Annotated in this window: 57 protein-coding genes and 1 tRNA gene (1 of these 58 only partly in view); 41 read left to right on the forward strand and 17 right to left on the reverse strand. The window is 70.9% G+C overall.

Annotated features, from left to right (window positions below; genetic code table 11):
• Positions 1-43: 43 nt before the first annotated feature.
• The 4 genes from J5Y10_RS11585 (at position 44) to J5Y10_RS11600 (ending at position 4,603) form a co-directional block, all read left to right on the forward strand.
• Positions 44-120: transfer RNA gene (locus J5Y10_RS11585), tRNA-Met, on the forward strand.
• Between the two features lie 132 nt (positions 121-252).
• Positions 253-1,482, forward strand: coding sequence for an HlyD family secretion protein (locus J5Y10_RS11590; RefSeq protein WP_342452900.1), 1,230 nt, complete (start codon positions 253-255; stop codon positions 1,480-1,482).
• On the forward strand, positions 1,479-3,047 hold the full coding sequence (locus tag J5Y10_RS11595; protein ID WP_209373733.1) for a DHA2 family efflux MFS transporter permease subunit: 1,569 nt from the start codon (positions 1,479-1,481) through the stop codon (positions 3,045-3,047). Before J5Y10_RS11590 ends, J5Y10_RS11595 begins: the two co-directional genes overlap by 4 nt.
• Positions 3,048-3,049: 2 nt before the next feature.
• Positions 3,050-4,603: an efflux transporter outer membrane subunit gene (locus J5Y10_RS11600; RefSeq protein ID WP_209373736.1), complete on the forward strand. Its 1,554-nt coding sequence runs from the start codon at positions 3,050-3,052 to the stop codon at positions 4,601-4,603.
• Between the two features lie 305 nt (positions 4,604-4,908).
• Here the strand turns inward: J5Y10_RS11600 and J5Y10_RS11605 are convergent, their stop codons facing one another.
• The 5 genes from J5Y10_RS11605 to J5Y10_RS11625 form a co-directional block, all read right to left on the reverse strand.
• The gene (locus tag J5Y10_RS11605; RefSeq protein ID WP_209373738.1) at positions 4,909-6,741 is read right to left on the reverse strand and encodes an ABC transporter ATP-binding protein/permease; all 1,833 of its coding nucleotides are present in this window, start codon (positions 6,739-6,741) and stop codon (positions 4,909-4,911) included.
• A gap of 54 nt (positions 6,742-6,795) precedes the next feature.
• Positions 6,796-7,473 carry a hypothetical protein gene (locus J5Y10_RS11610; protein ID WP_209373740.1) on the reverse strand — a complete coding sequence of 226 codons (678 nt, stop codon included), beginning with the start codon at positions 7,471-7,473 and terminating at the stop codon, positions 6,796-6,798.
• Positions 7,474-7,480: 7 nt separating this feature from the next.
• On the reverse strand, positions 7,481-7,642 hold the full coding sequence (locus tag J5Y10_RS11615; protein ID WP_209373742.1) for a DUF1328 domain-containing protein: 162 nt from the start codon (positions 7,640-7,642) through the stop codon (positions 7,481-7,483).
• Between the two features lie 100 nt (positions 7,643-7,742).
• The gene (locus J5Y10_RS11620; protein WP_209373743.1) at positions 7,743-7,982 is read right to left on the reverse strand and encodes a CsbD family protein; all 240 of its coding nucleotides are present in this window, start codon (positions 7,980-7,982) and stop codon (positions 7,743-7,745) included.
• Positions 7,983-8,068: 86 nt separating this feature from the next.
• Positions 8,069-8,785, reverse strand: a complete 717-nt coding sequence (locus tag J5Y10_RS11625; protein ID WP_209373745.1) for a response regulator — start codon at positions 8,783-8,785, stop codon at positions 8,069-8,071.
• A gap of 122 nt (positions 8,786-8,907) precedes the next feature.
• Between J5Y10_RS11625 and J5Y10_RS11630 the strand changes: the two genes are divergently transcribed.
• The 20 genes from J5Y10_RS11630 (at position 8,908) to J5Y10_RS11725 (ending at position 26,634) form a co-directional block, all read left to right on the forward strand.
• On the forward strand, positions 8,908-9,417 hold the full coding sequence (locus tag J5Y10_RS11630) for a sigma-70 family RNA polymerase sigma factor (RefSeq protein WP_209373747.1): 510 nt from the start codon (positions 8,908-8,910) through the stop codon (positions 9,415-9,417).
• Between the two features lie 95 nt (positions 9,418-9,512).
• Entirely contained in the window at positions 9,513-10,160 is a 648-nt protein-coding gene (locus J5Y10_RS11635; protein ID WP_245214605.1) for a sigma-70 family RNA polymerase sigma factor, read from the forward strand.
• 2 nt (positions 10,161-10,162) lie between these two features.
• A complete protein-coding gene (locus J5Y10_RS11640; protein WP_209373749.1) occupies positions 10,163-10,372 on the forward strand; it encodes a NepR family anti-sigma factor in 210 nt (69 codons plus the stop codon).
• A gap of 58 nt (positions 10,373-10,430) precedes the next feature.
• A complete protein-coding gene (locus J5Y10_RS11645; RefSeq protein ID WP_209373751.1) occupies positions 10,431-12,158 on the forward strand; it encodes a sensor histidine kinase in 1,728 nt (575 codons plus the stop codon).
• A 182-nt stretch (positions 12,159-12,340) separates the two neighbouring features.
• A complete protein-coding gene (locus tag J5Y10_RS11650) occupies positions 12,341-12,676 on the forward strand; it encodes a hypothetical protein (RefSeq protein WP_209373753.1) in 336 nt (111 codons plus the stop codon).
• 13 nt (positions 12,677-12,689) lie between these two features.
• The gene (locus J5Y10_RS11655; RefSeq protein ID WP_209373755.1) at positions 12,690-13,118 is read left to right on the forward strand and encodes a hypothetical protein; all 429 of its coding nucleotides are present in this window, start codon (positions 12,690-12,692) and stop codon (positions 13,116-13,118) included.
• A 174-nt stretch (positions 13,119-13,292) separates the two neighbouring features.
• Positions 13,293-14,333, forward strand: coding sequence for a phosphate ABC transporter substrate-binding protein PstS (gene pstS, locus J5Y10_RS11660; RefSeq protein WP_209373757.1), 1,041 nt, complete (start codon positions 13,293-13,295; stop codon positions 14,331-14,333).
• A 71-nt stretch (positions 14,334-14,404) separates the two neighbouring features.
• Positions 14,405-15,385 (forward strand): phosphate ABC transporter permease subunit PstC, encoded by a 981-nt coding sequence (pstC, locus tag J5Y10_RS11665; RefSeq protein ID WP_209373758.1) that lies wholly within the window; start codon positions 14,405-14,407, stop codon positions 15,383-15,385.
• A 2-nt stretch (positions 15,386-15,387) separates the two neighbouring features.
• Entirely contained in the window at positions 15,388-16,290 is a 903-nt protein-coding gene (gene pstA / locus J5Y10_RS11670; protein ID WP_209373759.1) for a phosphate ABC transporter permease PstA, read from the forward strand.
• Between the two features lie 182 nt (positions 16,291-16,472).
• Positions 16,473-17,255 (forward strand): phosphate ABC transporter ATP-binding protein PstB, encoded by a 783-nt coding sequence (pstB, locus tag J5Y10_RS11675; protein ID WP_209374128.1) that lies wholly within the window; start codon positions 16,473-16,475, stop codon positions 17,253-17,255.
• 17 nt (positions 17,256-17,272) lie between these two features.
• Entirely contained in the window at positions 17,273-17,977 is a 705-nt protein-coding gene (gene phoU, locus J5Y10_RS11680) for a phosphate signaling complex protein PhoU (protein ID WP_209373760.1), read from the forward strand.
• Complete coding sequence (gene phoB, locus J5Y10_RS11685; RefSeq protein WP_209373761.1) at positions 17,974-18,690, forward strand: phosphate regulon transcriptional regulator PhoB; 717 nt, start codon at positions 17,974-17,976, stop codon at positions 18,688-18,690. Before phoU ends, phoB begins: the two co-directional genes overlap by 4 nt.
• Positions 18,691-18,819: 129 nt before the next feature.
• On the forward strand, positions 18,820-19,230 hold the full coding sequence (locus tag J5Y10_RS11690) for an ATP-binding protein (RefSeq protein WP_209373762.1): 411 nt from the start codon (positions 18,820-18,822) through the stop codon (positions 19,228-19,230).
• 82 nt (positions 19,231-19,312) lie between these two features.
• Positions 19,313-19,639, forward strand: coding sequence for an STAS domain-containing protein (locus tag J5Y10_RS11695; RefSeq protein WP_209373763.1), 327 nt, complete (start codon positions 19,313-19,315; stop codon positions 19,637-19,639).
• A gap of 20 nt (positions 19,640-19,659) precedes the next feature.
• Positions 19,660-20,427 carry a CheR family methyltransferase gene (locus J5Y10_RS11700; RefSeq protein WP_209373765.1) on the forward strand — a complete coding sequence of 256 codons (768 nt, stop codon included), beginning with the start codon at positions 19,660-19,662 and terminating at the stop codon, positions 20,425-20,427.
• Positions 20,424-21,539: a chemotaxis protein CheW gene (locus tag J5Y10_RS28730; protein ID WP_209373767.1), complete on the forward strand. Its 1,116-nt coding sequence runs from the start codon at positions 20,424-20,426 to the stop codon at positions 21,537-21,539. The genes J5Y10_RS11700 and J5Y10_RS28730 overlap by 4 nt, the downstream gene beginning before the upstream one ends.
• Complete coding sequence (locus J5Y10_RS11710; RefSeq protein ID WP_209373769.1) at positions 21,536-22,630, forward strand: chemotaxis protein CheB; 1,095 nt, start codon at positions 21,536-21,538, stop codon at positions 22,628-22,630. The genes J5Y10_RS28730 and J5Y10_RS11710 overlap by 4 nt, the downstream gene beginning before the upstream one ends.
• Positions 22,627-23,340 (forward strand): response regulator, encoded by a 714-nt coding sequence (locus J5Y10_RS11715; RefSeq protein WP_209373771.1) that lies wholly within the window; start codon positions 22,627-22,629, stop codon positions 23,338-23,340. Before J5Y10_RS11710 ends, J5Y10_RS11715 begins: the two co-directional genes overlap by 4 nt.
• Before the next feature lie 22 nt (positions 23,341-23,362).
• Complete coding sequence (locus tag J5Y10_RS11720; RefSeq protein ID WP_209373773.1) at positions 23,363-25,921, forward strand: ATP-binding protein; 2,559 nt, start codon at positions 23,363-23,365, stop codon at positions 25,919-25,921.
• Between the two features lie 95 nt (positions 25,922-26,016).
• On the forward strand, positions 26,017-26,634 hold the full coding sequence (locus tag J5Y10_RS11725) for a hypothetical protein (protein ID WP_209373775.1): 618 nt from the start codon (positions 26,017-26,019) through the stop codon (positions 26,632-26,634).
• A gap of 28 nt (positions 26,635-26,662) precedes the next feature.
• On the opposite strand, the gene J5Y10_RS28735 is transcribed toward J5Y10_RS11725, so the two are convergent.
• Entirely contained in the window at positions 26,663-27,823 is a 1,161-nt protein-coding gene (locus J5Y10_RS28735; RefSeq protein WP_209373777.1) for a PP2C family protein-serine/threonine phosphatase, read from the reverse strand.
• Entirely contained in the window at positions 27,820-29,478 is a 1,659-nt protein-coding gene (locus J5Y10_RS11735) for a methyl-accepting chemotaxis protein (protein ID WP_209373779.1), read from the reverse strand. Before J5Y10_RS11735 ends, J5Y10_RS28735 begins: the two co-directional genes overlap by 4 nt.
• A 161-nt stretch (positions 29,479-29,639) precedes the next feature.
• Here J5Y10_RS11735 and J5Y10_RS11740 point away from each other — a divergent pair, with 161 nt between their 5' ends.
• The 13 genes from J5Y10_RS11740 (at position 29,640) to J5Y10_RS11800 (ending at position 42,897) form a co-directional block, all read left to right on the forward strand.
• On the forward strand, positions 29,640-30,347 hold the full coding sequence (locus J5Y10_RS11740) for an RraA family protein (RefSeq protein ID WP_209373781.1): 708 nt from the start codon (positions 29,640-29,642) through the stop codon (positions 30,345-30,347).
• Between the two features lie 53 nt (positions 30,348-30,400).
• Entirely contained in the window at positions 30,401-30,814 is a 414-nt protein-coding gene (locus tag J5Y10_RS11745; RefSeq protein WP_342452901.1) for an acyl-CoA thioesterase, read from the forward strand.
• A 143-nt stretch (positions 30,815-30,957) separates the two neighbouring features.
• Entirely contained in the window at positions 30,958-31,743 is a 786-nt protein-coding gene (locus J5Y10_RS11750; RefSeq protein WP_209373785.1) for a class II aldolase/adducin family protein, read from the forward strand.
• Positions 31,740-33,404: an amidohydrolase gene (locus J5Y10_RS11755; RefSeq protein ID WP_209373787.1), complete on the forward strand. Its 1,665-nt coding sequence runs from the start codon at positions 31,740-31,742 to the stop codon at positions 33,402-33,404. The genes J5Y10_RS11750 and J5Y10_RS11755 overlap by 4 nt, the downstream gene beginning before the upstream one ends.
• 4 nt (positions 33,405-33,408) lie before the next feature.
• Positions 33,409-34,350, forward strand: coding sequence for an ABC transporter permease (locus J5Y10_RS11760; protein WP_209373788.1), 942 nt, complete (start codon positions 33,409-33,411; stop codon positions 34,348-34,350).
• Entirely contained in the window at positions 34,347-35,243 is an 897-nt protein-coding gene (locus J5Y10_RS11765; protein ID WP_209373789.1) for an ABC transporter permease, read from the forward strand. Before J5Y10_RS11760 ends, J5Y10_RS11765 begins: the two co-directional genes overlap by 4 nt.
• Before the next feature lie 19 nt (positions 35,244-35,262).
• On the forward strand, positions 35,263-36,864 hold the full coding sequence (locus J5Y10_RS11770) for an ABC transporter substrate-binding protein (protein ID WP_245214606.1): 1,602 nt from the start codon (positions 35,263-35,265) through the stop codon (positions 36,862-36,864).
• Positions 36,865-36,932: 68 nt separating this feature from the next.
• Positions 36,933-38,366 carry an amidohydrolase family protein gene (locus tag J5Y10_RS11775; RefSeq protein ID WP_209373790.1) on the forward strand — a complete coding sequence of 478 codons (1,434 nt, stop codon included), beginning with the start codon at positions 36,933-36,935 and terminating at the stop codon, positions 38,364-38,366.
• Positions 38,367-38,376: 10 nt separating this feature from the next.
• Positions 38,377-39,372, forward strand: a complete 996-nt coding sequence (locus tag J5Y10_RS11780; RefSeq protein WP_209373791.1) for an ABC transporter ATP-binding protein — start codon at positions 38,377-38,379, stop codon at positions 39,370-39,372.
• A complete protein-coding gene (locus J5Y10_RS11785) occupies positions 39,369-40,460 on the forward strand; it encodes an ABC transporter ATP-binding protein (RefSeq protein WP_209373792.1) in 1,092 nt (363 codons plus the stop codon). Before J5Y10_RS11780 ends, J5Y10_RS11785 begins: the two co-directional genes overlap by 4 nt.
• 71 nt (positions 40,461-40,531) lie before the next feature.
• Positions 40,532-40,708, forward strand: coding sequence for a hypothetical protein (locus tag J5Y10_RS11790; protein WP_209373793.1), 177 nt, complete (start codon positions 40,532-40,534; stop codon positions 40,706-40,708).
• Between the two features lie 67 nt (positions 40,709-40,775).
• Positions 40,776-41,963, forward strand: coding sequence for an iron-containing alcohol dehydrogenase (locus J5Y10_RS11795; protein ID WP_209373794.1), 1,188 nt, complete (start codon positions 40,776-40,778; stop codon positions 41,961-41,963).
• 154 nt (positions 41,964-42,117) lie between these two features.
• Positions 42,118-42,897, forward strand: a complete 780-nt coding sequence (locus tag J5Y10_RS11800) for a DUF4394 domain-containing protein (protein ID WP_209373796.1) — start codon at positions 42,118-42,120, stop codon at positions 42,895-42,897.
• A gap of 29 nt (positions 42,898-42,926) precedes the next feature.
• Here the strand turns inward: J5Y10_RS11800 and J5Y10_RS27835 are convergent, their stop codons facing one another.
• From J5Y10_RS27835 to secD, 4 genes are all read right to left on the reverse strand, one after another.
• Positions 42,927-44,132, reverse strand: a complete 1,206-nt coding sequence (locus tag J5Y10_RS27835; protein ID WP_209373798.1) for an EAL domain-containing protein — start codon at positions 44,130-44,132, stop codon at positions 42,927-42,929.
• A 103-nt stretch (positions 44,133-44,235) separates the two neighbouring features.
• Entirely contained in the window at positions 44,236-45,204 is a 969-nt protein-coding gene (locus J5Y10_RS11810) for a tripartite tricarboxylate transporter substrate-binding protein (RefSeq protein WP_209373800.1), read from the reverse strand.
• Positions 45,201-46,211 carry a protein translocase subunit SecF gene (secF, locus tag J5Y10_RS11815; RefSeq protein ID WP_209373802.1) on the reverse strand — a complete coding sequence of 337 codons (1,011 nt, stop codon included), beginning with the start codon at positions 46,209-46,211 and terminating at the stop codon, positions 45,201-45,203. Before secF ends, J5Y10_RS11810 begins: the two co-directional genes overlap by 4 nt.
• A 14-nt stretch (positions 46,212-46,225) precedes the next feature.
• A complete protein-coding gene (secD, locus tag J5Y10_RS11820) occupies positions 46,226-47,833 on the reverse strand; it encodes a protein translocase subunit SecD (protein ID WP_209373804.1) in 1,608 nt (535 codons plus the stop codon).
• 134 nt (positions 47,834-47,967) lie between these two features.
• Between secD and J5Y10_RS11825 the strand changes: the two genes are divergently transcribed.
• The 3 genes from J5Y10_RS11825 (at position 47,968) to J5Y10_RS11835 (ending at position 50,471) form a co-directional block, all read left to right on the forward strand.
• Positions 47,968-48,951 carry a Gfo/Idh/MocA family protein gene (locus tag J5Y10_RS11825; RefSeq protein WP_209373806.1) on the forward strand — a complete coding sequence of 328 codons (984 nt, stop codon included), beginning with the start codon at positions 47,968-47,970 and terminating at the stop codon, positions 48,949-48,951.
• A 134-nt stretch (positions 48,952-49,085) separates the two neighbouring features.
• Entirely contained in the window at positions 49,086-49,364 is a 279-nt protein-coding gene (locus tag J5Y10_RS11830) for a metal/formaldehyde-sensitive transcriptional repressor (protein WP_209373808.1), read from the forward strand.
• A 9-nt stretch (positions 49,365-49,373) separates the two neighbouring features.
• Positions 49,374-50,471 (forward strand): nickel/cobalt efflux transporter, encoded by a 1,098-nt coding sequence (locus J5Y10_RS11835; RefSeq protein ID WP_209373810.1) that lies wholly within the window; start codon positions 49,374-49,376, stop codon positions 50,469-50,471.
• A gap of 9 nt (positions 50,472-50,480) precedes the next feature.
• Here J5Y10_RS11835 and J5Y10_RS11840 read toward each other — a convergent pair whose 3' ends face one another.
• The 4 genes from J5Y10_RS11840 to J5Y10_RS11855 all read right to left on the reverse strand — a co-directional run bounded on the left by J5Y10_RS11840 (position 50,481) and on the right by J5Y10_RS11855 (position 53,745).
• Complete coding sequence (locus J5Y10_RS11840) at positions 50,481-51,245, reverse strand: CoA-transferase (protein WP_209373812.1); 765 nt, start codon at positions 51,243-51,245, stop codon at positions 50,481-50,483.
• A complete protein-coding gene (locus tag J5Y10_RS11845) occupies positions 51,242-52,069 on the reverse strand; it encodes a CoA transferase subunit A (protein ID WP_209373814.1) in 828 nt (275 codons plus the stop codon). Before J5Y10_RS11845 ends, J5Y10_RS11840 begins: the two co-directional genes overlap by 4 nt.
• Positions 52,070-52,133: 64 nt before the next feature.
• On the reverse strand, positions 52,134-52,442 hold the full coding sequence (locus J5Y10_RS11850; RefSeq protein ID WP_209373816.1) for a hypothetical protein: 309 nt from the start codon (positions 52,440-52,442) through the stop codon (positions 52,134-52,136).
• 79 nt (positions 52,443-52,521) lie between these two features.
• On the reverse strand, positions 52,522-53,745 hold the full coding sequence (locus tag J5Y10_RS11855; RefSeq protein WP_209373818.1) for a hypothetical protein: 1,224 nt from the start codon (positions 53,743-53,745) through the stop codon (positions 52,522-52,524).
• A gap of 83 nt (positions 53,746-53,828) precedes the next feature.
• Here J5Y10_RS11855 and J5Y10_RS11860 point away from each other — a divergent pair, with 83 nt between their 5' ends.
• Entirely contained in the window at positions 53,829-54,323 is a 495-nt protein-coding gene (locus J5Y10_RS11860) for a flavin reductase (RefSeq protein WP_209373820.1), read from the forward strand.
• 80 nt (positions 54,324-54,403) lie between these two features.
• Here the strand turns inward: J5Y10_RS11860 and J5Y10_RS11865 are convergent, their stop codons facing one another.
• On the reverse strand, positions 54,404-55,303 hold the full coding sequence (locus J5Y10_RS11865; protein WP_245214607.1) for a hypothetical protein: 900 nt from the start codon (positions 55,301-55,303) through the stop codon (positions 54,404-54,406).
• A 332-nt stretch (positions 55,304-55,635) separates the two neighbouring features.
• A protein-coding gene (locus J5Y10_RS11870) for a branched-chain amino acid ABC transporter substrate-binding protein (protein ID WP_209373822.1) crosses the window boundary here: on the reverse strand, positions 55,636-55,665 show its 3' portion. The gene runs 1,095 nt beyond the window's last position; only the last 30 of its 1,125 coding nucleotides appear in the window; the start codon falls outside the window, past its right edge — the gene reads right to left on this strand; its stop codon occupies positions 55,636-55,638.

The following is a 55,665-nucleotide window of genomic DNA, read 5'->3' on the forward strand; positions in this document are numbered from 1 at the left end:
AGCGCCAGGCCACCAGACCGGATAGATATGATACCAACACCCCCGCGGGGTGGAGCAGCCCGGTAGCTCGTCAGGCTCATAACCTGAAGGTCACAGGTTCAAATCCTGTCCCCGCATCCAAATGTTAAGCCCTCAGCACATCTCTGTGCTGAGGGCTTTTTTGCGTCCGCCCCCCTGCATCTCTTCAACAGCTGCCCGGCTATGCTGCGCCGCAACGGCTATCGGGCCGCGTCGGATGGAGCATGACTTCGCGTGGCGGACCAGACTAACTCGGCAGAGCAGACCAACTCTCCTCCCAGCCCCCCGGATCGCCAGGACGAAGACCGTCACCGCAAATCCGGCAAGGCCGTCATTCGCAAGGGCGACGAGAAAGAGGGCAAATCGGAGAAGAAGTCCGACGACAACAAACCTGACGATAAAACGAACGAGAAGCCGGAGGCGCGCAAGACCCCCGGACGCTGGCCACTCATCATCGGCGGAATCGTGCTAATTCTCGCCGCCGCTGGAGGAGGTTGGTACTGGTGGAGCCACCGCAATCTCGAATCCACTGATGACGCCTACACTGAGGGCCGCGCAGTTAGCATCGCACCGCGCGTCGGCGGTACCGTCACCGAACTGGCCGTCAACGATAACCAGCTTGTCCGCACTGGCGATCTCCTTCTTCGTATCGATCCGCGGGACTACCAGGTGCAGCGGGATCAGGCCCGTGCACAACTCGATCTCGCGCGCACCCAGCTCCGCTCATCCGAACTGGAATTGGAGATCGCGCGCGTCCGAGCGCCGGCCCAGCTGCAGCAGGCCGAAGCACAACGCGACTCCGCCCGCGCCAACCAGGCCCAGGCGCGCTCCGATTATCAGCGCCAGCGCAGCGTCGATCCCCGAGCCACCACACAGACAAGCATCGATACCGCGAGCGCCTCTCTCCAGACCCGCACGGCGGCGGTTGCACAGGCGGATGCGGAGGTGCGAATCGCCTCGGTCTCGCAGCAGACGATCGATCAGGCGGCCGCCATGGTCGAGCAGCGCCGCGCCGCCGTTGCCCAGGCCGAGGCGCAGCTTGCCCAGGCCGAGCTGAACCTTTCCTATACCGAGCTCCGCGCCCCGCAGGATGGCCGCGTCACCCGCCGCAACGTGGAGAGAGGCGCACTGCTTCAGCCCGGCGCCACGGTGATGAGCCTCGTCACGCCGGAAGTCTGGATCGCCGCCAACTTCAAGGAAAACCAGCTGGACCGGATGCGCCCCGGCCAAAGAGTCGAGGTCGAGGTGGACGCCTACCCCGACCTGAAGCTGCAGGGCCATGTGGACAGCATCCAGATGGGCAGCGGCGCAAGGTTCAGCGCCTTTCCGGCCGAGAATGCCACAGGCAACTTTGTGAAGATCGTCCGCCGCGTGCCGGTGAAGATCGTGATCGACCGCGGGCTGGACCCTAACCAGCCCCTGCCGCTTGGCCTCTCCGTCGTGCCGACGGTGACGGTGGAATGAGCGGGTCCCAGGGCTGGAAGCCCCGGTCCAATCCCTGGGTCATTACCCTCGTGGTTACCCTCGCCGCCTTCATGGAGGTGCTGGATACGACCATCGTCAACGTCTCCCTGCCCCATATCGCGGGCAGCCTCTCCGTCTCGAATGACGAGAGCACCTGGGCGCTGACCACCTACCTCGTCGCCAATGGCATTGTCCTCACCGTCTCCGGTGCGCTCAGCCGGATGATCGGGCGCAAGCGCTACTTCATCATCTGCATCACCGTCTTCACCCTCGCCTCGCTCGGCTGCGGCATGGCGAACGAGTTCTGGCAACTCATCCTGCTGCGTGCCGTCCAGGGCTTCTCCGGCGGCGGGCTACAACCAACGCAGCAGGCCATTGTCCTCGATACCTTTCCGCCGGAACAGCGCGGCACCGCTTTCTCCGTTACGGCGGTCGCCACCATCATCGCGCCGATCCTTGGCCCGGTGGTGGGCGGCTACCTGACCGACACCTACTCCTGGCACTGGATCTTCCTCATCAATGTGCCGATTGGGGCCATCACGGTTTTCGGCGTCCTGCAGGTCGTTGAGGACCCGCCTTGGGTCCAGGAGGAGAAGGAGCGGGGACAGCGCTTCGACTACATCGGCCTGGGCTTTGTCGTGCTCGCCCTCGGCGGGATGGAGATCGCCCTCGACCGTGGCGAGAACTACGACTGGTTCGACTCTGCCTATATTCGCAACGCCGCCCTCGTCTCCGCCATCGGCTTCGTCGGCGGCATGTACTGGCTGCTCTACGCGCGGAATCCCATCGTGAATCTCGGGGTCTTCAAGGACCGCAACTTCGCCGTGGGCTGCGCGCAGATCGGGCTGATGGGCTTTGTCCTCTACGGCTCGGCCGTGGTCATCCCGCAATTCGCGCAACAGCAACTCGGCTACAACGCCACCTGGTCGGGGCTCGTCCTGGCGCCGGGGGCCGTGGTGCTCGTCCTGCTCATTCCCGTGACTGGCCGGCTGATGAGGGCGATTCCCGCGAAGTATGTCATCGCCTTCGGCGGGCTCTGTCTTTCCGCCTCGCTCGTCTACTCCCAGCGGCTGACACCGAACCTGGACTACCAGCAACTCGCCATCATCCGCGCGACCCAGACCATTGGCCTCGCCTTCCTCTTCGTGCCGATCAGCACACTCGCCTACGCCACCCTGCCGCGGGAACTGAACGGCGACGCGACCGCGCTTTTCAGCATGATCCGCAACGTCGCCGGCTCGATCGGCATCTCCCTCTCCACCGCCATCGTCACCAACCACCAGCAGATCCGAAACAGCCAGCTGATCGAGCACATGACACCGCTCTACGAGCCCTACAACACGACCCTGCAAGCCATTCGGCAGGCGCTGATCGACATGGGCCAGTCACCCGCCCAGGCGGCACAGGGGGCGGTGACGCAGATGGTGCAGATCCTGCGCAGCCAGGTCGCCGTCCTCGCCTACTCCGACGTTTTCTCGATCACGGCGATTATCGCCCTGTTCATCGTGCCGCTCGCCTTCCTCTTCTCCGGAGTGAAGGCGCAGGGCGGGGCAGGGGGGCACTGATCATGCGCAGTCCTGCAGTCCTGCTCCTTGCCACCGCCCTCGGCGCCTGCACCGTCGGGCCGGACTTCACCCCGCCCGACCCGCTCGCGCCGCCGGCCTACCGGGACACCGCGCGCGCCACGGACGGCGCTGTCACCCCTTCGGCAAAGCCGGACCCCGAGTGGTGGAACAGCTTCCGCGACCCGCAGCTGACAAGCCTCGTCGGGCGGGCCATCAGCGGCAATCTCTCCCTGCAGCAGGCAGTGCTGCGCATTGCCCAATCCCGTCAGGGCGAGGCCGCGGCGCGGGCCGCCGGCCTGCCGACCCTGTCCGCCGACGGCGCCTATACCCGCCAGCAACTCGGGCTGCGCGGCATCCTGAAATCCCGCGGCGTCTATGACTCCGTGGACGACCTGCGCGGCAATGCGCGGCTGGAGGATGCCCAGGCCGGCCTTTCCGACCGCGCCGCAGACGCCCTGGGTTCGGCGCTCGGCCTGGCGACCCGGCCGACGAACCTTTTCCAGCAGGGGCTCGACGCCTCCTGGGAGCTGGATCTCTTCGGCCGCATCGCCCGGCAGGTGGAGCAGTCCCGTGCCCGCACGCAGTCGGCCGTGGAAGGCGCCAACGACGCGCTGGTCAGCCTCGTCGCCGAGGTCGTGCGCACCTACGCCTCGCTGCGGGGTGCCCAGGCCCTGCAGCAGGCGCAGCAGGACAACGTGAACGCCGCGCGCGACATCCTCGCCCTGACCCAGCGCCGCCAGCGGCAAGGCCTGACCACGCAGCTGGACGTGGAAAACCAGCGCGCGCAGCTCACCAGCTACGAGGCGCAGCTGCAGCCCTACACGGCCCAGGTCCAGCAGGCGATGAACCGCCTCGCCGTCCTCACGGGGGCCCCGCCCGGCCTGCTGGACGAGGAACTGGCGACTGCCCGCCCGATCCCCGTGGCGCCGCCGGCCGTGCCGGTGGGCGTCCCTTCCGAACTCGCGCGGAGACGCCCTGACATCCGTCGGGCCGAGGCGGATCTGCACGCCGCCACTGCTGGCGTGGGCGTCGCCGTCGCTCAGTTCTACCCCACCGTCTCCCTCACCGGCAGCCTCGGCACCCGCGCCATCGACGCGAGCTACCTAACGGACTGGGCAAGCCACTTCTACACCGCCGGCCCAGCCATCTCCGTCCCGATCTTCCAGGGCGGACGGCTGACGGCCAATCTGAAGCTGGCCAAGGCACAGTCCGCGGAAGCAGCGCTGGGCTACCGCAACGCCGTGCTCAACGCGCTGGCCGAGGTGGAGGACGCCCTCGTCGCCTACCGCACGGACCGGGTCCAGGCGGATCTGCTGCGCCAGACCGTCGCCTCCTCCCGCACCGCCCTCGCCCTGGCGCGGGATCGCTACGACCACGGCTTGTCCAGCTTCATCGAGGTGCTGGACGCGCAACGAACCCTGGTCGGGGCACGGCAGCAGGAAGTGAGAGCGAGCATCACCGTCACGAACGACGTTGTCGCCCTTTACAAGGCACTTGGTGGCGGCTGGAGCGACCGGGAGTGGATGGACCGCGCGACGGCAGCCCAGCCGCAATAGGGTTCTGGGCTGACAGTTTGTCCCGGGGCGAGAAAGGATAAATTCCTCTTCTCCCAATCCCGTTCGAAGCAGTGCTTCGAACCCGTCGCTTTTTCAGACTCTGATGTTGCTAGAATAACGGTGCGCCTCGGCTTCATGAGCCGATGCGACCGCATGGGCAAAATAGATCTCGATCGTAAAGGTCGAACGGCTCAGGCGCGTTCCGCAGCAGCCCAATGCAGGTCCAGGAGCCCCAGGCTCCTGGCGGGGGTTCCAGGGGGCAGGGCCCCCTGGTGCCGAACCCGGCAGAAGCGGTACCCGCCGCCTCACCCCGCCGTCGCGCGGACCCGCCGGTTAAAGGGGTTGCGGATGCGGATCTTGCGGGCCCGCAGCACGCGCCCGGGCGGGCGAATGGCCAGCCGCGCCCCTTCCGGCCCGCGTTGCAGGTGGAGGGTACGCTCGTGGAAGGCGTCCAACCCCGGGCGGTGGCCGATGGAGATGAGCGCGCTCTTCGGCAACTCTTCCAACACCAGCCGCATCATCGCGTCTTGGTTCTCCTCATCGAGTGCCGCCGTCGCCTCGTCCATGAAGATCCAGCGCGGCTTCTGCAGCAGCAGCCGGGCAAAGGCGAGGCGCTGCTGCTCACCGAGCGAGAGCACCTGGTCCCAGCGCTCCTCGCCGTCCAGCCGGTCCTCGAGATGGGAGAGCCCGACCCGCTCCAGCGCGGCCACGGCCGCCTTGTTCGAGACCTTATCAGGCGCGCTTGGGTAGGAGAGGGCGCCGCGCAACGTCCCCAGCGGGATGTAGGGGCGCTGGGGCATGAACATCGTCGCCTCGCGAGGTGGCATATGGATCTCGCCGCTGCCCCAGGGCCAGATGCCGGCGAAGGCACGGAACAAGGTGCTCTTTCCCGTACCGGATTCGCCCTTCACCAGCACGCGCTCCCCGGCGCGGATCTCCGCACTTGCCTCCGCGATCACGACAGAGCCATTGGCGAAGGCCACCTGCACGTCGCGGAAGGCCACGCGCTCCTCCTCGCCCGCCTTCTCCTCCACGCGCACGATCGTCGGCTGGTCGCCGTCCTGCACCATCTCCTCGATGACACGGAGGGACTCGCGGAAGGAGAGGAGCCGCTCCACGGAAGAGCGCCACTCGGCCAAGCGCGGGAAGTTGTCCACGAACCAGTTGAGCGAGGACTGCACGGATCCAAAGGCGGAGCCGATCTGCATCAGCCCGCCCAGCGTGATGGCGCCCGAGAAGTAGGAGGGTGCGGCCACCACGGTCGGGAAGACGGAGGTGAGCATCCCGTAGGCGCTGGTGAGCCACATGAGCTTGCGCTGGCTCTTCATCAGGTCACGCACCGCGTCCGCCACGTTGGTGAAAAGCTTGGCCAGGCCGCGCCGCTCATCCGTCTCGCCGCCGATCAGGGCAATGCCCTCGCTGCTCTCCCGCGCGCGAACCAGGCCGAAGCGGAAGTCTGCTTCTTTCGCCGTGCGCCAGAAGTTCAGCGCCACCATTGGGCGGCCGACGAGGTAGGTCAGGCCTGAGCCGATCGCCGCGTAGATCAGAGCCGCCCAGACCATATAGCCGGGGATGGTGATGGCGTGCCCGGCCACCGTCAGGTTCAGCGCGCCGGAGATGCTCCAGAGAATGCCGATGAAAGCGATCAGCATCACCACGGAATTGAAGATGCCGGTCGCGAAGTCCACGGCCAAGTCCACCGCCAGCCGGGCGTCCTCCGCGATGCGCTGGTCCGGGTTGTCGGACTCGCCCGCACGCTCGAGCTGGTAGTGGCGCGCATTCGTCATCCACAGGTCCAGCAGGCGCCTCGTCAGCCATTCCCGCCAGCGAAGCTGCACGAGCTGCTTCATGTAGAGCTGGTACACCGCCGTGATCATCGAGGAGCCGGCGAGCCCGACGAAGAGCACCATCTGCCAGAGAAAGGCGTTACGGTCCCGGTTCTCCAGCGCGTTGAAGAAGTCGCGGTTCCAGAGGTTGAAGCGGATCTGGATGAGGATCTGCAGCAGGGTCAGCGCCAGGAGGCCTGCCCCCAGCCATTTCGCGCCCTTGCCCCGCAGGAAGTAGCCGCCGGCGAGGCGGAGGAAGGCCCCTACCGCGCCCGTCTGGATCTGGACCTTTGCCCCCGTCGCGTCACTCACCCGTCGTCTCGCCTGTCCTGGTTCGTGTCGCCGTCCGGTTCCTGGCGGCGGTTCTCATTGTGGGCGCTCTGCCGGTGCCGGCAGCGGCCCGAGCTTGTCCGGGCTCTCGCCGATCCGTTCGGCGTCCAAAGCCTTGCCACGGTTCTGCACGGTGGCCCCATGTCCCGAGGCGGCGATGCTGCGGCCCACGGCCAGCTTGTCCCCCAGCGCCTGCCCCACGCCGGCCGGGACGCGGATCACCACACCCTCGTCCAGCACGGCGCCGATCACGTCGCCCTGCGGCGTATACAGCGGCGCCCGGATGGTGCCGGAAACCTGCAGCATCTCGTCCGCCGCCCGGTATTCCGGGAAGGTCCAGGCCGGTCGGTCCACGAAGCGGGCCGCGCTGTCTCCATCCTTTGCCCAGGCCAGAAGCGTGATCGCCGGGGCGCGCCGGGCGCGGATGCCGTAGACCACGATGGACTGACCGGGGGACACCGCCTGCATGATGTCGTCGGCGATGTGCTCGGGGAAGAGCACCTGCGGCCCTTCGCGGAACATCAGCCGGTCGGTCTTCCCCTCGGGGGTCAGCAGGTAGCGCTCGACCACCCCCGTGAAGGAGGGCAGCTGCGTCGGGTCGAACCAGAGGCGCCCACCACTGGCATTCGAACCCCCGGAGCTATTCCCCTGAGACAATACCGGCCCCGCGACGAGTGTCGCGAGGCCGGCCAGAAGCGCCGTGCGGCGATCCATCGAACCCTCAGATCCAGCCCCGGCCGGCCACCAGGGAGACCAGGAAGAGGATGAGGAAGATCACGAACAGAACCTTGGCGATGCCGCTGGCCGCCGAGGCCACGCCGCCGAAGCCCAGCACGCCCGCGACGAGGGCAATGATGAGGAAGATGACAGTCCAGTAAAGCATTGTCCGGTTTCCCTTGAAGGAGATGCGATCCCTGAACGTAGGATAGCGGGGCCGGTTGCCCGATGTGGTTGCCGGTCCGCCACGAGGCGTTGCCGCCGCGCTACACTGCCTGGTTCGAGGCGGAGCCGTCCCCCTGGCGGGACGCCCATTCCGCCAACTGCCGCTCCGCCTCGTCCGGACCCAGGCCATAGCGCTCGCGGATGCGCTCCAGCAGCAGGTCACGGCTGCCGCCGGCCTGGCTGATATCTTCCTCTGTCAGCTTTCCCCAGTCCTTGCGGACCTTATCGCCCATCCCGCCCCAGTCGCCGGCGAGGCGGCCCCAATCCAGCTTCTCGGTCATTCCGTCCTCCATCCTTCCCGCGCCGATGCGGGCCTGTCGGATGGAACGGGGGCGCGGTCCGGGGGGTTGCCGGACCGCGCGGGCCGTCAGTCCAGTGAAACGCCGCCGGAGACCGCCTGATAAGTCGCAATGGCTAGCGCCACAGGCTCGAAGGGCTTGCTGATGATGAAGGCCGGCTCCAGCCGCTCCGCCGTCAGCAGCCGCTCGGGGTAGGCGGTCACGAAGATCACGGGCGTGTTCTGCTCCTGCAGAATGCGCTGCACGGCGGAGATGCCGTCGCCGCCCGGCCCGAGGTTCACGTCCGCCAGGATCAGCCCCGGCTTTAGGTCGCGAGCCATCTGCACCGCTTCCGCCTCGCCGCTGGCGATGCCCACCACGTTGTGGCCACAGCTCTCGACGAGCTGCCGGATGTCCATGGCGATGATCGGCTCGTCCTCGATCACCATGATGTCCGTCGCGGAAACGGCGCGCAGCGCGGTGCGCGCGGCCTCCAGCAGGCGGCGGCCATCTTCCAGCGAGATGCCCAGGGCAAGGGCGGCGTCCGTGATCGTCAGATCCTCCAGCGCCGTGAGGAGGAGGAGCTGGCGCTGCTTCGCGGAGATGTGCTCACCGGGCGTGTCCGGCACCAACCGGCTCACCCCGGCGAAGAGAGCGAGCGGGCCCGGCACGCCCTCGGGCAGCCCAGCCCGTAGCGCCTGGGCCACCAGCGCATCGCCCTGCGCCTGGCTGCCGGTCAGGGCCCGGGCATAGCGCCGGGCATAGGGCAGGGTGCGAAGCAACTCCCCCTGCGACACAGCATTCATCCGTGATAGTCCTCCGCCGCCCGAGCGGTGCCGCCGACATGACGGAACGCGTCCGGGCCCTTTACATGGTTGCGCCGCGCGCCGCTTGGAGGCGTCGCGCGGTCCTTATTCCAGCCGGGTGCATGACAGCAGACCAGGATTTCCGCCCGGCTCTTACGCGCCTTCTGCCCGACCTACGGGCTTTCGCCCGATTCCTGTCGCGCGATCCGGCCGCAGCCGACGACCTCGTGCAAGACACATTGTTGCGTGCCCTGCGCAACGAGGGCCAGTGGCAGCCAGGCACCAGTCTTCGTGCCTGGACTTTCTCCATTCTCCGCAACGCCTGGTTCGAGGACCGGCGCCGCAACGCCGCCCGCCGGCGCGCCCTGGACCGTGCCCCACCGGAGGAGGAGGGGCACCCGGCCGGGCAGGAACACCGGATGGAGGTGATGGGGCTCGCCCGCGCCATGAAGGACCTCACGCCCGAGCAGCAGGAGGCGCTGGTGCTCGTTGGCGCGCTCGGATTTTCCACCGAGGACGCCGCGCGGGTGGCCGGCGTGCAGGTCGGGACCCTGAAGGCCCGCGTCTCCCGCGCCCGGAAGGCCTTGGCAGCACGGTACGGCAATGAGGCGGATCAGGAGGTTACCGACTGAACCTCGGTCCTGGCGTTTTCGTGATCAAGTGGGCGGTAACCGGAATCGAGGCCCATGCATTGGTCGGGTGAAGTTCGAGTAGAGGGATAGCCCAGATGACCGAGACCGTGACTGCGACGCCCGCCGCTCCCGCCACCTCCCACACGGCCGCTGACTTCCACAAGCTGCTCGTCACCACTCTGCCGCGGCTGCGCGTGCAGGCGCTGGCGCTGACCCGCAACCGCGCCGACGCGGACGACCTGGTGCAGGCCGCCGTCACATCCGCCCTGGCCGCGAAGGACAGCTTCACCCCCGGCACCAACTTCGGCGCCTGGATGTTCCGCATCCTGCGGAACCGCTTCATCTCCGACGTGCGCCGCAAGCGCGAGACGACGGACATCGACGACGTGCCGAGCTCCGCCTTCGCCCGCCCCGGCGCCCAGGAGGACAGCCTGGTGATGCGTGAGCTGCGCGGCCACCTGTCCCGCCTGCCGGCCGAGCAGCGCACGGCGCTGGTCATGGTGACCGTGCAGGGCCTGTCCTACGAGGAGGTCGCGGCGGCGATGGATTGCGCCGTCGGCACCGCCAAGTGCCGCGTGTTCCGCGCCCGCCAGACCCTGCAGCGCTGGCTGACCGGCGAAGAGCGTGGCGTTGATGCGCCGAAGGTCGCCGCCTCCACCCGTAAGTCCTCCTCTTCCCCTCGGGCCACCCGTCGTCGTATGGCGACGGATGACACTGCTGCGGGGCACGCGAACCCTGTCTGAGGATGGCCGAGAGTAACGCCAAGGGGAAATCGGGACCTGTGCCCAAGCCCGGATCATCTGGAGGAGCCAACGGGCGCGGCGAAGCCGCGCCCGAAGCCGCCTTTGATATCTGGCTCCAGCGGGGCCTGCATCAGATGTTCGACGACGTGATGCGCGAACCGATTCCCGAGGAGCTTCTGCGCCTCATCGAGCAGGATCAGCAGCGGGGCTGACAGATCTGTGCCGGGCGGGATTTTGCCGTCCGGCACTGTACGAAGGAACGTCCGATCAATGCCCGGGCAGGACAGGTTGAGGCAGCTGCGGCTGCGGCTCGGCTCCGCCCTGGGCGGCATACGCGGACGGATGATGGTGCTGGTGATGGTCGCCGGCATTCCCGTCGCGGCGATTGCGATCACGAACTCCCTGCAGGACTACCGCGCCGCGCTGGACGAGGGACGCCGCGGCGTCGAGACGCTGCGCGCGCTGGTGGCGGCGCGCTACGGGGTGGCGATCGGCAGTGCCGAATCCGTCCTCATTGCCCTGGCCCGCCAGGATCCACGCATTGGCGATGACCCGGCCGGCTGCACCGCCTCCTTTCGCCGCGTGGTCGATCTCCATCCCGGCGATATCGGCGAACTCGCCATGGTGGTCGCCGGCCAGCCCCCGGCCTGCGGCACCGTTCCCGCCGGATTCGATCCGCAGCCCCTGTTGCGCGAAGCCCTGGCAAGCGGCGCCCCGGCCTATGGCGCCTTCCTGTCCGGCAATCGTGGCCGCGGTCCGCTTCTCCCCGTGGCGGTGCCCGGCTCGGCTGTCGGCTCTACGGGTGGGGAATGGGCCGTCATCGGCACGGTGGTTTTGCGCGACGACGCCGCCCTGCCCGGCAGTGCCCGGACAGCCGGCGATATGGTCTGGCTCATCGACCGGACGGGCCGGGTCCTCTCTCCCGGCGGCGCCGGCGGGCCGACCCTGGATCCCGCCATGATCGCCCGGGTGGGGGAGGGGGCGGAGGTAAGGGAGGGGCTGCGCGGCGAGGTGGTCTACGCCGGTGCGCGCCTCAACTCCGGCCTGCGGCTCGTTGTAGGCCACCCGATCTCCGGCGCGCGGGAAGCGGCGCGTGCCGTCCTCCTCCAGCGCATCCTGGAACTGGCGACATTCCTCCTCGCCTGCCTTGCCGCCATCGTGGTCGGGGCGGACCTCGCGATGGTCCGGCCGCTCCGCCTTCTTTCCATCCGGGTCCGGGCCTGGCGGCCGGGCAATGTCTTCGTAGTGAACCCGATCGGCACGGAGCCGCGGGAGGTTCGGGCCGTGGAGCAGGCGTTCAGCGAGGCGGCCGAGGCCTTGGCCCGGCGCGAGACCGACCTGCGGGCCGCGCTGGAGCAGCGCGACGCGCTGATGGCCGAGATCCACCACCGCGTGAAGAACAACCTGCAGATCGTTTCCTCCCTGCTGAACCTGCAGGCCGGGCGCATCGCGGATCCCGCCGCCATTGCGGAGTTCCTGGCCGCTCGAAACCGGGTGCGCGCGCTGGCCACGCTGCACCGGCACCTCTACGTGCAGCACAGCTTCGAATCCGTCTCCCTGCCGCCATTCCTGACCGAGTTGGCGAACCAGCAGTTCTCCTCCCACAATGAGGCGCCGGGGGAGCGGCTGGCCCTGAAGCTGGAGATCGGCGACATCACGATCTCCACGGACCAGGCCGTCTCCCTGTCCCTCCTGGTCACGGAGGCGATGGGCAACGCGGTGGAGCACGCCTTTCCCGACGACACGCGCGGCACGATCTGGCTTTGCCTCCAGCAGGAGGATGCCGAGGTGGTGTTGACCGTCCGGGACGACGGGATTGGCCTGCCGGACCGGCAATCCCGCCCGCGCGGGCTCGGCCTTCAACTGATGGACGGCTTCGCCAAGCAGCTCGGCGGTCCGCTGAAGGGCGGGCGGGCCGAGGGGGAGGAGAGCGGAACCTGTTGGAGCGTGCGCTTCCCCGTCCGCGCCAACCCGCCGCCGCGTCCGATGGCGAACTGATCCTTTTCCCAGCAAGGGGCTGGCAGCGCTGCTCGACGGGCCTTGCCTGCCCACTTCCCTCATCGGTTGTGTTCAGGGCGCCATGCCCTGCCGAAGCAGGCGGTTGTCCGCCGTGGCCGCGCAACCGCCTTCGGGAGGGCGCGTTGGCGAGGGGGATTGTCATATCTTCCCCGGAGGGACCAATGGCTGCGAACAGCGATGCAGGCAAAGCAGTTGACCACGCCGCCGCCAAGGTGAGCGACACCGTCAACAAGGTGAGCGATGCGGCGGGCGGCGTCGCCGACAGCGCCTCAGAGCAGATCGCCTCGCTGAAGAAGCAGGTGGAGGATCTCTATGCCGAGCGGGAGAAGTATCTCTCCAAGGCCATGGACGCCGCCGAGGGCTATGCCGCCCGCGCCAGCGACGCCGCCCAGGTGCAGTACGAGGCGGTTGCAGACCGCGTGAGGGAGCGCCCGGCACAGTCCATCCTGATCGCCGCGGCCGCCGGGTATATCCTCGCCCGCATCCTCGGTCGCTGAGAGGGTCCCGGGGATGCTGCGGACCTTCAGCCTGGTCGGGATGGCGGCGCAGGCCGAAGGCCGCCGCCTGAAAGCCAAGGCCAGCGCGACCGGCACGCGCATGGCCTTCTATGCCGGGGCCGGCGTCATGGGCCTCGCCGCCTTCGTCGTGCTGCACTTCGTGCTATGGTTCATCGCACGGAACAGCTTCGGGACGGTCGTTTCCTCCCTGCTGGTCCTAGTCTTCGACCTTGTTCTGGCCGGGATCTGCGTCTTCCTCGCCTCGCGTGACAACTCGGCACGAGAGGAGATGGAAGCGCAGGCCGTAAGGAACGTCGCCCTTACCGGGGCGGCTCAGTCAGCTGTTAGCGGCTTTACCACCCAGGCCGGCCCGCTGATGGCGCTGGCGGGAATCGCGATTGCCGCGCTCTGGCCGAAGCTTCGCGGTGGTCGGCGCGTCTAGAAGATCGACACATTGCGGTCAGAAGGAAGGGCGTCTCCGGCAGGAGGCGCCCTTTTTCGTGCCGTGGTCCCGAAGGCTGTCATAGAACCGTCATATAAATGAAATGCAGGCGTCGCTGCGCGTACCTAGAAGGCGCCAACCGGCCGCGAGGCCGGAGCCGAAACTTACGGAGACATGCCGGTGATCACCCGTCGCATCGCCCTCGCGGGCCTCGTTGCCCTCGCGGCCACGCCCGCCCTGGCCCAGACCGCCCAGATCACTGGGGCCGGCGCCTCCTTCCCCAACCCCGTTTACCAGCGCTGGGGTGAGGGTGCGAAGGCCGCGAACATCCAGCTGAACTACCAGTCGGTCGGCTCGGGCGCGGGCGTGAACCAGATCCGGAACCGCACGGTGGATTTCGGCGCCACCGACGCTCCGCTGACGCAGCAGCAACTGACCGAAGGGAACCTCCTGCAGTTCCCGACCGTGATGGGCGCGGTGGTCCCCATCGTGAACATCCCCGGCGTCGCCGCCGACCAGCTGCGCCTGACGGGCGAGGTCCTGGCCGACATCTATGCCGGCAAGATCACCAAGTGGAACGACCCGCGGATCGTCGAGCTGAACAGCGGCGTCACCCTGCCGAACCTGGCGATCGCGCCGGTCTACCGGGCCGATGCCTCCGGCACGAGCTTCGTCTTCACCTCCTACCTCGCCGCCGTTTCCGAGAGCTGGAAGAGCAGCGTCGGCGCCGGCACCTCTGTGAAGTGGGCCACCGGCGCGGGCGCGCGCGGCAATGAGGGTGTGGCGGGCACCGTCCGCAACACCCGCGGCGGCATCGGCTATGTCGAGAACGCCTACGCCACGCAGAACCGCCTCGCCACCGTGCAGCTGCGCAACAAGGCCGGCCAGTATGTGAAGCCGACGATGGAGACCTTCGCGGCCGCCGCGTCCAACGCCAACTGGAACGTGCCCGGCATGGCCGCGAGCATCATCGACCAGCAGGGCGCCAATTCCTGGCCGATCGTCTCCCCCACCTTCATCCTGCTGCCGACCAACCCGACCGACGCCGCGAAGACCCGCGCCGTGATGCGCTTCTTCGACTGGGCCTACACCAACGGCGCCGCGACGGCCCGCGAGCTGGAGTACATCCCGCTGCCGGAGACGGTTCAGAACGCCGTCCGCTCGGCCTGGGGCCAGATCCGCGTCGACGGCCAGCCCGCCTGGCCGGCTCGCTGAAGCCCCTGCGCTGAGGCACCCCGTCCGGCGGCCCCGCGCCGCCGGACGACCCCTTTCCCAAGGAAGAGCGCGTGGCACAGGTCGCCGTCCCAGAAACCCTCGAAGCCGCTCCGGCGCGCCCCACCACCCGCAAGGGCAGCGGGACGGGCGACACGATCTTCGCCTTCCTCTGCAGGGCCGCCGCGGCCCTGGTGCTGGTGCTGCTCGGCGCCATCATCGTTGAGCTGTTCCTTGGCGGGCTGCCCGCCTTCAAGGCCTTCGGCGCCGCCTTCGTCACCTCCACCGAATGGGATCCGGTGCAGGAGATTTACGGCGCGGGCGTGCCGATCTACGGCACGATCCTGACCGCCATCCTCGCCCTGCTGCTCGCCGTCCCGGTCGCCTTCGGCATCGCTTTCTTCCTGACGGAGATGGCGCCGGACTGGATGCGCGGCCCCGTCGGCACCGCGATCGAGCTGCTGGCGGCCGTCCCCTCCATCATCTTCGGCATGTGGGGCTTCTTCGTCATCGTTCCGGTGATGGCCGGCACGATCCAGCCGGCGATCATCGACACGATCGGCGAGCTGCCGCTGATCGGCAGCCTCTTCCAGGGCCCGCCCTTCGGCACCGGCCTGTTCACCGCCGCCCTCATCCTCGCGATCATGGTGCTGCCCTTCATCGCCGCCACCATGCGGGACGTCTTCCTGCAGGTACCCGGCGTCTACAAGGAAAGCGCCTACGGTCTCGGCTCCACCCGGTGGGAGGTGATGCGCAAGGTGGTGCTGCCCTACACGCGGATCTCCGTGGTCGGCGGCATCATGCTCGGCCTCGGCCGAGCCCTCGGCGAAACGATGGCCGTGACCTTCGTCATCGGCAACGCCAACCGCATCACGCCCTCGCTCTTCGGGCCGGGCAACACCATCGCCTCCATCGTGGCGCTGGAATTCGGTGAGAGCGGTGCGGGCAGCCTGAAGCTCTCCTCTCTGCTGGCGCTCGGCTTTCTCCTCTTCGTCATCTCCTTCGCGGTGCTGGCCCTCTCGCGCTGGCTGCTCCGCTCGCGGCTGAAGGGCTGACCATGTCCGCCACCACCTCCCCAATGCCCAACTCCTCGGTTCCCGGTCGGGCCAAGGACCGCGCCACCTCCGAGGCGCTGGGCCGCCGCCGGGCGCGCGCCGACGCGATCGTGCGGGTGCTCTGCACCGCCGCCACGATCCTCGGCCTCCTCTTCCTCGCCTCCATCCTCCTCACGCTCATCATTCGCGGCGCGGGCGGGATCTCGCTGAGCGTCTTCACCAACGTCACCCGGCCGCCGGGCTCGCATGGCGGCCTGCTGAACCCGATCATCGGCAGCATCATCCAGGTCTTCCTGGCCACGATCGTCGGCACGCCGATCGGCATGCTGGTGGGCACCTACCTCGCCGAGTACGCCGGCGAGTCCCGCTTCGGCCAGGTGGTGCGCTTCGTCTCGGACGTGCTGCTCTCCGCCCCTTCGATCCTCATCGGCCTGTTTGTCTACCAGATCCTGGTGCTGCCCTTCGGCGGCTTCTCCGGCTGGGCGGGCATCGTGGCGCTGGCGATCATCGTGATCCCCGTCGTGGTCCGCACGACGGAGGACATGCTGCGCCTGCTGCCGAACACCCTGCGGGAAGCGGTGATCGGCCTCGGCGCCCCGAAGTGGAAGATGATCGTGCTGGTCTGCTGGCGCGCCGCGGTCTCCGGCATCATCACCGGCGTGCTGCTGGCCGTCGCCCGCGTGGCCGGCGAGACGGCGCCGCTGCTCTTCACCTCGCTCGGCAATCTCAACTGGTCGCTGAACCTCTCCCAGCCCATGTCGAGCCTGCCGATCACTATCTACTCCTACGCCGGTTCGCCCTACGAGGACTGGATCACGCTCGCCTGGACCGGCGCGCTGATCATCACCCTCGGGGTGCTCGGCCTCAACATCGCCGCGCGCTCCGTGCTGCGCGCCCGCCGCTAGAGCCGGAGATCGCCATGAGCATGAGCCAGAACAACAGCACCGGCGCCCCTGCCATGAGCCAGGGCGTCACCAACGCGGCGGTGAACGACGCCCAGGCCGCCGCGGCGGCCCAGAAGGCGGCGGAGCTGGCCCGGGTGGCCCAGCAGGCCCACCCCCAGCAGTCCAGCGGCACCTTCGGCAATATGGCCGTCCGCTCCTCCGCCGTGATGAACCCGGCGCGGATCGCGGTGAAGGACCTCAACTTCTACTACGGCACCAACAAGGCCCTGAAGGGCATCACGCTGGACTTTCCGGACCGGCAGGTTACCGGGATGATCGGCCCCTCCGGCTGCGGCAAGTCCACGCTGCTGCGCGTGCTGAACCGCATGTACAGCCTCTACCCCGGCCAGCGCGCCGAGGGGCAGGTGATGCTGGACGGGCAGAACGTTGTCGACGACTCCATGGACCTGAACGCGCTCCGCGCGAAGGTCGGCATGGTCTTCCAGAAGCCCACGCCCTTCCCGATGACGATCCACGAGAACATCGCCTTCGGCATCCGCCTGCATGAGAAGCTCTCCCGCGCCGAGATGGAGGAGCGGATCGAGTGGGCGCTGACCCGCTCCGCCCTCTGGGGCGAGGTGAAGGACCGGCTGCACAGCTCCGCCATGGGCCTCTCGGGCGGCCAGCAGCAGCGCCTGTGCATCGCGCGCACGATTGCCGTCCGCCCGGACGTGATCCTGTTCGACGAGCCGACCTCCGCGCTCGACCCCATCAGCACCCTCAAGATCGAGGAACTGATCGACGAGCTGAAGCGCGACTTCACCATCGCGATTGTCACCCACAACATGCAGCAGGCCGCCCGCTGCGCGGACCAGGTGGCCTTCTTCTATCTCGGTGAGCTGGTTGAAGTGGCCCCGGCCGCCGAGCTCTTCACCGCGCCGCGCCAGAAGCGCACCCAGGAATACATCACCGGCCGCTTCGGCTGACCGGCGGGGAGACGGACATGGCTTCGGAGCGTATCGTGAAGTCCTACGAGGAAGAGCTGAAGCGCCTGCGCGAGCTGATCGCTCGCATGGGCGGCCTCGCGGAACGGCAGGTGGCCGATGCCGCCTATGCCCTGGTCCGCCGGGATTCCGAGCTGGCCGGCGAGGTGGTGGGCCGCGACGCCCCCATCGATGCGCTGGAGCGGGAGGTGGATTCCTTCTGCGTGCGCCTCCTGGCGCTCCGCCAGCCCATGGCGAGCGACCTGCGCTTCATTATCGCCGCCCTGAAGATCAGCCAGGATATCGAGCGCATCGGCGACTACGCCCGCAACGTGGCGAAGCGCGCGATCATCGTCTCCGGCCAGCCCTTCCTCGGCGGCGTCAACGGCTTCCAGTGGATGGCGCAGCTGGTGCAGCGCAACCTGAAGGACAGCATCGACGCCTTCGTGAAGGACGATGCGGACCTGGCCGAGCGGGTCTGGGCGGCGGACGCCCCCGTGGACGACATCTACACCGGGATCTTCCGGGAGATGCTGACCCACATGATGGAGGATCCGCGCAACATCACGGCCTGCACGCACCTCCTCTTCATCGCCAAGAATTTCGAGCGCATCGGCGACCATGCGACGAACATCGCGGAGACGGTGCACTACGCCGTGCGCGGCGCCAGCCTGCCGGACGACCGTCCCAAGGCGGACGCCTCCATGGAGGCCCAGACCCCATGAGGGCGGCGGCGCTTCCGGATGCGCAGCGCCCGACCATCCTCGTGGTCGAGGATGAGGCGCCGCTGCTCACCCTTCTTCGCTACAACCTGGAGAAGCAGGGCTTCCGGGTGGAGGAAGCCGCGGACGGGCCGGAGGCGCTGATCCGCGTCGCCGAATCCCGGCCGGACCTGATGCTGCTGGACTGGATGCTCCCCGCCATGTCCGGGCTGGAGGTCTGCCGTCAGCTCCGCCGCCGGCCGGAGACGCGGGACCTGCCGATCATCATGGTCACCGCCCGCACGGAGGAGGCCGATGCCGTCCGCGCGCTGGACACCGGCGCGGACGACCACATCGGCAAGCCCTTCACCATGGACGCGCTGCTGGCCCGGATCCGTGCGGTGATGCGCCGCTCCGGCGCGCCTGCCGCCCGTGGAACCCTGTCCTGGCAGGACATCGTGATGGACCAGGACGCCCACCGCGTGACGCGGGCGGGGCGCACCCTGCATCTCGGCCCCACGGAGTACCGGCTGCTGGAGTTCTTCCTGCAGCACCCCGGCCGCGTCTTCTCCCGCGAGCAGTTGCTGGACGCGGTCTGGGGCCGGGACATCCACGTGGAGCTTCGCACCGTGGATGTGCACATCCGCCGGCTCCGCAAGGCGATCAACGGCGAATCGGATCTCGACGTGATCCGCACCGTCCGCAGTGCCGGCTATGCCCTGGATACGGATGGCTGACCGGGTTGCCTGACCCGAACGGCTGGCCCGGTGGGCTGGTGCGGGCGGGCGGGCCGGTATCCCCCGCCCTTGTTTCCAAGGTCCGCCTGCCGCCCTATCTTCGGCGATGAAGCGAGGGGGAAGGCGGGTTTGGACGCTGCGGCGCTGCGCCACGAAATGCCGCCCGATGTCGAGGGCCTGCCGGGGCTCCTCGACCAGCTTGAGGCCTTCTCGGAGGCCGCGGGCCTTTCCCCCGGCGCCGCGCAGCGCCTATCCATCGTCGCGGAGGAGCTGGCGGCGAATGTCGCCATGCACGGCACGGGTGCCAGCCGCCTCCTGGTCGAGGCGCGGCGGGAGGGCGATTCGGTCCACCTGCTGATCGAGGATGACGGCCCCGCCTTCGACCCCCTTTCCGCCGCCGCGCCTGACCTCGATGCAGGGGTTGAGGATCGCGAGGTCGGCGGCCTGGGTGTCCATTTCGTGCGCAGGATGACGCGCGAGGCCGCCTATGAGCGCCGGGGTAAGGTGAACCGCCTGACGGCCCTTCTGGACGCGGGCTGAACGGGGCGGCAAAGATCAACCGTCGCCGGCCGCGCCCCGTGGTCAACACGCCCTTATCAGGCCGGCGCTGACTGGAGACACCATGCAGATCGCCGAGCACCGGGAAGGCGCGACCACCATCGCCGCGCTGGAGGGCCGCCTGGACACCGCCACCGCCCCGGCGACCGAGGAGAAGCTGCTCTCCCTCCTCGACGGGGGTGGGCTGGTCGCGGACATGTCGGAGGTCCGCTACGTCTCCTCCGCCGGGCTGCGCGTGCTGCTGAAGGCGGCGAAGCAGGCGCGGGTGAAGGGCGTTTCCTTCTCCGTTTGCGGGCTGCAGCCGGCAGTGCGGGAGGTCTTCGAGATCTCCGGCTTCGACAAGATCATCCCCATGCATGCCACCCGCGCCGAGGCAGTGGCCGGCACCTGAATCCCGGGCGCGGCAAGGCCATGCCCGCCTTGCGCCAGGCCGCGCCGCCACCGGACGCCTCCCTCCTCGCCTGGGCGCGGGAGGGCCTTGCGGCCCTGGCCGGCCTCGCCCCCTCCGGGGTGCTGCAACGCCGGCTGGAGCGGGCCGCCCCGCTCCTCCAGGCCCTGGAGCCGCAGCCCGAGATCGATTCTCCCGGCTGGGCCGCGCTGCTGGACGCGGTGACGGTGGGCGAGACCCGGCTGTTCCGCTCTGCGTCCCAGCTCCTGACCCTGCGCGGCCTGATGCCGGACCTGCCCGGTCGGCCGCTGCACCTCCTCTCCGCCGGCTGCTCCTCGGGGGAGGAGGCCTGGAGCCTCGCCCTGCTCGCCGAGGAGGCGGGCATCGAGGCCGCGGTGCTGGGCCTCGACATCAACCGTCCCGCCCTCGCCGTCGCCGCCGCCGGCCGCTACCCCGCCGGCCCGCCGGACGCCCTGCGTGAGGTGCCTGCGCCGTTCCGTCCCCGCTTCTTGCAGGCTCAGGGGTGGGTCTCCCCCCAGTCGACCCGCCCGCCCGCCTTCCGCCGGGCCAACCTGCTCGGCCTGCCGCCCGGGCTTGATGGCCTCGGCGCCATCCTCTGCCGCAACGTGCTGATCTACCTTCTCCCGTCGGCGCGGGACGCGGTGCTTCGCGATCTTGTCGCGCGGCTGCTCCCGGGCGGCGCCCTTCTGCTCGGCGTCACCGAATCCCCCAGCCCCGACCTGCCCCTGCGCCCGGAACCGGGCGCGCACGGCGTGTGGCGCCGCCTGTGAGCCCCGCCGCGATCCGGGCAGGCGCCGCGTTCCATCGCCTGCCGGAGGGCGCCTCGGCAGTGGCCGCGCCAGTGCTGCGGCCGGTGCCAGGGGGAGGGGGGCGGCTCTTCGTCGGGCTTCTCGGCAGCGGCGCCCTGCCGGCCTGGGTCCTGCCCGGCAGTGCGGAGCCGGCGCGGGCCTGGGCCCTCCTGCCTGGGGCCGAGGGCGTGGTGCTCGTGGGTGGCGATGCGCTGTCCTCGTCAGGGGACGGTGCGGAGCCCTTGCACCTGCCCATCCTGCCGCCCGCTCGCGCGCCCCTGACACGCTCCGCCGCGCCGGAGGGCGAGGAGGCGCCGCCAGCCTCCGGGAGCGGGGGCGGTTTTCGCCTGTCCAGGGCCGATGGAGCCCTGGACCTGCCCTTCGCGGCGCTGGAACGCCTCATCCCCATGCCGGCGCTCCATTCCCTGCCGGAAGCGCCGCCTGGGGCTTGCGGCATGGCCTGGACCGAACTCGGCCCGGCCCTCGTTCTCGCCGGAGAGGAAGGGGAACCGCTGCTCGCCCTTTTGGTGGTGGAGGGCCGTCGCCTGGGCCTGCCCTGCCGCGGCGCGGCACCCCTGGCGCAGGCGCCCGCCCTGCCGCTCGCGCTCCTGCACCCCGGCCTGCTCGCCGCCGCGCCCCTGGCCCTTCCGCCTGCCGCCGTGGCGCCCTTGCCTACGCGCCTGCTCCTCCTCGCCCGCGCCGGCGAGACCGGCTTCGCCCTGCCGCTTGAGGAGGTGGCCGCGGTGCTGCCGCCGCAGGTGCCGCGCAACGCCGGATCCGGCGCGCTGGCCGGGATCGCGGCGCATAGGGGCGACGTGTTGCCGGTGCTGGATGCCGGCACGCGCCTCGGCGGGCGGCCCGTGCTCACGGGCGGTGCCCTTCCGATGCTGCGCCTGCAGGGCGCGCAACCCGCGGCGCTCGCCGTCTCCGCCGTGCTCGGCCTCCGGGCGGTGCCGGAGACCGACCTCGCGCCCGTGCCGGGCCAGGGACTGGTGGCCGCCATGGCGCGCCTGGACGGCGCGGTGCTGCCCGTCTGCCGCGCCCGCGCGCTGCTCGCCCCCCTCGTCGTCTCTCTCGCAGGGGCGGCGCCGTGATTCGCGCCCTGGTGGTGGATGATTCCGGCTTCATGCGTATGGCGCTCCGCCGGATTATCGAGGCGGATGGCGACCTTCGCGTGGTCGGGGAGGCGAGCAACGGGGAACAGGCCGTCGAGTTGGCCGCCCGCCTCCACCCGGACATCGTGACGATGGACCTTGAGATGCCCGGCCTGGACGGCATCGCCGCCACGCGCCGCCTGTCCGGGCTGCCGAACCCGCCGGCCATCGTCATGGTCAGCCACCATACGCGCGATGGCTCGGACGGGGCGGTGGCGGCCATGGCCGCCGGCGCGGCGGACGTGCTGTGGAAGGGATCCGCCATCGGCGCGCTGGACCTTGCCGGAATCGACCGGGCCCTGCGCGGACGCCTGCGCCACTGGGCCGGGCAGCGGCAGAACCTTCCACGGCGCGCACCGGAGGTGGTGCCGCAGCGCCCGGGCCGGCCGGTCCCCGACACCCCTATCGGCCCGGGCTGCGATGTCGTGGTCCTCGCCGCCTCCACGGGCGGGCCGGACGCGCTGGCGGCGCTGCTGGAAGCGGCGGGGCCGCTGCCCGTTCCCGTGGTGGTGGCGCAGCACATGCCCGCCGATCTCGGGCCGGACTTCGTCCGCCACCTCGGCCGGCGCGGGGGTGTGCCCGCGGTGCTGGCCGTCCACGGTGCCGTGCCCCGGCCGGGAGAGACGACAGTGATCCCCGGCGCCACGGACGGCCACCTGGCGCGGGGCGGGGCGGGCGCGCCGCCCAACGCCCTCGTGCTGCGGCTGGCGCAGGGGCCGGGCGTCGTGCACCCTTCGGCCGACATGCTTTTCCGCTCGGCCGCCCTGGTGGCGCGTCGCGCGATCGGCGCCGTGCTCACCGGCATGGGGCGGGACGGGGCCGAAGGAACCGCCGCGATGCGGGAGAGGGGAATGGCCGTGCTGGCGCAGTCGCCGGAGAGCTGCGTGGTCGCGGGAATGCCCCGCGCGGTGATCGAGGCCGGGCTGGCCGTCGGAGTGGGGAATCCTGCCGCCCTCGGCGCCCGGTTGCGCGCCCTGGCCGTGCCCCTCGCGCCCGCTGCCCGGACCGGGTTTGGACGGGAACCCGCATGAGCCTTGATCCTGAGATCCTCGCCTTCTTCCTCCCGGAATGGGAGGAGGCGACCACCCGGCTGGCCGGGGCGCCCGACGAGGCGACGCAGCGCCGCGCGCTGGACGCAATGGGCGCCCTGGCGAGCGGGGCGGAGATCGGTTCGCTGAACGCGGCGTTGCGCGCGCTGGAGCCGCTGCCGGAGCCCTTCGACGCCCCCGCCACGGCCGCTGCGCTGACCGCCCATGCCCGCGCCGTGGTGGCGGCCGGGGAGGACCGGCCCTTCGGCGCCCCCGCCGCGCCGCCGGCCGGGCCGGTCATCCGGACCCTGGTGGTGGACGACAGTGCGATGATGCGGCGACTGGTGCGGGAGAGCCTTTCCGCCGATCCCGCCTTCGCGGTGGTGGCCGAGGCGGCGGACGGGCGGGAGGCCCTGGCCCGGATCGCGGAGGACGCTCCGGACCTGATCATGCTGGATATCGAGATGCCCGTGCTGGACGGGCTGGGCGTGCTGCGGGACTGGGCGCTGCGCGGGACCGGGGCGGTGGTGGTCGTCTCCTCCGCCGCCGTGCCGGGCGGGGAGGTGGCGGCGGAGGCGCGGCGCCTGGGCGCCTGCACCGTGGTCGGCAAGCCCTCCGGCGCCTTCTCCCCCGATCTCGGCGAGCGCCAGGGCGAGGCGATCCGCCGCGCCGCGCGCAAGGCCGCGGGCCTGCCGGTGGAGGCCGCGCCTTGATCCCCGCGACTGGACTGTCGCCATGATCGACGACGACAGCCTCTGGGAGGGCTTCGCGGCCGAGAGCGAGGAGCACCTCGACACGATCGAGCGCCTCCTCTCCGGTCCGGTCGGTACGGCCGGTGCGGACAAGGAGGGGGTGAACACCCTCTTCCGCGCCTTTCACAGCCTGAAGGGCATGTCCTCCGTCCTCGGCGCCGGGGGGATGCGGGACGTGGCGCATGGCTGCGAGGACCTGCTCGGCCTTGCCCGCGCCGGGAAGCTGGCCGTCACAGGCGGCGTGGCGGACGGGCTGACGGCGGCCGTGGACACGCTGCGCGGCCTGCGCGGGCGGGTGCTGGAAAGCCGCCGGGACGCCCCGGCCGACGCCGCCCTGCTGCGCCGGCTCGCCGCTCTGGCAGAGGGTGAGGGACCCACCCCGGCGCCGGCCGCCCCCCTCCCCACGAAGGCTGCACCCGCCGCGGCCGATCCCCTGCTCGGCGCCTACGCCTCCCGCTGCGCCGCCGCCGCGCCGCTGCTTGCCGGCCTTTCCGCCGGGCGGGACCCGGCGGCGCTGGCGGAAGCCGCGGACCTCGCCGCCGCCGCCCAGATGCTCCGCCTGCCCGGCCTCGCGGAGGCGCTGGACGCTCTCGTCGCCGACGCGCCGGATGGCCTGCCCGCCCTCGGCCGTCTGCGCCGCCGCCTCGTCCTCCTCGCCGCGCGGGCGGGCGAGACGGCGGGGGCGGAGGCGATCCCGCGGGCCGCGCGGGGGCGGGTGGACACCCCCGCCCTCGCCGCCGCCGCCGAGGCCCTGGCCTCCCCGCCCGGGGGGCACCACGCCCTGTCCACTGCCGCCCGCGACGCCGCCGCGGCGGCCTGCGCTCTCGGCCAGGACGCGCTGGAACGCGCGCTCCTCGCCCTGGAGGACCTGGCCGACCGCGCCGCCGATCCCGATGCCGCAGCCGTCCTCGCCGCCCGTGGCCCGGCTCTGGCGGAGGCCATCCGCCATGCCGGCAACGGCGGCACCGCGCCCGTGGCGGCCGGGGAGGGGGATTCCCGCATCCCCGCCGGCTTCCTGCCCCTGCTGAGCGAGACGGCCCGGCAGCGCGCGGCCTCCGCGCTCGATGCCGGCGCCCGCCTCTACGTCGCCCGCCTCGCCATGGGGCAGGGGGAGGCGCTGGAGGCCGCCATCGCCGACGCGCTGCGGCCGGAGGCGGATATCCTGGGCAGCCGGACGCTGCCCGGGGCCAGCCCGCCGCTTCTGGAACTCCTCCTGGCCAGTGCGGGCGATCTTGAAACCCTGTCCCGCGCCGGCACCGCCGCCGATCCTTCCCGCCGCGTCCTCCTCTCCCTCGCCGCTGCCGAGGAGGAGGGATCCCACGCCCCCGCCACCGCCGGCGGGACCACGATGCGGGTGCGGCACGAGACAATCGACGGGTTGATCTCGCTAGAGGCGGAGGTGCGCGCCGCCTCCCTCGCCCTTGCCGAGGCCCTGCGGGAGAGCGCCCCGCGCAACGCCATCGCCCGCCTCTCCGTCCTCGCCGGGCGGCTGGACGGGCCCACGGGGCGGGAACTGACGGGGCTGGCGGACCGGCTGCGCGGCTTCGAGGACGCACTGGAGGAGGCGGAGAGCCGCCTGTCCTTCTCCCTCCGCCGCCTGGACGAGGCGGTGATGGAACTGCGCGTGGTGCCTATCGGCACCCTCTTTGCCCGCCTGCCCCGGGTCGCCCGCGCGGTGGCGGAGCCGGCGGGGAAGGAGGTGGAGGTGGTGCTGGAGGGCCAGGACGTCGCCATCGACCGCGCCCTGGTGGAGAACCTTGCGGACCCGCTGCTCCACCTCCTCCGCAACGCGGTGGACCACGGGATCGAGTTGCCGGCGGATCGCCGCGCCGCAGGCAAGCCGCCGCGGGCCGTGATCCGCGTCTCCGCCGCCCGGCGTGCCGGCGGCATCCGCGTCCGCGTCTCCGATGACGGGCGCGGCATCCACCACGGAAGGGTGCTGGCCCGGGCGCTGGAGCGCGGGCTGGTGGCGCCGGAGGAGGCGCCCGCCCTCTCCTCCGCCGCGATCGAGGCGCTGCTCTTCCGGCCGGGCTTCTCCACCGCGGAGACGATCACGGACACCTCCGGCCGTGGCGTGGGGCTGGACGTGGTGCAGGAAGCCGCCCGCCGCGCGGGCGGCACGCTGGAGGTGGCCAGCACCCCCGGCCGCGGCACGAGTTTCACCCTGCGCCTGCCCTTCACGGCCGCGACCCAGTCCGTGCTGCTGGTGGAGGTGGGCGGCCACCCCTATGCCATCCCCGCCGCACGGGTTGAGGCGGTGATGGAGGGGGAGGGAGATGGGCGCCCCGTGCTGCCCTTGGCCCCTCTGCTCGGCCTTCCGCCCTCGCCCATGGGGGCCGTGGTGGTGGCACGCGCCGCCGCCGGCCTGCTCGCGATCGGGGTGGACCGGGTTCAGCGTCGGGCCGACCTCCTGCTGCGCCCCCTGCACCCCGCCCTGGCCCGCCTGCCTGGCGTGGGCGGGGTAGGGGTACTGGGCAACGGCGCGCCGGTTCTTCTCCTCGAGCCCGACGGGATGGGTGAAGGGATTACAGTTTCAACATGAACGAATTTTCATGTGACCCCTCACCAAAATTAGGGATGAGGCTGATCGCTGAATCGTGACCATTGGTCCGGAGAGGTCTGCGAGGGATCGACGCCATGCCCCACCGCCTTTTGCGCCTGGCAGAAGCTCTCCGAGCGAGGCAGGGCGCGCCGCGCCCGGCGAGCCGCGCCGCAGGTCAACCGGTTGGCCGGCCCGGCGGTCGCTTCGGCGGCCGCCCGACCTCCCGCTTCGTTGTCTGGGAGGTCAACGACAACGCTCGTCCCATTGAGGAGGGACCGCAGGTGGCGGCGCCGGATCCGAAGTGGCCGGGGCCGGGCACCATCCTTTCCCTCAGCGTGCAGGACGGCCGGCACCGGCTGGGCGCTGTCCGGGCCGCCGTGCAGGAAACCACGGGCGACCCGGCTGCCGACGCGGCGATCCTCATGCGCCTGCTGGAGCACTATGGCGCCTGGATGGGGTTCGAGGGCCAGGTAGACCCGGTCCGCCAGGGCGAGATGCGCCGCCTGCCCTCCGCCGTGCGGCGCGCCGCCTCGGTGGAATACCGGATGGACCTCCGCCAGATCGGACGCGACGCGCAGAGCCTCACGGCCGACGGCACCATCCTCGTGAACGGGCGCCCCGCGGCGGTGCTGGACGACGTCTCCATCGTCTTTCGCCCCACGCGCCCCGATCCCCGGTCGCCCGTGGAGAGGCGGACGCGCCAGGACGCCTGAGGGCTGGCGCCGGAACCGGTGCCGCGCGTCAGCCCCGGCGCACGGCGAGGACCGTGATGTCGTCCGCCTGCGGCGCGCCCCCGGCGAAGGCGGTCACGGCATCCAGCACCGCTTCCACCACGGCCCGCGGCGGCGCGTCGGCGGTCGCCTCCAGCCGGTCGGCCAGCCGGTCCCGGCCGAAGAAGCCTTCCGCGTCGTCCTCCGCCTCCGTCACCCCGTCCGAGAAGAGGAAGAGCGCCTCCCCTGGTGCCAGGGCCAGAGGGTCGGAGCGGTAGGGGTAGTCCTCCATCGTGCCGAGCGGCGGCTGGCGGGAGAGACCGGTCAGGACCCGCGCCGCGCCGTTCCCGAGGATGAAGGGGGGCTCATGCCCCGCGAGCGCGATCCGCCCGGTTCCGGAGGCGGCGTCGATCGCCGCCAGCACCACCGTCACGAAGGTCTGGCTGTCGTTCTCGCGGGAGAGGTCGTCATTTGCCCGGGCCAGGATGGCCGCCGGATCCGGGACCGCGCCCCCGGCCGAGAGCATCACGGCCGCGGCGCGGATCAGCCCGAGGGTGCGCGCCATGGTCAGACCCGCCGGCGCCCCCTTGCCCGAGACATCCGCCACCCCCGCCAGCAGCAGGCCGGGGGCGAGGCGCACGGCGTCGTAGAGGTCTCCGCCCACCTGCCGGGCCGGGATCATGGCGGCGTGCAGGGAAAGGCCGGGCGGCGCGATGGCCGCGAAGTCCCTGGGCACCAGATCCAGCTGGGCCGCGCGGGCGCTCTCCAGCTCCGCCTCCAGCGCCGTCAGGCGCTGGTCGGCGAGGTCGCGCAGCCGCTTCTTCTCCAGCACCGCGCCCAGCCGCGCCCGCAGCAGGGGCGGATCGAAGGACTTGGGCAGGTAGTCTTCGGCGCCGAGCTCGATGCAGCGGACGATCTTTTCCATCTCCGTCAGGGCGGAGATGACGATGACGGGCGGCGCAGCCCCGCGCGCGGCGTGTAGCGCCTCCAGCACGCCGATGCCGTCCAGGCGGGGCATCTCCAGGTCCAGCAGCACGATGTCGAAGGCGCCGCGCTCGATCGCGGCCAGCCCCTCCACCCCGTCCACCGCCTCGGTGATGCCGGTATAGCCGAGTTCCGCCAGGCGCTTCTTCAGGACCAGGCGGTTGAAGGAGGAATCCTCGACGACGAGGATGGACACCGCCTCGCTCACGCCCGGCCCTCCGGCCCGGGGGCGTCGGAGACCGCCAGGCTCTCCACAACTCGCCGCGTGTCGCCCGCCAGCCGGGACAGGTCGATCATGGTCACCGTGATCTCCTCCGCCGCCGTCGCGTTGGACTGGCCGATGCGGGTCAGCACCTCCACCCGATCGCCCAGCCCGGCCACCGTCGCCTGCTGCTGCTCCATCGCCACCGCGATGGAAGCGGCCAGCCGCGCGCTCTCGGCCACCATGTGCTCCAGACCGTCCATCGCCTCCCCCACGGCAGCGGCGGTGCCGCTGCCCTCCCGCGCGCGGCGGCCGGCGGCCACCACGACATCCGCGATCTCCTGCGCCAACGCCTCGGCGGAGGCGGCGAGTGCCCGCACCTCCTCCGCGACAACGGAGAGGCCGCGCCCGTGCTCTCCAGCCCGCGCCGCCTCGATGGCGGCGTTGATGGCGAGGATGTTCGTCTGCGTCGCCACCTTGGCGATGGTGCCGGCGATGCGGGTCACGCGCTCCGTGTCCTCGCCCACCGCGTCCACCAGCCCGATCAGCGTGGCGATCTTCGGCAGGTTCTCCGCCACCAGCACCTTGGCCTGCTCCGCCCCGTCCCGCGCCTCGGCGGTGGCACGGGAAACGTCGGCAATGCCATCCGTCGTCTGCGCCAGGGCCTCGGCCGTCTGGCGCAACTCGGAGAGCTGGGTCATGGCCCCGTCGCTCACCTGCCCGATGGCGTCGGAGGCCTGGGTGGTGGCCACCGCCGTGCGGCGCGCATTCTCCAGCGCTTGGTCCGTGAGGGCGCGGGCGGCGAGCAGGCTGTCCTTGAAGACCAGAACGGCCCGGGACATCTCGCCGACCTGGTCGCTCCGCTCCGTCTCCGGCACCTCGGTTTCCAGCGCGCCGGCGGAGAGGCGGTCCATGGCGCGGGCCAGCCGCCCGACCGGGCGCGCGATCAAGCGAAGCAGCACGTAGAGGATCAGCGCGCAGCCCAGCACCCCGACGGCACCGGCGCCGAGGACGATGCGGCGCGCCGCCGTGTTCAGGTTGCGGGACCGTTCCAGCGTGCCCGCGTTGTGCGCCTGCACGATGCGGCGGGCGGAGAGCATCATGACGTTGAAGCTCGACTGCGCGTCGAGCCAGTCCTCCTGCACGGAGAGGAAGTCCGCGCGGCGGTTCGCGGCGAAGGCCTCCCGCGCGCGCTCGGCGATCTCAGTCATGCGCGCCGCCATGTCCCGCGCACCGGCGAGCACGATGGGGTCGATTTCCCCGCCCAGCCGCCGCTCCACCTCGGCGAAGGTCTCCTGCACGCGCTCGCCGCCGCGCACCATCAGCCCGGCGGCAGCGCGGGGCGGGACCACGCCCGCCAGGGCCCGCATGATCTGCGAGGTGAAGTCGGCGAGGCTGCCGGCGAAGCGGTCCACCGCCGCATCCGCCTCCTGGTCCTCGCCCGCGATGCGCTCGACGATGGTGATCTGCCGCTCGCTCAGCAGCAGGGCGGTGGCGGTGAGTAGCCCGACCACGGCGAGCATCAGCAGCGCGATCAGTGCCGCCCGCGTCCCGATCCGCCCGGCCAGGGATGCGAGGCCGCGCGGGGCGGGGCGCGCGGCGGGCGGGGCTGCACCCGCCGCCGTTTCGTCAGGCGCCGGCGCGGGCGGGGCAAGGTCCATATCGGCGCGGAGGCTAGCCTCCGCGCCGTGACCGGAACAAGCCGCATCCCCCGCCGCGGCGATTTGCCCTCCGGCCCGGGCGCGGCGATGCTGCGCGCCGCCCCTGGCCGTGCCCCCATCCCGGGCCGGGGCGCAACGCCCGAGGACCGCCAGAGGAACCGATGCCCGAATACCCCTTCACCGCCGCGGACCTCGAAGCCCTGCGGGCCTGGGACACCCCCACCATCTGCAACGCGCTGGAGATGGTGGCCCCGCACCGCCGCGGCCATGGCTTCACCGTGCGGCCGCTCGTTCCCGCCAGCACCACCCTGCCGCCGATCTGCGGCCTTGCCCGCACGGGCACCCTCCGCGCCGCCCATCCCTCCGGCCGCGCGAAGGAGGTGGACCGCGCCGCCCGCATCGGCTGGTACGAGTACGTGGCCGAGGCCGCGCTGCCGACCGTGGTGGTGTTGCAGGACCTGGACGACACGCCCGGCACCGGCGCCTTCTGGGGCGAGGTGAACACCAACGTGCACAAGGCGCTCGGCGCCCAGGGCTGCGTCACCAACGGCTCCATCCGGGACCTGGACATGATCGCGCCCGGCTTCCAGCTCATCGCCGGGGTGGTGAACCCCTCCCACGCCTATGTGCACATCGTGCAGTACGGGCAGGAGGTCTCGGTGCACGGCATGGCCTGCCACCATGACGCGGTGGTGCACGCGGACCGGCACGGCGCCGTGGTGATCCCGCACGACGCGGTGACGAAGATCCCCTCCGCGATCGAACTGCTGTCGCGCCGCGAGAAGGTCATCCTTGACCTCTGCGCCTCCCGCGACTTCACCGTGGCGGCCCTGCGGGAGGCCCTGTCCCGCGCGGACGAGATTCACTGAGCGAGGCGGCATCCGCGGCCGGGCCGGCGCCCGGCCGCCCCGTCCTGGCCCGCGTGCGGCCGGAATGGGTGGACCACTACGGCCACATGAACCTCGCGCCCTATGTGGCCGTGTTCGACATGGCGACGGATGTCCTCTGGCCGTCGCTCGGGCTCGGCCCGGCTTTCCGGGCGCGGAACCTCGGCACCTTCGCGGCGGAGAACTGGGTCTCCTACCGCAAGGAGGTCCGGCTGGACGACCCGCTCTCCGCCGGGAGCGAGGTGCTGGCCCATGACGAGAAGCGGCTGCTGATCCGCCACCGCCTGTTCCATGCCGAGGCCGGTTTCGAGAGCGCGCGCTGCGAGTTGCTCTTCCTCTGCGTGGACCTGCTGACGCGCCGGGTTTGTCCCTGGCCCGAGGAGGTTCGCGCCGCCTTCGCAACGTCTCCTTCCGGACCGCCGCCGGAACGGCTGGGATTGCGGCGCTAGACGGGCAGGGGGCTGCCTCATCCCGCGCCGGTCTGCGCCGGGATTGGGCAAGGATTGCCCAAACAAGGCGTTATCTCCCGATATCCGGGTTGACGATGCGGGACCCGAGGGAAGACCATCCCGCCCGCACGGAGGACCCCCCGATGAACGTTGCTGCTCCCCCTTCTCTGGCTCCCGCCGGCATGTCCGCCGAGGAGTGGAAGATCCGCTGCGACCTCGCCGCCCTGTACCGGCTGATCGCGCATCACCGCTGGACGGACTTCATCTACACCCACATCTCCGCCCGCATCCCCGGGCCTGAGAACCACTTCCTCATCAACCGCTACGGCGTGCTGTTCGAGAACATGCGCGCGACGGACCTGGTGAAGATCGACGTGGACGGGAACGTGCTGGACGGCGACGCCGAGTTCGCCGGGCAGAGCCGCCGCGTGAATGCCGCGGGCTTCACCATTCATTCCGCCATCCACATGGCGCGGCACGACCTGACCTGTGTGGTGCACACGCACAGCGCGGCCGGCATCGCCGTCTCCGCCCAGAAGCACGGGCTGCTGCCGATCTCCCAGCACGCGCTGAAGTTCTACGGCCACCTCTCCTACCACGGGTATGAGGGCATCGCGCTGGACCTGGATGAGCGCGACCGGCTGATCCACGACCTCGGCCCGACCAACAAGGCGATGATCCTGGTGAACCACGGGTTGCTGGCCGGTGGCCGCTCCATCCCCGAGGCCTGGAACCAGATCTACTACCTGGAGCGCGCCTGCTCCGCCCAGATTGCCGCGCTGTCCGGCGGCGCCGAGCTCGTCCTCCCGCCCGAGGAGGTGCGACTGAAGACCGCGGCCCAGTTCAACGGCCCGCACACGCTGGCCCATGCCGAGTTCGCCTGGGACGCGGCGCTGAGCATGATCGAGGGGCAGGACTACCGCTCTTGAGCACCTCCCTCCTCCTCACAGGTGGCCGCGTCTTCCGCGGGCTGGAGAACGGCTTCGCGGAAGCCCTGCTGATCGCCGATGGCCGCGTGGCGGCCGTCGGCAGCCGGGACGAGGTGGAGGGCGCGGCCCCCGCCGGCACGCGGCGGGTAAATCTTGAGGGCCGGGTCGTCATCCCGGCCTTCAACGAGGCCCATATGCACCTGCTGCCCTATGGGCTCGGGCTCAGTCAGGTGAACCTGCGGCCGGAAACCGGCACCCGCTCCCTCGACGAGGTGCTGAAGCGCGTCGGCGAGGCCGCGAAGAAGGCCCCGAAGGGCGCCTGGGTGCTCGGCCGCGGCTACGATCACGGCGAGCTGGACATTGGCCGTCACCCCACGGCGCAGGAACTGGATCGCGTCTCCCCCGAAAATCCCGTCTACATCGTCCGCACATGCGGCCACATGGGCGTGGCGAACAGCGCGGCGATGAGGGCGGCCGGCGTCGGCCACAACACGCCCGATCCCGAGGGCGGCGCGATCGAGCGGAAGAACGGCGGTCTCACCGGCCTGTTCCTGGAGCGCGCCAAGCGCCTCGTCGTGGATGCCGTGCCGATGCCGAGCGAGGACGCCATGGTGGCGGCCATCGAGGCGGCCGGGCGTGACCTGGCGGCGCGCGGCTTCGCGACGGCCAGCGACATGAATGTTGGCATGACGGCCGGGCTGAACGAGATCGCCGCCTATCGCCGCGCCCTGTCCGAGGGCCGGCTGGTGCAGCGCATGTGGCAGGTGCTGGCCGGCAATCCGGAGGGCATCGCCGGGGCCGCCTGGGACGAGGGGCTGCGCCCCGACCACACGGACGACATGCTCGCCTGGGGCGCGGTGAAGGTCTTCGGCGACGGTTCCGCCGGCGGCCTGACCGCCGCCTTCTTCGATCCCTACCTGGAGAGCGCCGGCGGCGGCACCGGCATGTTCATGTTCCCCGATGAGACGATGCACCGCCTGCTGGCCCTGTATCATCGCCAGGGCTGGCAGCTGGACATCCACGCCATCGGCGATGCCGCGATCGAGCAGGTGCTGGTGGGCATGGAGAAGGCGGGGGAGGGGGATGCCCCGCTCGCCGGCCGCCGCCACCGCATCGAGCATTGCGGCTTCCTCAACGCCGATCAGCGGCGGCGGATGAAGGCCAACGGCATCCTCCCCGTTCCGCAGCCCGTCTTCATGTACGAGTTCGGCGACCTCTACGTGAAGAATCTCGGGCTGGAGCGGACCGAGGTGGCCTATCCGATGAAGACCTGGCTGGACGAGGGGCACCATCCCGCCGCCTCCTCTGACTCGCCGGTGTCCAGCGTGGACCCGTTCATCAACCTCTTCACCATGGTCACGCGGAAGACGAACAAGGGCACCGTGCTCGGCGCCGCCGAGGCGCTGACGGTGGCGGAGGCGGTGCACTGCTACACCTGGTGCGGCGCCTATACCCAGTTCGCGGAGGATCGGCGCGGCACGCTGGAGGCGGGCATGCTGGCCGATCTCGCCGTGCTCTCGAAGGACATCTTCGCGATCGCGCCGGAGGAGATCCTGACGACGGAGGCGGACCTCACCCTGCGCGGCGGCGAGGCCATCTTCGACCGTCACGGTGCCCTGCGCGCCGCGGCGGCGGACGCCCAACGCGCGCCGGCGGCCTGACCGCATGGGCCGCCACGCCTTTCAGCGGCTGCTTATGGCGATCCCCGTGCTGCTCGGGGTCGTCCTGGTCGGGTTCCTGCTGATGCAGGTGGTGCCGAGCGATCCCGCGGTGGTTCGCGCCGGGCCCTCGGCCACGCCGGACGTGGTCGCGGCCATCCGCCGCGACATGGGGCTGGACGAGCCGCTGTATCAGCAGTTCGGCATCTATCTCTGGCGCCTGCTGCACGGCGATCTCGGCGTTTCCATCATCAACAACGTCCCTGTTATGCAGGAGCTCGGCAACACGGTGGGACCGACGCTGGAGCTGATGTTCGCCAGCCTGATTTGGGCCATCCCGCTCGGGATCGCCCTCGGCACCGCCGGCGCCTACTGGCGCGGCACGGTGGTGGACCGGATTATCACCGCCATCGCCGTCGCGGGCGGCTCCATTCCCGTCTTCTTCCTGGGCCTGCTGCTGATCTGGTATGTCGGCTTTAAGCTCCAGCTCCTGCCCTTCACCGGCCGCGCCGGCCCGCTCTGGACTTCTGAGGGGCTGCAGGCCATCGCCCTGCCGGCGATCGCGCTGGGCGGCACCTTCATCGGGCCCGTGGCGCGGATGACGCGAACGGCGGTGCTGGACGTGCTCGGCGTGGACCATGTCCGCACCGCGCGGGCGAAGGGCCTTGGCGAGTTCCGCGTCGTCACCCGCCACGCGCTGCGGAACGCGCTGATCCCCGTCGTCACCCTCATCGGGCTGCAGATCGGCTTCCTGCTCGGCGGCGCGGTGGTGACCGAGACGGTCTTCTCCTGGCCCGGCGTGGGGCGGCTGGCCGTGGGCGCGATCCTCTCGGCCGACTTCCCGATGGCGCAGGGCACGATCATCGTGCTCTCGCTCGGCTTCATCATCATCAACCTTGTCGTGGACGTGCTCTACGCCGCCCTCGACCCGCGCATGAGGACGGGATGAGCGCGACGACGGCGACCCCGATGCCCGTGCCGGCGGTGGAGACTGAGGCCGCCCCGCCGCGGCGCCCCGGCACCCTGGCCCGCCTGGTGAGGGAGCCGGTGGCGGCCGTCTCGCTCGTGCTGGCGGTGGTGCTGATCGGCGCGGCGCTCCTCGCCCCCGTGCTGTCCCCCACCGATCCCTATGACAACGACCTAGCCAGTGCCATGGCGCTGCCGGGTTCCCCCGGCCTGCCGCTGGGCGCGGATGCACAGGGGCGGGACATGGTCACGCGCACCCTCTACGGGCTGCGCCTGACCCTGGCGATGGGCCTCGCCTCCGTCCTGCTGGGCGGCGGCCTCGGCGCACTGATCGGCTTCACCGCCGCCTTCTATCGGCGGCTGGACGCGCTGCTGATGCGGCTGATGGACGTGATGCTGTCCTTCCCCGCCATCCTGTTCGGCCTGGCGCTGGCGGCCATCTTCGGCCCGGGCATCCCGGCCGTGGTGCTGGCGCTTTCGGTGGCCACCGTCCCGCTGATGGCGCGCATCGTGCGCGGCTCAGCGCTCGCCATCATGGCGCTGGACTATATCGAGGCGGCGCGGGCCACGGGCATGTCGGATGCGCGCATCATCCTGCGGCACGTGGCGCCCAACTGCCTGTCGCCCATCTTCGTCTTCGCCACGCTGCGCTTCGGGCAGGTGATCCTGCTGGGCTCCGCGCTCTCCTTCCTCGGCCTGGGCGCGCAGCCGCCCACGGCGGAGCTGGGTGCCATGGCCGCGGACGGGCGCAACTTCCTCTTCTTCGCGCCGCACATCGCCATCATCCCGTCCGTGGGAATCTTCCTGGTGGTGTTGGTCTTCAACTTGCTGGGGGACGCGCTGCGCGACGCGCTGGACCCGAAGCTGCGCGTCTGAACAACCGAGAGGGACTGGGATGATGAAGAGGTTCTGGGGCGCTGCGCTGCTGGCGGCATCCGCGCTGCTGCCGGCCGGCCAGGCGCTGGCGCAGGCCGCGCCGCGCGACACGCTGGTGATCCTGCGCGAGATCGACGCCGACCGCTACGATCCCGCGCGCTCCGCCGCCACCGCGGCCGGCGACGCCCTGTTCCTGATGGCTGACACGCTCGTCTCCATGGACTGGGACCAGCGCACCATCCGCCCCGGCCTCGCCGAGCGCTGGGAGGTGAGCCCGGACGGGAAGACCTACACCTTCCATCTCCGCCGCGACGTGAAGTTCTGCGACGGCAAGCCGATGACGGCGAAGGATGTCGCCTACTCCATCACGCGCTGGGCCGATCCCGCGACCCGCAGCCCCGTGCGCTACCGCGCCGGCGTGGTGGAATCCGTCACGGCCGTCGATGACTACACGGTCGAGTACAAGCTGAAGGAGCCGTACAGCGAGCTCCTCAACCAGCTCACCCAGTACTTCGCCTCCATCGTCGACCAGGCCACGGTCGAGAAGCTTGGTGATAATTTCGGCGTGCAGGGCTTCAACGGCACCGGCCCCTATTGCTGGGCCAGCTGGACGCCGCGCCAGGAACTCGTGATGACGCGCCACGAGGGCTACAACTGGGGTCCGCCGATCTTCCAGAACCCGTCCCCGCAGATCGGGCGCATCGTCATGCGCGTGATCCCCGAGGCGAACACGCGCATCGCCGCCATCCAGTCCGGCCAGGGCGACGTCCTCGGCGGCGGCTACCTGCCGGCCTTCGCGATCGAGGGGCTGAAGCGCGTGCCGACGGTGCGGATGCAGCAGCAGCCCATCTATTTCTACGACATCTTCTTCGGCTTCCGCGTGGACAAGCCGGTGGCGAGCGACCCCGCGATCCGACGCGCCGCCAACCTGGCCGTGAACAAGGACGCCATCACCCGCGCCGCCTATTTCGGCACCGCCGCACCCGCGACGGAGATGATCAACCCCGCCGCACAGGACGCCGATGCCGAGGCCGGCCGGATGATCCCGCGCTACAACCCTGATGAGGCGAAGAAGGTGCTGGACGCCGCCGGCTGGGCGATGGGCCCGGACGGCGTGCGCGTGAAGGACGGCCAGCGCGCCTCCCTGCTCGTCTATGCGCTGCAGCAGCAGATCAACAACACGATGCTTCAGGCCATGCAGGCCGACCTGCGCCGCGTTGGGATCGAGCTGCGGATCCAGCTCTGGGACGCGACCGTGGGCTGGGGCAAGCTGGCGACGCAGGAATTCGACGCCTTCACCATCTCCTACCCCTATGTCTCCGCAACCGACGCGCTGTCGCTCTACTTCGCCTCCGGAAACCGGCCCACGCCGAACCGGATGAACTGGAACGACCCGGAGACGGACGCGCTGCTGGCCGCGGCCAAGACCGCGACCGACCCTGCCGCGCGCGCCGAGGCCATCGGCAAGCTGCAGCGCCGCCTGGCCGATGCGAATGTCTGGATCCCCATGATCCGCACGCCGATGTGGCTCGCCACCTCCACCCGGGTGGAAGGGGCGCGGCCGCACGGCATCTACGGCGTGTCGGTCTACAAGGGCCTGGATATCCGCCTGACGCGCTGACCCTTGCGGGCGGCCGCCACCATTCCGATGGTGGGCGGCCGCCCGTCACCTCTTGCCGGGGACGATCCATGACCATCACCGTGATCCGCGACGCCGATGTGGCCGTTGCCTGGGACGCCTCGGCGGGCCAGCACACCTACCTGACCGGTGCCGATGTCGCGTTCGACGGCGGCATCATCACCTTCGTCGGCCGCGCCTATACCGGCCCGTTGGATGAGGAGATCCCGGGCCGCGGCCTGATGGTGATGCCGGGTCTGGTGAACATCCATTCCCACCCCTCCTCCGAGCCCATGAACAAGGGGCTGATCGACGAGATCGGGTCTCCCGGCCTCTACAACTCCTCCCTCTATGAATACATGCCGATCTTCCGCGCGGACGCGGATGCGGTGCCGAGCTGCGTGCGCGTCGCGCTCTCCGAACTCCTCCTCTCCGGCGTCACCACCGTCGCCGACCTCTCCATGGCGCATCCGGGCTGGCTGGACCTGCTGGCTGAGAGCGGGATGCGCGTCTGCGTCGCCCCGATGTTCCGCTCGGCCCGCTGGTTCACGAAGAACGGCCATGTCGTGGAATATGAGTGGGACGAGGCGGCCGGCGAGAAGGCCATGGCCGAGGCGCTGAACCTCATCGACCGCGCGAAGCAGCATGAGAGCGGCCGCCTGTTCGGCATGGTCGTGCCCGCCCAGATCGACACCTGCGCCGAGGGCCTACTGCGCGAGAGCAGCCAGGAGGCGACGGCCCGCGGGCTGTCCTGGCAGATCCACGCCGCGCAGTCCGTGGTGGAGTTCCACGAGATCACCCGCCGGCACGGGCACACGCCCATCGGCTGGCTCGACTCCATGAACCTGCTGAACGACCGCGCCATCATCGGCCACGGCATTTTCCTGGACGACCATCCCTCCACGCCCTGGCACACCAACTCCGACCTCGGCCGGCTGGCGGAGACGGGCACCACTGTCGCCCACTGCCCCACCGTCTTCGCGCGGCGCGGCATCACCATGAAGAACTTCGGCCGCTACAAGCGCGCCGGGGTGAACATGGGCCTCGGGACGGACACCTACCCCCACAACATGCTCGATGAGATGCGCCTCGTCGGCTATCTCGCCCGCACCCAGGCGACCGACCCGCGCGCCGTGACCACCACCGAGATCTTCGACGCCGCCACGATCGGCGGCGCCAAGGCGCTGGGCCGCGACGATATCGGCCGCCTCGCCGCCGGTTGCCGCGCGGACATCGTGCTGGTGAACGCGGAGCACCCGATGATGCGCCCGGGCCGCGACCCCATGCGCAGCCTCGTCTACGCCGCCGGAGACCGCGCGCTGCGCGACGTCTACGTGGACGGGCAGCTTGTCGTGAAGGACGGCATGGTTCTGACCATGGATTACGAGGGCGCGGCCGCGCATCTGCATGAGGCGCAGAAGCGCATCCTGGACCGTGCCCCGTCGCAGGACTGGGCGCATCGCCCCGTGGAGAAGATCAGCCCGCCGAGCTTCCCCTGGGCATGAGGGCAGGGGAATGAGCGACTCTCTCCTCCGCGTGGAGGACCTCCGCACCGTCTTCCGCAGCAGCAGCGGCGACATCGCGGCCGTGGACGGCGTGACCCTCGAAGTGCCGCGCGGCAAGACGCTCGGCATCGTGGGGGAGAGCGGCTGCGGCAAGTCCATGCTCTCCCTTTCCATCATGCGGTTGGTGCCCAATCCCGGCCGCATTTCCCAGGGCCGGGTGATGCTGGAGGATCGGGACCTCGCCGCCCTCTCCCCGGCGGAGATGCGGGCGGTGCGCGGCGGCGACATCGCCATGATCTTCCAGGAGCCGATGACCTCGCTGAACCCCGTGCACAGCGTCGGGGACCAGCTGATGGAGGCCATGCGCGCCCACGACGCGAAGGCGAGTGCGGCGGAGCTGAAAAACCGCGCGGTGGAAGCCCTGCGCCGCGTCCGCATTCCCTCGCCCGAGCGCCGCTTCGCCGAGTTCCCGCACCAGCTCTCCGGCGGCATGCGCCAGCGCGTGATGATCGCCATGGCGCTGGCCTGCTCCCCGCGGTTGCTGATCGCGGACGAGCCGACCACCGCACTGGACGTGACGGTGCAGGCCCAGATCCTCGACCTGCTGCGGGAGTTGCAGAAGGAGACGGGCATGTCCGTCATCCTCATCACCCACGATCTCGGCGTGGTCGCGGAAATGGCGGACGAGGTGGCGGTGATGTATGCCGGCCGCGTGGTGGAGCGCGGCACCGCGAAGGACATCTTCGAGGACCCGCAGCACCCCTACACCATTGGCCTCCTCGGCAGCATCCCGCGCATCGAGGAGGACCGGGAGCGCCTGCTCTCCATCGATGGCAGCGTGCCGCCCCCCTTCGCCTTCCCGAAAGGCTGCCGCTTCAACCCGCGCTGCCCCTTCGTCATCCCCGCCTGCAAGGAGGCCGACCCGCCCTTGCGCGAGCTCGGCCCCGGCCATCGCGCCGCCTGCATCCGTGCGCCCGTGGAACTCGCTCTGGACATCGCCGCATGAAGGAAGGGCCTCTCCTCGAAGCGGTCTCCGTCGCCAAGCACTACCCGGTGAAGAAGGGGATCATCGTGTCCCGCCAGGTCGGCGCCGTGCGCGCGGTGGACGGCGTCTCCTTCACCCTGCACCGCGGTGAGACGCTGGCGCTGGTGGGGGAGAGCGGCTGCGGCAAGTCCACCACCGCCCGCGTGGTCATGCGCCTGATCGAGCCTACCGGCGGTGACATCATTTTTAAGGGCCAGAACGTCACCAATGTCGCCGGCGCGAAGCTGCGCGCCCTGCGCCGGCACCTGCAGATCGTCTTCCAGGATCCCTATGCCAGCCTCAACCCGCGCCTGACGGTAGCGGATACGATTGCGGAGCCGATGGCCGTGCACGGCATCGGCGACGCTGCCAGCCGCAAGGCCCGTGTGCAGGAGCTGCTGCGCCTGACCGGCCTGCGCGCCTTCCATGCGGACCGCTACCCGCATGAATTCTCCGGCGGCCAGCGCCAGCGCATCGGCATCGCCCGCGCCCTGGCCGTGGAGCCTGAGGTGATGGTGCTGGACGAGCCCGTCTCGGCGCTGGATGTCTCCATCCAGGCCCAGGTGGTAAACCTTCTGGGCGACCTGCAGCAGCGCCTCGGCCTCTCCTACCTTTTCATCGCGCACGATCTGGCGGTGGTGAAGCACGTCGCGGACCGGGTGGCCGTGATGTATCTCGGCCGGATCGTGGAAGTGGCGGGGAAGCGGGAGCTCTTCTCCAACCCGCGCCACCCCTATACGCGCGCCCTGCTGGCGGCCATCCCGCGCCCCGACCCGTCCCGCCGAGGCGCCGTCACGCCCTTGGGTGGCGACCTGCCGAGCCCGCTAAACATCCCGCCGGGCTGCCGCTTCCACACGCGCTGCCCCGTGGCGCAGGCGGTGTGCCGGGAACAGGACCCGCCGCTCCGCGAGATTGCGCCCGGCCATACCGCCGCCTGCCACTTCGCGGAGGACCTGCCGCGCTTCGACGCGGAGGCGGATGGCGGAATCGCCCCCGTCGCTCAGCGCCGCCTCGCGGCCTATGCCGCGGCCCGGGAGCGGCGCGCTCTCGCCGCCGTGCCGGCCCCCTGAGGGAATCGGCCCTGGTCAAGCGGGAAAGGTGCACGATCTTCACCCGGTGACGGGCGAAGCGGAGATGGCCGATGTTCCTTGACCTGCCGGGCGCAGGCCCCCGGCGGCCCGACCCTCCCAAGCCCCGGATCACCCCGAGAGGGGAGAAGGTCCTGGTCTGGATCGTCGCCCTGAACGTCGTCCTGCTGCTCGTCGCCCCCATCGGCGGGGCGACGGTGATCCAGGCGCTGATCAGCCTGCTCCGGTAGGCGGCCCGCCATTGCCCGGGAGGGCACTGCCCCGCAGGATGCCGGAAAAGCCCGGGGGAACACTTCCATGCCTGTCCAGCTGCTCGCGCCGCGCCTGATCCTCTCGGGTGGCGGCGGCGTCGCGGAGGTGGCCGCCGTCCTCGCCCAGCTCGGCCTTTCCCGCCCCCTGGTCATCACGGACCCCTGGATGGCTTCCTCCGGAACCGTGGATCGCGTGCTCGGCCCGCTCCGCGCCGCCGGCATCGCCGCGGAGGTCTTCCACGAGACGGTCCCGGACCCGACCGATACGGTGGTGGAGGCGGGCGTGCGGGCCTTTCGCGCCGGCGACTACGACTGCCTCATCGGCTTCGGTGGCGGCAGCCCGATGGACACGGCCAAGGCGGTCGCCATCCTCGCTGCCGCACCGGAAGGGGTGCACATCCGCACCCTCAAGGTTCCGGCCCAGGCGAACCGGGGCGCCGTGCCCGTGGTCTGCATCCCCACCACCGCCGGCACGGGCAGCGAGGCAACGAAATTCACCGTCATCACCGACACGGCGAACGACGAGAAGATGCTCATCTCCGGCCTCGGCGCGCTGCCGCTGGCCGCGCTCGTGGACCACCACCTCACCTGGACCGTGCCCGCCCGCACGGTGGCGGATACGGGTGTGGACAGCCTGACCCATGCGCTGGAGGCCTTCGTCAGCCGCCGCGCCAACGCCTACAGCGACGACTACGCTCGCCTCGCCATGCGGCTGATCGCGCCCAACCTGCGCCGCGCCTATGCCGACGCGCAGCGCGGCGGCAACGGCCCACGGGACGAGGAGGCGCGGGAGGCGATGATGCGCGGCGCCACCCTCGCGGGCCTCGCCTTCTCCAACGCCTCTGTCGCGCTGGTCCACGGCATGTCCCGCCCGATCGGCGCGCATTTCCACGTGCCGCACGGCCTGTCCAACGCCATGCTGCTGCCCGCCGTCACCCGCTTCGGCCTGGAAGCCGCCCTGCCGCGCTACGCCGAGGCCGCGCGCGTTATGGGGGTAGCGGGGGAGGGGGACGACGACGCCACCGCCGGCGCCAGGCTGGTGGAGGAACTGGAAACCCTGAACCGGGAACTCGGCGTGCCCAGCCCCGCCACCCACGGCATCGCCGCCGATCGCTGGGACGGTCTGCTGGAGACCATGGCCGCCCAGGCCCTCGCCTCCGGAAGCCCCGCCAACAACCCGCGTGTGCCGGACAAGGCGGAGATCGTGGCGCTCTACCGCGAGGCCTATGCCTGAAGGGCATCCGCGGCCCGGATGCTTCGATCCTGCTCCTCCCGCTTCCATGCATCGCTCATGCTCGCGTTTTCGTGATTGAGCGGGCTGCGTCCGCCTGTCCGTCCACTCCGTATCGCCGCGCGGGGCACGCCTCCCGCTTGAGATGGAGAGACGCATGAATCGCACGATCCGCCGCCTTGCCCTGGCCGGTGCCGCCTTCCTCGGCCTCGGGGCCTCAGCCCAGGCCGCGACGCTGATCGGCCTGACCAATGACGGCCAGCTCCTCCGCATCGACACGGAGAGCCGCCGTGCCGCAGCGCCGGTCCGCGTGCGCGGCGCTGAGGGCAAGCTGCTGGGCATCGATGTCCGCCCGGCGGACGGCAAGCTCTACGGCGTCACGGATTCCGGCGCGATCGTCACCATCGATCCCGCCACTGGCGCCGCCACGAAGGTCAGCCAGCTCAACGAGCGTTTCGAATCCGGCGGCCGCGCCGTGGTGGACTTCAACCCGGTGGCAGATCGCCTGCGGCTGATGGGCACCTCCGGCACGAACTTCCGCGTGAACGTGGAGAACGGGCAGGTCGCGCGGGACGGCGCGCTGAAGTACCAGGCCGGGACCCCCCTGGCCGAGACGATGCCGCGCATCAGTGCCGGCGCCTACACCAACAGCATGACGGGCGCGCAGCAGACGATGCTGCTGACGGTGGACGGCGTGCTCGGCCAGCTGAACCTGCAGGCACCGCCGAATGATGGCGTGCAGCAGATGCGCGGGCGGATCGGCCCGGGCGTGGGCGCCTCCGCCGCCTTCGACATCCTTTCCGAGGGGACGACGAACACCGCTTATCTTCTCGCGAGCGGCGTTCTGCACACGGTGAACCTGGAAAGCGGGGCGCCGACGCCGCTGGGCCCCGTCGCCGGGTCCATGGAGGTCATCGACATCGCCGCGATGCGCTGAGGACAGCGCGTAACTGAGAAATGGCCCGGTCAGGCAGTTCCGCCTGACCGGGTTCCGTCCGAAGGCCATCTGGGCTGGCCCGCGCCGCGCCAGGCCGCGATCCAGGCTGGGATCGCCGCGGCCGGAAGCGGCCGACCTACGGCGAAGCCCTGGGCGCGGTCCACCCCGGCCCTGGCCATGGCCTGCCAGAGCGCCGGGCTGGAGATGCCCTCCGCCGTCACCAGCATGCCGCGCGCATGCGCCAGACCCACCAGCCGCTCCAGCTCCGCCCGCGATCGCCGGTTGTGCGGCGCCTCGGAAACGAGGAAGCGGTCCAGCTTGATGCCCGTGAAGGGAAAGCGGAGCAGCGTGTCCCGCCGCTCCTCCAGGCTCATGTCGTCCACCCAGAGGTCATGGCCCGCCTGCCGCAGCCGCAGCACCGCCCGGCGCAGCAGCGGCACGTCGTGCACGGGGGTCGTTTCCGTCAGCTCGATGCCCAGCATGGACGGCCGGAGCCCGCTCTCCCGGCAGAGCCGGCCGAGCCAGGGCACGGTATCCGGGCGCTGCAGCACCTCCAGCGGCAGGTTGATGGAGACAGGCAGCGCGATTTGCGGCCGCAGTATCCGCAAGTCCTGCGTCGCCATGCGCCCGACGGCCCGAGCCACCGCCAGAGCCAGACCGTGCCGCTCCGCCATGGGAATGAAGGCGTCGGGCCCCAGCGGAATGGCTCGGCGCCCATCCGGCCGCAGCCAGCGCACAAGTCCTTCCAGCCCCACCGGCCGGCGGTCGGCAATCCGGACGATGGGCTGGTAGCGCATGGCCACCTCGCCTTCCGCCAGGCCGCGGCGCAGCGCCGCCACCTCATCCGCCTCGCTCGGGTCCGAGCGGCCGGTGATGCGCCGGAGGGCTGCCGTCAGTGCGGCCACGTTCCCGGCGAGCGCGGAATCGAGAAGGAGCACCCGGGTGGGGCTGAAAGGATCCTGCGCCGCCGCATGCAGCGCGCCCCAGCCCCTCTCCTCCGGCTGCGCCTCGCAGAGCAGGCCCATCGGGGGGCGACCGGGCCCGACGAGCCGCGCCGTGGCCTCCTCCGGCGCCACTGGCCGGGCAGGATCCGCCCCGATCCGGTGAAGCGTTTCTTGCACCAGGGCCATCAGCGCCGGGCTGCGGAGCACGGCAAGCAGCTCACCCCCTGGATCGGGCCTTGCCGCCGCGCGGCGCAGGGGAATGCTGTCTCCGTGGGTCGCTTCGAACGGCACCGGCTGAACCTACCACCTCCGCGTGAATCAACCATAACGTTCACACGCGACGGGTGCCTACTCCCCCCAGGTCACGGCTGTGGGATTTGTGGCGCGAAAGTCTCTAGCCACCACTCACCTGCCACGGCGACGTCTCCCAGCGGCTGCGAAGCTCCCCCATGTCCTGACCGATCAGGGCGGCCCAGGCCGGACCGTCGCGGAACTGGGGCAGGATGCCCCGTGCCTCGGCCTGCGCGAGGAACTCCGGATCCGCCACCGCGGCCTGCAGCGCCCGGGCCACACGCGCGGCGGCCTCGGGCGCGATCCGGGCCGGGGCCGCGATGCCGCGCCGCAGCGCACCGTTCACGGGCAGCCCCTCCTCGGCCAGGGTCGGCACATCCGGGAATTGCGGGTGCCGCGCCTGGGCGGCCATGCCGAGCAGAACGAGCTTCTCCTCCCGCACCGCCGTCAGCGCCTCGGGCACCGTGACCAGCGCGGCCGCGACGTTGCCCGCCATGGCCGCCTGGCGCGCCGCGGCGGCCGAGGGGAAGTGCAATTGTTCCATCGGCAGGGAGGCGGCCAGGTCCGCTGCCGCGATGGCGGAGGGGCTGGTGGGAGGCGGCAGGCCGAGCGGGCGGCCATCCGGCCGGTTCCTCAGTGCTTCCAGTTCCGTCCCGGGCGTGGCGACGAGGGCCACCGGTTCCTCCGTCACGGCACCGAGGAAGAGGATGCGGTCCAGCAGCGCCGCCGCGTTCCGCTCCACCGCGCGGGCGAGGAGGACCGGCGTCACGGCATAGGCCAGGACTGAGCCGTCGGCCGGCGCGTCGGCCAGATCGCGCATCACGGCCAGGCCGCCCTCGCCAACCCGGTTCACCACCTGGACCTGCACCAGCTTCAGGTGCCGTTCCAGAAAGGGCGCGAAGCCGCGCACCCAAAGGTCCGTGGCGCTTCCGCCGGCGGCCCCGACGAGCAGGGTCAAGCTCTTCGGCCGGAGCGTGGGCGGCACGTAGGGGGCGGCGCCCTGGCCCTGGGCGCCGCCCGCCCCGGTTGCGAGGAGGGCGGAGGCGCCGAGGAGCGTGCGCCGCGTCGTCATCTCCGCGGTCCCGCCGCGCCCTGGGTCACTCCCTGGCCCTTGGCCACCGCCGGCGCGCGTGGCGCCGGCACCTTCGGCGCCTCCGTCCCCCGCCGCAGCCGGTTCTCCCCGAGGAAAAGCAGGATCGGCGCCGCGATGAAGATCGAGGAGGAGGCGGAGACGACGATGCCGAACAGCATCGTCCAGGCGAAGCCCGCCAGCGTGTCGCCGCCGAAGAGGGCCAGCGGCAGCGCCGAGAGGAACAGCGTCATCGAGGTGCCGAGCGTACGATTCAGCGTCTCGTTGATCGAGCGGTCGATCAGTTCCCGCAGTGGCATCGTCTTGAACTTGCGGAGGTTCTCCCGCATCCGGTCGTAGACCACGACCTTGTCGTTCGCCGAGAAGCCGATGATCGTCAGGATCGCCGCGATCGTCGTCAGGTTGAACTCGATGCGGGTGACGGCGAGGAAGCCGACCACCTTCGTCGTGTCCAGGATCAGCGTGGCGATGGCGCCGATGGCGAACTGCCACTCGAAGCGCACCCAAATGTAGATCAGCATCGCGCCGAGCGAGATGGCCAGCGCGATCAGCCCGCCCGTGAACAGCTCGTCGGAGACCCGGTTGCCCACCGCCTCCGTCCGCAGGATGCGCGTACCGGGCGCCGCCGCCTCGAGCGCCCCGCGCACGCGGGAGACGGCCTGCTGCGTCGCCGCCTCCTCGCCCTGCACGGGCAGGCGGATAAGGACGGTGTCGGCATCGCCGAACTGCTGCAGGCCGACATCGCCAACGTTGAGGCCCGACACGGCGGAGCGGAGCCTGCCGAGATCGGCCGGCCCGGGGGTGCGCGCCTCCATCGTGATCCCGCCCTTGAAGTCGATCCCCTGCTCGAGGCCGGGGTGGAAGGCGAGGATCACGGAGGCGGTGGAGAGGATCGCGGAGACGACGAGCCCCGCGATCCGGCCCTTCATGAACTGGATCTTGGTGTTGTCCGGAACCAGCCGGAACAGGGGGCGGTAGAAGCCGAGCATGTGCGTTTCCCCTCTCAGACCGGCAGCTCGCGCGGGCGGCGCGCGCGGTACCACCAGGAGACGAGCAGGCGGACGAGGGTGGTGGCGGTCCACATCTGCACGATCGTGCCGATGGCGACGGTCACGGCGAAACCCTTGATGGTGCCGGAGCCGAAGACATAGAGGCAGACCATGGCGATGAGGTTCGTCAGGTTGCTGTCCATGATGGTGCCGGAAGCCTTGGTGAAGCCCGCCTCCAGCGCCTGGATCGGCGTGCGCCCGGCCTTCGTCTCCTCCCGGATGCGCTCGTTGATGAGGATGTTCGCGTCCAGCGCGGTGCCAAGCGTCAGCACGATGCCCGCGATGCCCGGCAGGGTCAGCGTGGCCTGCAGCAGCGACAGGGCGGCCGCCATCAGCATGATGTTCACGAGCAGGGCGACGTTGGCGAACCATCCCAGCAGCCCGTAGGCGAAGCCCATGTAGAGGAAGACGAACAGTGCCCCGGCCGCGAGGGAGATCATGCCCGCCCGGATGGCGTCCGCCCCCAGCTCGGGCCCCACTGTCCGCTCCTCCACCACCGTCAGCGGCGCGGGCAGGGCGCCGGCGCGCAGCAGCACGGCCACGTCATTCGCGGTGCGGGCGTTGAAGCTGCCGCTGATCTGGCCGCTGCCGCCGATGATCGGCTCCCGGATGACCGGCGCGGTGATCACCTTGTCGTCCAGCACGATGGCGAAGGGCCGGCCGACATTCTGGCGCGTCACGTCCGCGAAGCGGCGGGTGCCGACGGAATCGAAGGTGAAGTTCACCACCCACTCGCCATTGCGGCTGTCCTGGCCCGCGCGGGCGTCGGAGAGGTTGGCGCCGTCCACCTCCACGCGGCGGCGCACGGCGTAGCGCTCGGCCGGCAAGCCCTGCCGCGCCTCGCCCTGCAGGAACTGCACGCCGGGCGGGGGGGCGCCGGTGCCGTTCGGGTTCGCATTCTCGTCCAGGAGGTGGAAGGTCATGCGGGCGGTGCGGCCCAGCAGGTCCTTGATCCGGTTCGGATCCTCCACGCCCGGCAGCTGCACGAGGATGCGGCTCTGCCCCTGCCGCGCGATCAGCGCCTCGGAGACGCCGGTCTCGTCGATGCGGCGCCGCACGATCTCCAGCGACTGCTCCACCGCGCCACCGGCCCGCGCCACCAGCGCGGCGTCGGAGAGGGTGGCGGTCACGGTGCCGTCCGGGGCAGTGGCCACGGCGATGTCCGGCTCGGTCGCGCCGGTGGCGGAGCCGCGGACGGGCACGGGGTTCGCCAGTTCGCGGAGTGCGGCGGCCGCCGCCTCGGCCTGGGCCGGGTCGCGCACGCGGAAGGAGAGGCGGCGGTTGTTCGGGTCACCGGCCAGGTTCATGTAGCCGATATTCGCCGTGCGCAGCCGGGTCCGGGCACCGTCCACCAGGCTCTCCACCCGTTCCCGCACCACGGCGTTCATGTCCACCTCCAGCAGGAGGTAGGATCCGCCGCGCAGGTCCAGCCCGAGGGAGATCTGCCGCGCCGCCCAGGACGGCAGGGCCGAGCGGGGCAGGAGGTTCGGAACGCAGAGAAGCAGGCCCAGGGCGATGACGCCCAGGATCGCGGCGACCTTCCACCGCGCGAAATACAGCATGGCCGGTTGGGCCCCCGTGAAAAACTGGCAATCTGCCCTGGAAACAGGCGCGGAACATGCGGCCCGGCCGCCCCCGATGCAACCCTTGCTAGGTTTTGCTACAGCCCGCCCGGTTTCGAAGGGATTACGGGTCCATGCGTCTTCGGTTGGGCATCCTGGGGGCCGGGCATTTCGGCCGGTTCCACGCGCTGAAGGCCGCCAAGGCGCCGCGCTTCGAGTTCATCGGCCTGCACGACGCCGATCCGGCCCGTGCCGCCCTGGTCGCGGGGGAGGCGGGCTGCCCCGCGCTCCCGGCCGAGGCGGTGATCGCGGCCGCGGACGCCGTGATCGTCGCCGCCCCGACCGCCTTCCATCACGGCCTGGCCCATGCCGCCCTCTCCGCCGGCAAGCACGTGCTGGTGGAGAAGCCGATCGCCGCGACTCTGGAGCAGGCTGACGACCTCGTCGCGCTCGCCAGGGCCAAGGGTGTGGTGCTGCAGGTCGGGCAGCTCGAGCGCTTCTCCGGCGGCATGCGGGCCCTCCGCGCCGAGGGCGGGCTCGCCGCCCGGGTCGGACGGCCCCTCTACATGGAGGCGATCCGCATCGCCCCCTTCCGCCCGCGCAGCCTCGATGTCTCCGTGGTGCTGGACCTGATGATCCACGACCTGGACCTGGCCCTGACGCTCGCCGGCAGCCCGCTAGTGGGGGTCGACGCCGTGGGCTCCGCCATCCTTTCCCCTACCATCGACATCGCCAATGCCCGGCTGCGCTTCGGCAATGGGGCGGTGGCCACCATCACCGCCAGCCGCGTTTCCCTGCATATGGAGCGCCGCCTGCGCCTCTTCGGCGATGCCGGCTACCTGAACCTGGACCACCTGAAGCGGGAGATGTTCTGGGTCCGCCGGGGCGAGGGGGCGCCGCTGGAGCAAATCCCCGAGCACGGCCTTTCCCAGGCCACCTGGGCCGAGAGCGACAGCCTGGAGGCCGAGCACGCCAGCTTCGCCGCCGCCTGCCTGGATCGCGCCCCGATCGAGGCCGATGGCGCGGCCGGCCGGGCCGCGCTGGACGCGGCGCTTCGGGTGGAGGCGGCCGTGAAGGCCTCCCTGGCCGCGACCGGAGCGGGCCACTGGATGGCGTGAACGGGACGAGGCGTCCCGAGATCGCGGGTTGAGAGGAGCGGGCAGGGGCTGTCCGCCCCCGCGCCGTGTGCCGACGAGGCCGGAGGGCATGGCCCGGCTTGAATACCCTACCCCCCTATTCCACCTGACCGGGGATGACCCACACCGTCCAGCATAAGCAAAGGCTTCTTGCCCGCGTGCGCCGCATTCGCGGGCAGATGGAGGCGGTCGAGCGAGCCCTGGAGAGCGAGGCGGGGTGCGAGCGGATCATGCAGCTGATCGCCGCCGTCCGCGGGGCAACGGCCGGGCTGATGGCCGAGGTGGTCGAGGACCACGTCCTTCACCACCTCGTGGACCCGGAAAAGCACCCGGGCGCCCTGAACGAGGAGGCCGCCGAGCAACTGCTCGACCTCGTCCGCACCTACCTGAAATAGGACAGGCCGATGACGTCCTTTGCCGAACTGCTCCAGCAGGGCGCGTCCCACGCCTGGCTGTTCATCCCCTCCGCCATCCTGCTCGGTGCCTTGCACGGTCTGGAGCCCGGTCATTCCAAGACGATGATGGCGGCCTTCATCGTCGCGGTCCGGGGCAGCGTGTCCCAGGCCGTCCTGCTCGGCCTCTCGGCGGCGCTGTCGCACACCTTCATCGTCTGGGTGGTGGCGCTGGTCGGCCTGCACTACGCCGGCCGCTTCGACGTGCAGACCTCCGAGCCCTATTTCCAGCTCGCCTCGGCCGTCATCGTGATCGGCGTCGCGGCCTGGATGCTCTGGCGCAGCTGGCGCGACGAGCATGACCACGACCATGACCACCACCACGACGAAACCCGCCGCATCGACACCGGCCATGGCGTGATGGCGCTCGAAGTGTTCGAGGACGGGGTTCCGCCGCGCTGGCGCTTGCGCTTCGAGGGCGGCAAGGGCTGGCGTGCGGAGGAGGTGACGGTCGAAACCATCCGCGAAGATGGCGCACGGCAGGCCTTCGCCTTCGCCGACCGCGGGAGCTACCTCGAATCCCTCCAGGAGATCCCCGAGCCGCACGCCTTCGACGCGCGGGTGCGCCTCGCCCATGGCGGGCACGCCCACGAGTACGACCTTGCCTTCCATGAGCACGCGCACGGCCATGAGGGGCTGTATGTCCCGGCCGACGGATTGCAGGACGCCCATTCCCGGGCCCATGCGGATGAGATCCGGCGCCGCTTCACCGGTCGCCAAGTCACGACCGGCCAGATCGTCCTCTTCGGCCTGACAGGTGGCCTCATTCCTTGCCCGGCGGCCATCACCATCCTGCTGCTCTGCCTGCAGCTGCAGCAGTTCAGCCTTGGCGCGACCCTGGTGGCCTGCTTCTCGGTCGGCCTGGCCGTGGTGATGGTCTCCGTCGGCGTCGCGGCCGCCATCGGCATGCGCCACGCGGAGCGCCGCTGGTCAGGCCTGTTCGACGGGGTCGCCCGGCGCGCGCCCTATGTCTCGGCCGCGCTCATCCTGCTCGTCGGGCTCTATATCGGCTGGAGCGGCTGGGCGGCCCTTCCGCGTGGCGGCCTTTAGGCGGGTGACCTAGGCCGCCGCCTTCTGCCCGAAGACCCGGGCGCAGAACTCCGGATAGGTCTCGAGCATTTCCTCGCAGACCGGCCCGCGCAGAAGGGCGAGCTCATCCGGCGTCGGGTCGGGGGTGGCGGGCACCGCCTCCGGCACGTCGAAGTCGAACCCTGTCTGCGAGCGGATGCTCTCCACGCTCTCTCCGGGATGAACGCTCTCCAGCGTGAATCTTGCCCGGTCCGGGTTGAAGCGGAACACGCAGCGGCCCGTCACGAGCGCCTGGGCGGTGCCCCTCCGGAATACCTCCGGCGGCGTAACCCCGGCCGCGGAGACGATGTCCACCTTCTGCACCAGCACGCGGGGTGAATGCTCCTCCCGGAACAGGATGGTGCGCGGCGTCATCAGGTACATGAAGGCGCTGCCGAAGCTGCCGGGAAAGCGCACGCCCTGGCCCGGCCATTCCCCGGTGCCGATCAGGTTGATGTTCGCCCGCCCGTCGATCTGCCCCCCACCGAGGAAGAACAGGTCGATCCGCCCCTGGCCCGTCAGGTCGAACAGCTCGCGGGACCCTTCCGTGAAGGGGTTGCCGCTGCGCTTGTGCAGCAGGGAGAGGCGCACTGAATGCCCAGACTTCGCCACCAGCCAGCAGGCGGCTGCCGGAATGGGGGATGCCGCGCCGACCGCGATGTGCCGCACCGGCGGCGCGGAAGGATCGAGGATGAGGCGGGCGAGGGCGGTCGCCAGCCGCTCCTCCGGCTGAACGCCACCGTCCGGGGGGCTCATTCCGCCGCCACCTGCGCGGTGTGGCCGAAGACGTGCTCCTCCACCCAGGCGCGGAATCCCTCCTCCGTCCGCGCGGCGCGGGCATAGGCGGCCACATAGGCGGCATCGAAGCCGTACTCGTCCAGCAGGGCGACGGGATGGGCGCCGCGCTCCGCCACGGCGAAGGCCTCCACATAGGTGGCAGAGATGGTGCCGGGCGCCAGGCGCTCATCCTCCAGCATGTTGCCGGGCACCACGCGCTCCACCGTCACCAGCAGCTTGCGGGAGGCATGGGCGAGGGTGGCGCATTCCCGCCGCCGCCCTACCCAGACATTCCCCGCCTCATCCGCCATCACCGCGTGCACCGCGGCGGTGTCCGGGTGCAGGGCGGGCAGGATCAGGATCGGGTCCGGCCGGTCGGAGAGCGGGTTCTGCACCACCCGCCAATCCGGCCGGTGGGCGATGATGTCGCTGCCGATCACGCCCCGCAGCGGCATGAAGGGCACGCCCTTCTCCGCGGCCTGGAGCATGGTGTGGATGGCCGGGCAGGTCGCGTCCCTTACCGTGATCGCGCCGGCCTTCACGGCGGCCGAGAAGCGTGGCGCGAAGCCCGCCTCCCCGAGAGAGACGGCGCTCGTCTGCACCTCCGCCACACATCCCGCACCGATCAGCAGGTCCGTCGCGAAGCCGGAGACGGGGACGCCCAGCAGGCGCAACCCTTTCGCGTCCCGCCGCACCAGCGCCTTGGCCAGCGCGACCGAGGGCAGGGAATTATCCGGCGGCAGCGCGAGGAGCGCGCCGTCCGGCACAGCCTCGGCCAGGGCCTCCAGGCTCACTCTTGTCATGGCGGTTCCTCCGGAGGGAAAGGCTAGGCCGGGCGCCGCGGGAAGGGGAGGGGGGCCGCCCGGCTCAGCCGAGCTTCTTGAGGTCCTCGACCCGGATCGGCCCCCCCGCGCCGGAGAAGGTCAGCGGCGCGCTGCCGCTCCCGTCCTGCGACACGCCGGTGATCCGGTGGTCGCCGCTGTCGTAAAGGGTAACCTTCCCATCCTCCTCTACCGCCACGCGCCGCTTCTCCGGAAAGGTGGCGTAGCGCAGACCGTTCCCGCCGCCGCTGGAGCCGGGCTGGCCGAGCTCGGACGGCCACCAGGGCGCCTCCGCCTTCATCGGCTTCATCGGTTCCATGGGCTTCATGGGTTCCATCGGCTTCATCGGTTCCATCGCGCGGTGCTTTCCAGGGGTGGCGCGGTTGGAACGGTGTGGCCGCCGCAAGGCTTCGCGCGCGCTGGAAGCCTTCCCCTCAGCCGAAAGGGCTGGAATCCAGCGCGGCCAGCGCCGCCCAGCCATTCGCCGCCAGATGCCCCCGGGCCGGATAGAGGAAGTCCGCCACTCCCGGCCGCAGCCCCGTGCCGAGCCCCGTTGTCAGCCAGGGCACGCTCGCGGCCGCGATCCACCCATCCGCCCGGCGATGGCGCGCGATGGTGGCCGCCATGCGCTCCGCCTGGGCCTCCCGCCCGAGGCGACGCATCATCAGCACGGCCTGGGCCGTGCCCTCGAGCCAGATGCCGTCGCGGTCGTCGTTGAAATCCAGCCCTTCCATCTCCTCGGACGGTGCTCCGGCGGGCAGGCCGTGCCGCGTCAGCACCCAGTCCAGCGCCGCCCGGAAACCCGCCCCGGGCCAGGCAAGGGCAGGCCAGAGATTGGCGTCCAGCGCGCTGCCCCCGTTCACCCCACCCTCCGGCGTCAGTCCCATGGCGAAGCGCCCCTGGGCCGGCAGCCACATGGACCGGACGAAGTCCGCCGCATGCGCCGCCGCCTCCGTCCGCCCCAGGCGCGCGAAGGCGATGGCAAGATCCAGGTTCTGCTCCGTGCTTACCCAGGGCAGGGGATCGGGCGCGGGCTCGTGCCCGATCGTGCCGCCCCGAAAGCCGGCCGGCGCGCGCAGCCCTTCCAGCCAGTCGGCTGCCCGCTCCGCCGCGCGGCGGAAGGGCGGATCGCCCAGTGCGGTCCAGAGCAGCACGGCGAAGGCCAGCGGTCCCGCGGCGCTGCCGGCCTGGTAGCCGTCCTCAAGCCACATGCCGCGCGCCGCGTCCCACCAGCCCGGGGGCCGGACGCTGCGCGGTGCCTCCGGTACGATGCGGCCCGCCGCATAGGCGTTCCGAAGGCGCCCGTCGGACCAGTAACGATCCTGCTCCTGCGCCAGGCGCAGCGCCTCCGCGATCCGGGAGGCCAGGGGACGTTCCCCGCCGGCCAGAAGGGCCAGCCCGGCCAGGGCATTGTCGTAGGTGAAGGCCACCTCGGCATGGACGCGGTCGAAGGTCCCCCGCCCCTCCGTGGTGAAGGATTTCAGCAGCACCGGTCCCTCGGCGGTCGCTAGGGCCGCACGGATGGGGGCCAGGGCGTCCCGGGCCAGTGACGCCCAGGGCGCAGCCGCAGCGCGGGCGGGCGCGGCCGCAAGGGGCGCGGCCAGCAAGGCGCGGCGCGGCATGGACAGGGACATCCGGGCGCCTCCGGGCGTGTTCATGCCCCTCTTCTAGCACCACCCCCTGGGAAAGCGGCCCGTTCGGGTCGATACCTAGCCCTGACACCGCAGGAGTGAGTCGCCCGATGGAGCCCAGCCGCCAGGAATTCCGCGATGCCATGGCCCGTCTCGGCGCCGCCGTGACCATCGTCACCACCGATGGCGAGGCCGGGCGCGTGGGCATCACCGCCAGCGCCGTGTGCAGCGTGACGGACACGCCGCCCACCCTGCTGGTCTGCATGAACCGGAACAGCAGCCTCAACCCGATCGTCCAGACGAACGGGGTGCTCTGCATCAACGTGCTGCCGGGCGCGGCGCAGGAACTGGCCAATACCTTCGCCGGCTTCACAGGCGCGGACCAGATCGTTCGCTTCGATCAGGGGAACTGGACCACCCTCGCCACCGGCGCCCCGGTTCTGGAGGAGGCCGTGGCCGCCCTGGACTGCGTGGTGGAGGAAGTGGTGGAGAAGGGAACCCACAGCGTGGTCTTCGCCCGCGTCCAGGCCATTCGCCTTGGCGCGCCCGGGCCGGCGCTGATCTGGTTTTCCCGGAACTACCATCCGGTGGGACTGCCGGGCTAGAAACCGGCGGCCCTGGGGGAAGGAGAAGCACTTCTCCCTCCCCCTGGTCCGGGAGGCGAAGCCCCCCGGACCGTCAGCGATCAGGCCGACCGCCGCTGCGACGCGAGGTAGACGAGGTCCCGCGTGCCGGTGCGCGCGCCGATGATGGCCGCGCCCGCACCGAGGATCAGGGCCGCGAAGAGCCAGAAGCCGGCGATGGCCGCCGCCTTCGCCGCCGCGTCAGCGGCCTCGCGGGCCTTCTGCTCGGTCTCCTGGGCGACGCGCTGGGCCTCGGCCTCATAGGCCTGGATGCGGTTCGCCGCCTCGGCCTCAGGAATGCCGGCCTCGGCCGCGACGAGCTGGTTCAGGCGGGTGCGGTCGTTGCCGGAAATGCCGCCATTCGCGACCCGCTTGCTCAGAAGCTCACCGATCTCGGCGCCGCGCTGCTCCGTCGTCATCCGGGCGGGGTCGCTCGGGCCGGAGAGGGCGATGCGGGCACGGTCAACCAGCTCCTCGGGGTTGGTGTCGGGCGCCGCGGCGCTGGCGACATGGCCCAGGCCCTGCGCGGCCCCGCCCATCACGTTGGAAAGGGCCGAGCCGGCCGTGTGGACCGCGCCCGACGCGATGGAGCCGAGAAGGACAACCGAGACGAGGCAGGAGGTGGCCCAGACCGCCGCACCGTGCAGCGTGGCGTCCGGCGCGTCGGAGGTGCCGGAGAGCCGCGCGGCCGCGTAGCCGCCAAGCGCGAGGCCGAGGAGGTTGGCGACGAGCATCCAGACGCTGCCGGCGATGCCCAGCGTGCCGGCGGTGGGCGTGTCGCGCGCCACCGCGTCCACGGTGGTGACGCCGATGGCGAAGCCGAGCACGTTCAGGGACATGCCGACGACGATGGCGATGAGGGCGCCGGCGATGATGGCCCCCCAGGAGACACGGTTGCGGAGGACGGGCGCCCCCTCCGGCATGGCAGGGGCGGTGGATGGGGTTTGGTAGGTGCCGGACATGACTTGCGTTCCTTATCGTGGGCCCTGATGGGCCACGGTCGGGAAACGGGGTGAAATTCCCGTAAGTTGCCGCGGCAGAGAGGAAGGTCGAGCAGCGTGGCCGGCCGGCAACGCCAGGGCCCGGAAACGCAGAAGGCCCCGGCAGTTTCCCGCCGGGGCCTTCCCATCGCGTGGCCGGTTCGCGGCCCGCGTCAAACGGTGACCCGCCGGGGCTTAGGCGCCGACGGTGATCCGAGTGGCGGCCACGAGGACCTGGTTGATGCGATGAGACACCGGATCACCTCCTTTCATGTTGTTGACGTGAACGGAGATGGTACGGCGTCTCGCGGCCTTCAAGACACCTCGGCGTAGGCGCCGTTCTT

Source organism: Roseomonas indoligenes, assembly GCF_017813365.1.
Taxonomy (GTDB): domain Bacteria; phylum Pseudomonadota; class Alphaproteobacteria; order Acetobacterales; family Acetobacteraceae; genus Roseomonas; species Roseomonas indoligenes.

Coding starts and splice junctions, on each gene's coding strand:
- J5Y10_RS11645 (WP_209373751.1), top strand. CDS start 10,431: ATGCCCGGGCAGGACAGGTTGAGGCAGCTGCGGCTGCGGCTCGGCTCC.
- J5Y10_RS11785 (WP_209373792.1), top strand. CDS start 39,369: ATGAAGGAAGGGCCTCTCCTCGAAGCGGTCTCCGTCGCCAAGCACTAC.
- J5Y10_RS11725 (WP_209373775.1), top strand. CDS start 26,017: ATGCCCCACCGCCTTTTGCGCCTGGCAGAAGCTCTCCGAGCGAGGCAG.
- J5Y10_RS11640 (WP_209373749.1), top strand. CDS start 10,163: ATGGCCGAGAGTAACGCCAAGGGGAAATCGGGACCTGTGCCCAAGCCC.
- J5Y10_RS11625 (WP_209373745.1), bottom strand. CDS start 8,785: ATGAATGCTGTGTCGCAGGGGGAGTTGCTTCGCACCCTGCCCTATGCC.
- J5Y10_RS11650 (WP_209373753.1), top strand. CDS start 12,341: ATGGCTGCGAACAGCGATGCAGGCAAAGCAGTTGACCACGCCGCCGCC.
- J5Y10_RS11630 (WP_209373747.1), top strand. CDS start 8,908: ATGACAGCAGACCAGGATTTCCGCCCGGCTCTTACGCGCCTTCTGCCC.
- pstB (WP_209374128.1), top strand. CDS start 16,473: ATGGCCGTCCGCTCCTCCGCCGTGATGAACCCGGCGCGGATCGCGGTG.
- J5Y10_RS11850 (WP_209373816.1), bottom strand. CDS start 52,442: ATGGAACCGATGAAGCCGATGGAACCCATGAAGCCCATGGAACCGATG.
- J5Y10_RS11715 (WP_209373771.1), top strand. CDS start 22,627: ATGAGCCTTGATCCTGAGATCCTCGCCTTCTTCCTCCCGGAATGGGAG.
- pstA (WP_209373759.1), top strand. CDS start 15,388: ATGTCCGCCACCACCTCCCCAATGCCCAACTCCTCGGTTCCCGGTCGG.
- J5Y10_RS11840 (WP_209373812.1), bottom strand. CDS start 51,245: ATGAGCCCCCCGGACGGTGGCGTTCAGCCGGAGGAGCGGCTGGCGACC.
- J5Y10_RS11615 (WP_209373742.1), bottom strand. CDS start 7,642: ATGCTTTACTGGACTGTCATCTTCCTCATCATTGCCCTCGTCGCGGGC.
- J5Y10_RS11825 (WP_209373806.1), top strand. CDS start 47,968: ATGCGTCTTCGGTTGGGCATCCTGGGGGCCGGGCATTTCGGCCGGTTC.
- pstS (WP_209373757.1), top strand. CDS start 13,293: ATGCCGGTGATCACCCGTCGCATCGCCCTCGCGGGCCTCGTTGCCCTC.
- J5Y10_RS11790 (WP_209373793.1), top strand. CDS start 40,532: ATGTTCCTTGACCTGCCGGGCGCAGGCCCCCGGCGGCCCGACCCTCCC.
- J5Y10_RS11620 (WP_209373743.1), bottom strand. CDS start 7,982: ATGACCGAGAAGCTGGATTGGGGCCGCCTCGCCGGCGACTGGGGCGGG.
- J5Y10_RS11740 (WP_209373781.1), top strand. CDS start 29,640: ATGCCCGAATACCCCTTCACCGCCGCGGACCTCGAAGCCCTGCGGGCC.
- J5Y10_RS11855 (WP_209373818.1), bottom strand. CDS start 53,745: ATGAACACGCCCGGAGGCGCCCGGATGTCCCTGTCCATGCCGCGCCGC.
- J5Y10_RS11700 (WP_209373765.1), top strand. CDS start 19,660: ATGCCCGCCTTGCGCCAGGCCGCGCCGCCACCGGACGCCTCCCTCCTC.
- J5Y10_RS11695 (WP_209373763.1), top strand. CDS start 19,313: ATGCAGATCGCCGAGCACCGGGAAGGCGCGACCACCATCGCCGCGCTG.
- J5Y10_RS11830 (WP_209373808.1), top strand. CDS start 49,086: ATGACCCACACCGTCCAGCATAAGCAAAGGCTTCTTGCCCGCGTGCGC.
- J5Y10_RS11765 (WP_209373789.1), top strand. CDS start 34,347: ATGAGCGCGACGACGGCGACCCCGATGCCCGTGCCGGCGGTGGAGACT.
- J5Y10_RS11845 (WP_209373814.1), bottom strand. CDS start 52,069: ATGACAAGAGTGAGCCTGGAGGCCCTGGCCGAGGCTGTGCCGGACGGC.
- J5Y10_RS11610 (WP_209373740.1), bottom strand. CDS start 7,473: ATGGATCGCCGCACGGCGCTTCTGGCCGGCCTCGCGACACTCGTCGCG.
- J5Y10_RS11810 (WP_209373800.1), bottom strand. CDS start 45,204: ATGACGACGCGGCGCACGCTCCTCGGCGCCTCCGCCCTCCTCGCAACC.
- phoU (WP_209373760.1), top strand. CDS start 17,273: ATGGCTTCGGAGCGTATCGTGAAGTCCTACGAGGAAGAGCTGAAGCGC.
- J5Y10_RS11800 (WP_209373796.1), top strand. CDS start 42,118: ATGAATCGCACGATCCGCCGCCTTGCCCTGGCCGGTGCCGCCTTCCTC.
- J5Y10_RS11795 (WP_209373794.1), top strand. CDS start 40,776: ATGCCTGTCCAGCTGCTCGCGCCGCGCCTGATCCTCTCGGGTGGCGGC.
- J5Y10_RS11860 (WP_209373820.1), top strand. CDS start 53,829: ATGGAGCCCAGCCGCCAGGAATTCCGCGATGCCATGGCCCGTCTCGGC.
- J5Y10_RS11835 (WP_209373810.1), top strand. CDS start 49,374: ATGACGTCCTTTGCCGAACTGCTCCAGCAGGGCGCGTCCCACGCCTGG.
- J5Y10_RS11655 (WP_209373755.1), top strand. CDS start 12,690: ATGCTGCGGACCTTCAGCCTGGTCGGGATGGCGGCGCAGGCCGAAGGC.
- J5Y10_RS11770 (WP_245214606.1), top strand. CDS start 35,263: ATGATGAAGAGGTTCTGGGGCGCTGCGCTGCTGGCGGCATCCGCGCTG.
- J5Y10_RS11735 (WP_209373779.1), bottom strand. CDS start 29,478: ATGGACCTTGCCCCGCCCGCGCCGGCGCCTGACGAAACGGCGGCGGGT.
- J5Y10_RS11750 (WP_209373785.1), top strand. CDS start 30,958: ATGAACGTTGCTGCTCCCCCTTCTCTGGCTCCCGCCGGCATGTCCGCC.
- J5Y10_RS11635 (WP_245214605.1), top strand. CDS start 9,513: ATGACCGAGACCGTGACTGCGACGCCCGCCGCTCCCGCCACCTCCCAC.
- J5Y10_RS11780 (WP_209373791.1), top strand. CDS start 38,377: ATGAGCGACTCTCTCCTCCGCGTGGAGGACCTCCGCACCGTCTTCCGC.
- secF (WP_209373802.1), bottom strand. CDS start 46,211: ATGCTCGGCTTCTACCGCCCCCTGTTCCGGCTGGTTCCGGACAACACC.
- J5Y10_RS11600 (WP_209373736.1), top strand. CDS start 3,050: ATGCGCAGTCCTGCAGTCCTGCTCCTTGCCACCGCCCTCGGCGCCTGC.
- phoB (WP_209373761.1), top strand. CDS start 17,974: ATGAGGGCGGCGGCGCTTCCGGATGCGCAGCGCCCGACCATCCTCGTG.
- J5Y10_RS11720 (WP_209373773.1), top strand. CDS start 23,363: ATGATCGACGACGACAGCCTCTGGGAGGGCTTCGCGGCCGAGAGCGAG.
- J5Y10_RS11865 (WP_245214607.1), bottom strand. CDS start 55,303: ATGTCCGGCACCTACCAAACCCCATCCACCGCCCCTGCCATGCCGGAG.
- J5Y10_RS11595 (WP_209373733.1), top strand. CDS start 1,479: ATGAGCGGGTCCCAGGGCTGGAAGCCCCGGTCCAATCCCTGGGTCATT.
- secD (WP_209373804.1), bottom strand. CDS start 47,833: ATGCTGTATTTCGCGCGGTGGAAGGTCGCCGCGATCCTGGGCGTCATC.
- J5Y10_RS11760 (WP_209373788.1), top strand. CDS start 33,409: ATGGGCCGCCACGCCTTTCAGCGGCTGCTTATGGCGATCCCCGTGCTG.
- J5Y10_RS11775 (WP_209373790.1), top strand. CDS start 36,933: ATGACCATCACCGTGATCCGCGACGCCGATGTGGCCGTTGCCTGGGAC.